General features: G+C 43.8%; 49 protein-coding genes and 1 pseudogene (2 of these 50 running past the window's edge). 16 read left to right on the forward strand and 34 right to left on the reverse strand.

Annotation, left to right across the window (positions count from 1 at the left end):
* Positions 1-208, forward strand: a pseudogene (locus DW938_RS14975) (hypothetical protein); the annotation flags it as partial.
* Between the two features lie 169 nt (positions 209-377).
* On the opposite strand, the gene DW938_RS06760 reads toward DW938_RS14975, so the two are convergent.
* The 6 genes from DW938_RS06760 to DW938_RS06785 form a co-directional block, all read right to left on the reverse strand.
* On the reverse strand, positions 378-1,793 hold the full coding sequence (locus DW938_RS06760; protein ID WP_118124287.1) for an SGNH/GDSL hydrolase family protein: 1,416 nt from the start codon (positions 1,791-1,793) through the stop codon (positions 378-380).
* Positions 1,794-1,934: 141 nt separating this feature from the next.
* Positions 1,935-3,893 (reverse strand): type I pullulanase, encoded by a 1,959-nt coding sequence (pulA, locus tag DW938_RS06765; protein WP_118124288.1) that lies wholly within the window; start codon positions 3,891-3,893, stop codon positions 1,935-1,937.
* Positions 3,894-3,935: 42 nt separating this feature from the next.
* A complete protein-coding gene (locus DW938_RS06770; RefSeq protein ID WP_118124289.1) occupies positions 3,936-4,808 on the reverse strand; it encodes a phosphatidylserine decarboxylase in 873 nt (290 codons plus the stop codon).
* A 106-nt stretch (positions 4,809-4,914) separates the two neighbouring features.
* Positions 4,915-5,562: a CDP-alcohol phosphatidyltransferase family protein gene (locus DW938_RS06775; RefSeq protein ID WP_242992426.1), complete on the reverse strand. Its 648-nt coding sequence runs from the start codon at positions 5,560-5,562 to the stop codon at positions 4,915-4,917.
* Positions 5,559-6,650, reverse strand: coding sequence for a lysylphosphatidylglycerol synthase transmembrane domain-containing protein (locus tag DW938_RS06780; protein WP_242992428.1), 1,092 nt, complete (start codon positions 6,648-6,650; stop codon positions 5,559-5,561). The genes DW938_RS06775 and DW938_RS06780 overlap by 4 nt, the downstream gene beginning before the upstream one ends.
* Before the next feature lie 59 nt (positions 6,651-6,709).
* Complete coding sequence (locus DW938_RS06785; protein ID WP_242992430.1) at positions 6,710-7,672, reverse strand: phospho-N-acetylmuramoyl-pentapeptide-transferase; 963 nt, start codon at positions 7,670-7,672, stop codon at positions 6,710-6,712.
* 206 nt (positions 7,673-7,878) lie between these two features.
* Between DW938_RS06785 and DW938_RS06790 the strand changes: the two genes are divergently transcribed.
* The 4 genes from DW938_RS06790 to DW938_RS06805 all read left to right on the forward strand — a co-directional run bounded on the left by DW938_RS06790 (position 7,879) and on the right by DW938_RS06805 (position 13,228).
* Positions 7,879-8,853, forward strand: coding sequence for a biotin--[acetyl-CoA-carboxylase] ligase (locus tag DW938_RS06790; protein ID WP_118124292.1), 975 nt, complete (start codon positions 7,879-7,881; stop codon positions 8,851-8,853).
* Between the two features lie 316 nt (positions 8,854-9,169).
* Positions 9,170-9,646 (forward strand): NAD(P)H-dependent oxidoreductase subunit E, encoded by a 477-nt coding sequence (locus DW938_RS06795; RefSeq protein ID WP_022288457.1) that lies wholly within the window; start codon positions 9,170-9,172, stop codon positions 9,644-9,646.
* 1 nt (position 9,647) lies between these two features.
* The gene (gene nuoF / locus DW938_RS06800; protein ID WP_181984384.1) at positions 9,648-11,540 is read left to right on the forward strand and encodes an NADH-quinone oxidoreductase subunit NuoF; all 1,893 of its coding nucleotides are present in this window, start codon (positions 9,648-9,650) and stop codon (positions 11,538-11,540) included.
* A gap of 8 nt (positions 11,541-11,548) precedes the next feature.
* Positions 11,549-13,228 (forward strand): [FeFe] hydrogenase, group A, encoded by a 1,680-nt coding sequence (locus DW938_RS06805; RefSeq protein WP_038670850.1) that lies wholly within the window; start codon positions 11,549-11,551, stop codon positions 13,226-13,228.
* A gap of 222 nt (positions 13,229-13,450) precedes the next feature.
* Here DW938_RS06805 and DW938_RS06810 read toward each other — a convergent pair whose 3' ends face one another.
* The 9 genes from DW938_RS06810 to leuC form a co-directional block, all read right to left on the reverse strand.
* Positions 13,451-14,605 carry an AI-2E family transporter gene (locus tag DW938_RS06810; RefSeq protein WP_118124293.1) on the reverse strand — a complete coding sequence of 385 codons (1,155 nt, stop codon included), beginning with the start codon at positions 14,603-14,605 and terminating at the stop codon, positions 13,451-13,453.
* Positions 14,606-14,662: 57 nt separating this feature from the next.
* Complete coding sequence (locus DW938_RS06815) at positions 14,663-15,241, reverse strand: hypothetical protein (protein ID WP_117896267.1); 579 nt, start codon at positions 15,239-15,241, stop codon at positions 14,663-14,665.
* Positions 15,242-15,267: 26 nt separating this feature from the next.
* Positions 15,268-16,959 (reverse strand): biosynthetic-type acetolactate synthase large subunit, encoded by a 1,692-nt coding sequence (gene ilvB / locus DW938_RS06820; RefSeq protein WP_118124294.1) that lies wholly within the window; start codon positions 16,957-16,959, stop codon positions 15,268-15,270.
* A gap of 65 nt (positions 16,960-17,024) precedes the next feature.
* Positions 17,025-17,990: a PP2C family serine/threonine-protein phosphatase gene (locus DW938_RS06825; protein ID WP_118124295.1), complete on the reverse strand. Its 966-nt coding sequence runs from the start codon at positions 17,988-17,990 to the stop codon at positions 17,025-17,027.
* 34 nt (positions 17,991-18,024) lie between these two features.
* Positions 18,025-19,107, reverse strand: a complete 1,083-nt coding sequence (leuB, locus tag DW938_RS06830; protein ID WP_117876236.1) for a 3-isopropylmalate dehydrogenase — start codon at positions 19,105-19,107, stop codon at positions 18,025-18,027.
* Position 19,108: 1 nt separating this feature from the next.
* Positions 19,109-19,783, reverse strand: a complete 675-nt coding sequence (locus tag DW938_RS06835; protein ID WP_118124296.1) for a hypothetical protein — start codon at positions 19,781-19,783, stop codon at positions 19,109-19,111.
* 73 nt (positions 19,784-19,856) lie between these two features.
* Positions 19,857-20,336: a 3-isopropylmalate dehydratase small subunit gene (gene leuD / locus DW938_RS06840; RefSeq protein WP_022288466.1), complete on the reverse strand. Its 480-nt coding sequence runs from the start codon at positions 20,334-20,336 to the stop codon at positions 19,857-19,859.
* A gap of 27 nt (positions 20,337-20,363) precedes the next feature.
* Positions 20,364-20,753: a hypothetical protein gene (locus tag DW938_RS06845; protein ID WP_022288467.1), complete on the reverse strand. Its 390-nt coding sequence runs from the start codon at positions 20,751-20,753 to the stop codon at positions 20,364-20,366.
* A 91-nt stretch (positions 20,754-20,844) separates the two neighbouring features.
* Positions 20,845-22,107: a 3-isopropylmalate dehydratase large subunit gene (gene leuC, locus DW938_RS06850; RefSeq protein ID WP_118124297.1), complete on the reverse strand. Its 1,263-nt coding sequence runs from the start codon at positions 22,105-22,107 to the stop codon at positions 20,845-20,847.
* A gap of 362 nt (positions 22,108-22,469) precedes the next feature.
* Between leuC and DW938_RS14750 the strand changes: the two genes are divergently transcribed.
* Positions 22,470-22,643, forward strand: a complete 174-nt coding sequence (locus DW938_RS14750; RefSeq protein WP_022288469.1) for a hypothetical protein — start codon at positions 22,470-22,472, stop codon at positions 22,641-22,643.
* Between the two features lie 50 nt (positions 22,644-22,693).
* Here DW938_RS14750 and DW938_RS06855 read toward each other — a convergent pair whose 3' ends face one another.
* Positions 22,694-24,439: an SH3 domain-containing protein gene (locus tag DW938_RS06855; RefSeq protein ID WP_147342364.1), complete on the reverse strand. Its 1,746-nt coding sequence runs from the start codon at positions 24,437-24,439 to the stop codon at positions 22,694-22,696.
* 495 nt (positions 24,440-24,934) lie between these two features.
* Here DW938_RS06855 and DW938_RS06860 point away from each other — a divergent pair, with 495 nt between their 5' ends.
* Positions 24,935-26,491 carry a cohesin domain-containing protein gene (locus tag DW938_RS06860; protein ID WP_118124299.1) on the forward strand — a complete coding sequence of 519 codons (1,557 nt, stop codon included), beginning with the start codon at positions 24,935-24,937 and terminating at the stop codon, positions 26,489-26,491.
* Between the two features lie 99 nt (positions 26,492-26,590).
* On the opposite strand, the gene DW938_RS06865 is transcribed toward DW938_RS06860, so the two are convergent.
* Positions 26,591-28,342, reverse strand: coding sequence for a helix-turn-helix transcriptional regulator (locus tag DW938_RS06865; protein WP_118124300.1), 1,752 nt, complete (start codon positions 28,340-28,342; stop codon positions 26,591-26,593).
* A 324-nt stretch (positions 28,343-28,666) separates the two neighbouring features.
* Here DW938_RS06865 and DW938_RS06870 point away from each other — a divergent pair, with 324 nt between their 5' ends.
* Entirely contained in the window at positions 28,667-31,129 is a 2,463-nt protein-coding gene (locus DW938_RS06870) for an InlB B-repeat-containing protein (protein WP_118124301.1), read from the forward strand.
* A 67-nt stretch (positions 31,130-31,196) separates the two neighbouring features.
* On the opposite strand, the gene DW938_RS06875 is transcribed toward DW938_RS06870, so the two are convergent.
* From DW938_RS06875 to DW938_RS06885, 3 genes are read right to left on the reverse strand one after another with little or no spacing between them, the layout of a single operon-like run.
* A complete protein-coding gene (locus DW938_RS06875; protein ID WP_118124302.1) occupies positions 31,197-32,069 on the reverse strand; it encodes a DegV family protein in 873 nt (290 codons plus the stop codon).
* A gap of 29 nt (positions 32,070-32,098) precedes the next feature.
* A complete protein-coding gene (locus DW938_RS06880) occupies positions 32,099-32,605 on the reverse strand; it encodes a tRNA (cytidine(34)-2'-O)-methyltransferase (protein WP_117864851.1) in 507 nt (168 codons plus the stop codon).
* 21 nt (positions 32,606-32,626) lie between these two features.
* The gene (locus tag DW938_RS06885) at positions 32,627-33,484 is read right to left on the reverse strand and encodes a pyridoxamine kinase (RefSeq protein WP_038670828.1); all 858 of its coding nucleotides are present in this window, start codon (positions 33,482-33,484) and stop codon (positions 32,627-32,629) included.
* A 328-nt stretch (positions 33,485-33,812) separates the two neighbouring features.
* Here DW938_RS06885 and DW938_RS06890 point away from each other — a divergent pair, with 328 nt between their 5' ends.
* The gene (locus DW938_RS06890; protein WP_118124303.1) at positions 33,813-34,886 is read left to right on the forward strand and encodes a GGDEF domain-containing protein; all 1,074 of its coding nucleotides are present in this window, start codon (positions 33,813-33,815) and stop codon (positions 34,884-34,886) included.
* 48 nt (positions 34,887-34,934) lie between these two features.
* Here DW938_RS06890 and DW938_RS06895 read toward each other — a convergent pair whose 3' ends face one another.
* Positions 34,935-35,378: a hypothetical protein gene (locus DW938_RS06895; RefSeq protein WP_118124304.1), complete on the reverse strand. Its 444-nt coding sequence runs from the start codon at positions 35,376-35,378 to the stop codon at positions 34,935-34,937.
* Between the two features lie 152 nt (positions 35,379-35,530).
* Between DW938_RS06895 and DW938_RS06900 the strand changes: the two genes are divergently transcribed.
* Positions 35,531-36,748: a hypothetical protein gene (locus tag DW938_RS06900; RefSeq protein ID WP_118124305.1), complete on the forward strand. Its 1,218-nt coding sequence runs from the start codon at positions 35,531-35,533 to the stop codon at positions 36,746-36,748.
* 74 nt (positions 36,749-36,822) lie between these two features.
* Here DW938_RS06900 and DW938_RS06905 read toward each other — a convergent pair whose 3' ends face one another.
* Both DW938_RS06905 and DW938_RS06910 read right to left on the reverse strand, forming a co-directional pair.
* On the reverse strand, positions 36,823-39,396 hold the full coding sequence (locus DW938_RS06905) for a right-handed parallel beta-helix repeat-containing protein (RefSeq protein ID WP_118124306.1): 2,574 nt from the start codon (positions 39,394-39,396) through the stop codon (positions 36,823-36,825).
* A 244-nt stretch (positions 39,397-39,640) separates the two neighbouring features.
* The gene (locus DW938_RS06910) at positions 39,641-40,429 is read right to left on the reverse strand and encodes a ZIP family metal transporter (RefSeq protein ID WP_117876248.1); all 789 of its coding nucleotides are present in this window, start codon (positions 40,427-40,429) and stop codon (positions 39,641-39,643) included.
* Between the two features lie 226 nt (positions 40,430-40,655).
* Between DW938_RS06910 and DW938_RS06915 the strand changes: the two genes are divergently transcribed.
* Together DW938_RS06915 and spoIVA are read left to right on the forward strand one after the other, a co-directional pair.
* Positions 40,656-42,215, forward strand: coding sequence for an SPOCS domain-containing protein (locus DW938_RS06915; protein WP_118124307.1), 1,560 nt, complete (start codon positions 40,656-40,658; stop codon positions 42,213-42,215).
* Between the two features lie 12 nt (positions 42,216-42,227).
* Positions 42,228-43,703, forward strand: coding sequence for a stage IV sporulation protein A (gene spoIVA, locus DW938_RS06920; protein WP_022288481.1), 1,476 nt, complete (start codon positions 42,228-42,230; stop codon positions 43,701-43,703).
* Positions 43,704-43,788: 85 nt separating this feature from the next.
* Here the strand turns inward: spoIVA and DW938_RS06925 are convergent, their stop codons facing one another.
* The 7 genes from DW938_RS06925 to DW938_RS06955 form a co-directional block, all read right to left on the reverse strand.
* Positions 43,789-44,127, reverse strand: coding sequence for a hypothetical protein (locus DW938_RS06925; protein WP_022288482.1), 339 nt, complete (start codon positions 44,125-44,127; stop codon positions 43,789-43,791).
* A gap of 21 nt (positions 44,128-44,148) precedes the next feature.
* A complete protein-coding gene (gene prmA, locus DW938_RS06930) occupies positions 44,149-45,114 on the reverse strand; it encodes a 50S ribosomal protein L11 methyltransferase (RefSeq protein ID WP_118124308.1) in 966 nt (321 codons plus the stop codon).
* Positions 45,115-45,291: 177 nt separating this feature from the next.
* The gene (locus DW938_RS06935; RefSeq protein WP_022288484.1) at positions 45,292-46,026 is read right to left on the reverse strand and encodes an ABC transporter ATP-binding protein; all 735 of its coding nucleotides are present in this window, start codon (positions 46,024-46,026) and stop codon (positions 45,292-45,294) included.
* A 27-nt stretch (positions 46,027-46,053) separates the two neighbouring features.
* Positions 46,054-46,908, reverse strand: coding sequence for an ABC transporter permease (locus DW938_RS06940; RefSeq protein ID WP_181984385.1), 855 nt, complete (start codon positions 46,906-46,908; stop codon positions 46,054-46,056).
* Between the two features lie 5 nt (positions 46,909-46,913).
* Complete coding sequence (locus DW938_RS06945; protein WP_118124310.1) at positions 46,914-48,038, reverse strand: CDP-glycerol glycerophosphotransferase family protein; 1,125 nt, start codon at positions 48,036-48,038, stop codon at positions 46,914-46,916.
* Entirely contained in the window at positions 48,038-48,874 is an 837-nt protein-coding gene (locus DW938_RS06950) for a glycosyltransferase (protein ID WP_022288487.1), read from the reverse strand. The genes DW938_RS06945 and DW938_RS06950 overlap by 1 nt, the downstream gene beginning before the upstream one ends.
* A gap of 162 nt (positions 48,875-49,036) precedes the next feature.
* Positions 49,037-49,402: a MerR family transcriptional regulator gene (locus DW938_RS06955; RefSeq protein WP_117859077.1), complete on the reverse strand. Its 366-nt coding sequence runs from the start codon at positions 49,400-49,402 to the stop codon at positions 49,037-49,039.
* A gap of 277 nt (positions 49,403-49,679) precedes the next feature.
* Here DW938_RS06955 and DW938_RS06960 point away from each other — a divergent pair, with 277 nt between their 5' ends.
* Entirely contained in the window at positions 49,680-50,414 is a 735-nt protein-coding gene (locus tag DW938_RS06960) for a M15 family metallopeptidase (protein ID WP_118124311.1), read from the forward strand.
* Between the two features lie 137 nt (positions 50,415-50,551).
* On the opposite strand, the gene DW938_RS06965 is transcribed toward DW938_RS06960, so the two are convergent.
* Positions 50,552-51,424 carry a LysR family transcriptional regulator gene (locus DW938_RS06965; protein ID WP_118124312.1) on the reverse strand — a complete coding sequence of 291 codons (873 nt, stop codon included), beginning with the start codon at positions 51,422-51,424 and terminating at the stop codon, positions 50,552-50,554.
* Between the two features lie 199 nt (positions 51,425-51,623).
* On the opposite strand from DW938_RS06965, the gene DW938_RS06970 reads away from it, so the two are divergent.
* The 3 genes from DW938_RS06970 to DW938_RS06980 are packed head-to-tail and all read left to right on the forward strand — an operon-like array spanning position 51,624 to position 55,752.
* Positions 51,624-52,055, forward strand: a complete 432-nt coding sequence (locus tag DW938_RS06970) for a MarR family winged helix-turn-helix transcriptional regulator (RefSeq protein ID WP_022288492.1) — start codon at positions 51,624-51,626, stop codon at positions 52,053-52,055.
* Positions 52,056-52,080: 25 nt separating this feature from the next.
* Entirely contained in the window at positions 52,081-53,838 is a 1,758-nt protein-coding gene (locus tag DW938_RS06975) for an ABC transporter ATP-binding protein (RefSeq protein WP_118124313.1), read from the forward strand.
* A 12-nt stretch (positions 53,839-53,850) separates the two neighbouring features.
* Positions 53,851-55,752, forward strand: a complete 1,902-nt coding sequence (locus tag DW938_RS06980; RefSeq protein ID WP_118124336.1) for an ABC transporter ATP-binding protein — start codon at positions 53,851-53,853, stop codon at positions 55,750-55,752.
* Between the two features lie 101 nt (positions 55,753-55,853).
* On the opposite strand, the gene DW938_RS06985 is transcribed toward DW938_RS06980, so the two are convergent.
* A complete protein-coding gene (locus DW938_RS06985; protein WP_022288495.1) occupies positions 55,854-56,102 on the reverse strand; it encodes a hypothetical protein in 249 nt (82 codons plus the stop codon).
* Between the two features lie 79 nt (positions 56,103-56,181).
* Positions 56,182-57,671, reverse strand: partial view of a right-handed parallel beta-helix repeat-containing protein gene (locus tag DW938_RS06990; protein ID WP_118124314.1) — the 3' portion only. Its footprint extends 19 nt past the window's final position; only the last 1,490 of its 1,509 coding nucleotides appear in the window; the start codon falls outside the window, past its right edge; its stop codon occupies positions 56,182-56,184.
* Positions 57,650-57,671: the 3' portion of a glycosyl hydrolase family 28-related protein gene (locus DW938_RS06995; protein ID WP_118124315.1), read on the reverse strand. The gene runs 1,238 nt beyond the window's last position; only the last 22 of its 1,260 coding nucleotides appear in the window; its start codon lies beyond the right edge, outside the window; its stop codon occupies positions 57,650-57,652. Before DW938_RS06995 ends, DW938_RS06990 begins: the two co-directional genes overlap by 41 nt.

Here is a 57,671-nt window from a genome sequence, read left to right on the forward strand (position 1 = left end):
TGGATACGAGATACAATACGCTACCAACTCAAAGTTCACAAGAGCAAAGAAAGTCACAATAACAAATAAAAAGACCGACAAGACCACTATTTCAAAGCTTTCAGGCAAAAAGAAATATTATGTTCGTGTTCGTTCGTATACAACGGTAAAGGGTACTAAGTATTATGGCGCTTGGTCGGCTTCAAAGAGTGTGACTACTAAGAAGTAATTTTTATCGTTTATGAAAACTCCCCCATGCAGAGGGTTTCTGCATGGGGGAGTTTTTTTTACGTTAAAGCGTACATTTTGTCGGCAAAGCCACCCTGAAATGTTACGACCGACCATATAAAAAACACCGCACAAAGTCTTACCTCTGTGCGGTGTAAATATCTACTTTATTACTTCCTCTTAGAAACCACCATAGCTGCACCTGCAAGTGCTGCCAGACCTATACTTATGCCCATTGCCGCATCTGTATTAGGGTTTGTGGTGCTGTTAGGATTTGTCGTTGTCTTTGATGATGAAGCCGCTGCGCTGCTGTCATTTGTTGCTTCAGAAGAAGCCTCGGAAGAAGACTCCTCTGCTTTGCTCTCGCTGCTCTCCTCACTTGACGACTCCTCAACAACGTTATTGAACTCAACATCGTCGTCCTTTGTCATTTCGTCAACGCCGTCGTTAACCAACTCAACTCTCTCCCAGCCGTAAATGCCTTCAATAGCATATGTAAGCTCATAAGCTGCTGTCTTCTGTGAAACAGCTGATGGGTGATAGTCAACTGCATAACCATTGTTTTCGCTGTCCTGAACGCTGAACTGGAAAACTGATACCTTGCTGTCGCCTGTTTCAGTCTTATAAGTGTCAACTGCATCTGTAATAGAAGGATAAAGCTCCTGTCCCATAATACCGAGTGTACAAAGTATCTCAGAATTTGGATTCTTAGCTCTTATCTCCTTGAGGAAATTTACATAGCCCTTTTCAAACTCAGCACACTTATCAGGGTCACCCTTTGTGTATGAGTTATCGTTTGTACCAAGATTTACAACGATAAGCTCAGGCTGATACTGTGAGAAATCCCAATCATAATTAGCTGTCTGTTCACCGTCGAACCAGCTCCATGTAAAGCAGAACTTATCATAGAAATTTGGCACAAGCAGTGCGTCATTTACCTTGCCGTTGCCTGAATAACCAGAGATCACACCTGCTCCGCTTACTGATACAAAGCTGTAGTCAGCACCAAAATTCTGTGCTGCCTTGTAAGCATATGTCTTTGCGGCGTTCTCGTTGTAGATAGAAAATGACTTTCCAAGTGGATCGTCAACGCCGTATCCACAAGTGATAGAGTCACCAATAAACTCGATAGAATGCTTTGCTGCCTCTGTTGGCTGTGGCTTGCCGTCTACCTCAAAGCTGTCAATTGCGATAACGCTCTGTGCAGCTTCTGAAAGCTTTATGAGCTTAACTGTGCTTTCGCCCTCAGGAAGCTCTACCTCAACTGCGTTTGTCTTCTTATTTTTTATGTAGCCCTGCTTAACAAGCTTGCCGTTTACAAATACGCCAATTCTTGCCTCACCTACGCTGCCGTTTACATTGAAAACAGCCTTTGTGCCTGTGCATTTGAACTCGATACCGCTTGCAGAATAGCCAAGTATCGTTGTGTCGCCCTTTCTGTAAGTACGACCGATAAGCTTAACATTGTCGCTTGTTGCCTCATAAGAGGTGAGCTTGTCCGTTGCTTCTGTGTCTGCCATGGCTGTCATTCCCATGCAGCCTGCTGCAATAGCTGCAGCACAAAAGCCTGCAAAAAACTTCTTCATACTATGATTTCCTCCGTTTTTAAGGTTTTTGAGTCTTTCACCTTAATATTTCTCAACTTAATAATTTAATTATACTCTATCTGTAAGATATATGCATTAATTTATTGTTAATATTTATCCGTCATTTTATTAACAGGGCTGTTAAATATTCTTTATCCTCTTATAAACCACAGCCGACAGCGGTGGACAGACAAAGCTGCTTGAAACAGGCTGTTTGTTCATCTTGCCGTTTTCGTCAAGCCTGAGATAAAAGCTTCCCTCAGGCAGACCGAAGACCCTGTTCTCGTAGTAAGGATTAAGTGCGATAACATAGCATTCTCCGTCTTTTTCAAGCTTCCAGCTTACGCAGTTCCAATCGTCATTGTGCATAAAATGAAGATGTGCGTTCACGTCCTCTTTAGTGTTCATTCGGAAAAGCGGACTTCCCTTTCTCAGCCTTATAAGAGCCTTGTAATACTCAAAGACCTCTTTATATTCAAGCTTCCTGTTCCACTTTATGGAGTTAGTGTAGTCAGGCGCATTGTAGCTGTCATGGGAATAGATATTCACATCGTTTGGCTCTTCGCCCTCTTTGAGTATCCTCGGCTTTGACCTAAGAAAATCCTGACCAAGCTGTATGAACGGCATGCCCTGTGAAAGTATCACTATAGCCGCCGCAAGCTTGTCCATTTTTATCCTTACGTCCTCACTGTCATTCTTTGCCGATATACAAAGCTTGTCCCACAAAGTATTGTTGTCATGAGCCTCACAGTAATTCACCGCCTGAGTAGGTTCAAAAGCCCAGCAAGCTTCTTTTGCGTCATTTATCTGATAGTGTGGCACAGAGCCGGCTATACCACGCCTTAGAGTAGAAGCCGCATTTCTGTTTCCGCTGACAAAGCCCTTGTCATATGGATTGAAAGTACCGCCCTTAATGGAATCTCTGATGTTATCGTTGAAAAGTCCAACTCTTCCAAACTGATATGAATTCCATTTATATGCAAGCCTGTCAGCAGGGAGCGGTGACTCTCCTCCCGTCCAGCCCTCGCCATACATTAGTATCTGAGGATCTATCTTGTTAAGCTCGTCCCTTATGATGTTCACAGTTTCAATATCGTGAAGCGCCATAAGGTCAAAGCGGAAGCCGTCAATCTTATATTCCGTTGCCCAAAATCTGAGAGAATCTATCATGAATTTTCTCATCATCATATGGTTTGAAGCCGTTTCGTTTCCACAGCCCGAGCCGTTTGAAAATGAGCCGTCATTTCTTATCCTATGATAATAATATGGAAAAGAACGCTCAAAGGCAGACTCCTCGGTATAGTAAGTGTGATTGTATACCACGTCCATTACAACGCCAATGCCGTTCTCGTGAAGTGCCATAACAAGCTGTTTGAACTCTCTTATCCTGCACTTAGGGTCATAAGGGTCTGTGGAATATGACCCCTCAAGGCAGTTGAAGTTCTTAGGGTCATAACCCCAGTTATATTGATTGAGCCAAGGCTTGCTCTCGTCCACAGTGGCATAATCTTCCACAGGAAGCAGATGAACATGGGTTATGCCAAGCTCTTTGAGATGCTCGATACAGGTGTTCACGCCCTGATATTTCGTACCCTTATCGGCAAAAGCCACATACTTACCTCTATGCTCAGGAGCAACGCCTGATGAACTGTCCGCAGAAAAATCCCTGACGTGGCACTCATACACCACTGCGTCGCAGGCATTTCTGCACTTAGGCTTCTTGACCTTGTCCCAGCCCTCAGGGTCGGTGGTCTTGAAATCCACCACCGCACCAACGTTTCCGTTGACTCCGCAGGCTTTTGCATAGATATCTATAGTTTCATGCCTTGTTTTGTGATCGAACTCAAATGTATAGGTATAAAAAACGCCGTCAAGGTCACGGAGTATCTCGACATACCAAACACCGTGGTCAAGCCTTTCCATAGGCAGGCTTTCAAGACGGCTTTTGCCCTCGCCGTCAAGATACAGATTAAGATAAACTCCCGTTGCAAGCGGCGACCATGTTTTAAATACAGTTTTGCCCTCTTTCATGACCGCACCCAGATCGTTTCCTATATATTGATTATCTCTGTCGAACTGTTCATAATTCAATCTGTACATCAACCATGCCCCTTGCCTATGTTTTTTACTTCTTAGATATTTTTACTTCAGACTTTCGCCAAGCACCGAGCCTTGAAGAAGCTTAGTTTCAAAGCCCTCCCTCGTATTTTTAAGCAGGTCATCGCAAAGCTTTACCTTGTCCTTTTCAAGAAGCAGCAGGATAGTTGAGCCGCCGAACTCGAAATATCCCTTTTCTTCGCCCTTTGTGACCTTTACGCCGCCCTCAGTGTGCAGATTTGATATCTTGCCCACCATAAGAGCACCGACTTCCATTTGAATAATATCTCCGAACTGCTCCGTTCTTATCATGCAATATTCTCTGGAATTTTCCTTGAAAACAGGCAGATAATTGTTCACCACAGGGTTCACAGTGTGAAGGATACCATTTATCTTTCTGTTGTGGCTCTTTACACCGTCTGCACAATAACAATAACGGTGATAATCGTCCACTGAAAGTCTGATGATAACTGCATAGCCACCCTCATAACGCTTTGCAAGCTTGCTGTCCCTGAGAAGCGAGGCGGTATTATACACTGCGTTCTTTATAATAAAGGTATCAGACTGTGTTATCTTATAAGCAGTCACCTTGCCGTCACAAGGTGAAACAAGCAGATTCTTGTCCTTAGTGATAAAACGTCTGCCAGGCTTTATTTTTCTTGTGAAAAAATCATTGAATGAGCGATACATTCTTTCCTCATAGTCAAACATATCTATTCCGTTTTTTTCTGCAAAGCCGAAAATAAAAGGCACTGAGAACTTGCTGTCAAGTATCACTCTTGCACACTTTGAAAATATCGGACAGCCGAGAAATTTCATAAGCGCCCTGCCCATTGCCGAGCTGTAGGCAGCCGCAAGAAAGCTATCCTGAGATGTGGTCTGTTCGTATTCTCTACCCTGTCTGTCACGATATTTCATCTGTTTCTCTCCTTTTATTTACATTATTGTAGGGACGACACACCCGACGTCCTGTTTTTCACACACCTGTCCGGCAAAAACATTTCCCATTCAGGTAACTTTTATCTTAGATTATATGCTGCATTTTAAGATAGCCGAGAAGGATTATCGCACCTATAGTAAAGAGTATCAGCACGCCCTTCATGGAAAGCTTCTTGACATTTATTTTCAATACAAAGAGTATTGAAATAAGTATCATAAAGCTATGGAAAACAAATGGAAAAATATTTCTCGGTATATTGTGCTGACCCATGAACAGCAGAGGAAGTATCATAGCAACTGTTGTAACAGGCAGACCCTTATATTCTTTTCTGTTCTCTGTTGTGTTTCTCTGACGCTCTTCCTCCATAACGTTGAAGTAGCCAAGTCTGATAACAGCACCAAGAACTATCATAATGCTTGCGATAAGACGAAGCGGATAAACTGAATTGTAGTGATAGCCTATGACAGCAGGGAAAACACCGAAGCAAACAAGGTCGCACAGCGAGTCGATCTGTATGCCGAAGACCTTTTCATGCTCTGTTCTGTTTTTCATGCTTCTTGCTATCTTGCCGTCAAAAAGGTCGCAGATACCCGAAAGAAGCAGGCAGAGAAAGGCTATGGACATATGATTTTCAAAGACCTGAGTGATCCCGAACACTGACGAAACAAGTCCTATGTATGTGAGTATTACCGAATAATTATAAAAACCGATCATTTTTTCTTTTCCTCTCATTCTTTTTCGACTTCTTTTTTAACTTCCTGCGACCCCTCAAGACTATTCTTCTTATCATTCCTCATAACGATAAAATGAGCCACGAACGTTACCAATGCGCTCATTATCAGCAGTAAATAGAAGCTGAGTCCACGGCTCAGTAGCATTGCAGGCTTTACAAGCTCTGCGGTGAAAATGCTACTGAACATATATGTGAAGCAGCCCTCTGTTACGCCTGCCGCGCCAGGCAATGGCAGCATTTCAACTGCAACGCCTATCATAGTCTGAAGTGCGATAATATTCCAAAAACTTGTTCCGCTAAGGCCGTAGGACTTATACACTATCCATGTGACAGCCAGCAGGAACAGTCTCTGCACCAGTGTGATAAGAAAAATATTTATCACAGTATGCACATTGCTCTTTATATATTCCGAACCGATCATGTAATTGTCGCAGATACGCTTTATTTTGTTTATGTATTTTTCGTTGTTCTTTTCTTTGAGTATCCTTATGCGTGTCAGAAGATTTATAAGCTTTATGCCCATTTTTCTCGCCCACAAAGGCTTATAGAAAATAAACACAAGCCCTGCGATATAGGCGATATTCAGTATAAAGCCGATAAGCAGAAGCCACCAAAGCCGTCCCACATGAATCTTTATAAAGCCAAAGTTGAAAAGCAGGAACGCCACTGCAAGAAGCACCTGCACAGCCTTGAAAGCTATGGTGATGATAAGCATTATCAAGGTGGAAAAGCCTATCTTTATGCCGTCTTTCTTCATGTAATACATCTGCGCAGGCTGTCCGCCGGAAGCAGACGGCGTTATACAGCTAAAGAAAAAGCCTATAAACGAGTATTTCAAACAACGCCTGAAAGGAGTTTTTACTTCAAAAAGCCTCAGCATATACTTTATTATGACCGACTCCCCTGCCACATAGCAGAACACGCACACAGCACCCACTGCAAGCCAGCTTTTCTTTGCAAGGTGAAGATCTGCCACTATGTCGGAAAATTCTTCTCCTCTGAAAAGCAGTCTTACTGTCAGCCAGCCTATGACCACAATAAAGAATATATTAAGAACATATTTCAGGTTCTTTTTTATTTTCATCATCTCCGAATTTTCAGCCTGTCCATTAAAAGGTCAGACCGTTTTTGTCCCACACATATTTTTTACAGCACGAATGCCATAAAGCACAGATTTACTATTATCTGCAAAATTGTAAATCTTATTACTACCTGAGTATCAGACCAGCCCTTGTTCTTTCTTGCATGGTCGTGAAGAGGAGTTCTTATGCCCTCCATAAAATTCTTTATTTTCAGGAAACGTCTGAAAGAAAGCTTCAGAAGTCCGAGTCCGCCGTCAAGTATGATAACTATAGCCATAGGGATAAATGCGAACGGTGCGGCAGTTTTTAAGAACATCACCGCAAGGAAAACGCCCAGCGCTCTCGAGCCTGCGTCACCCATGAGCATCTGGCTAGGTGAGCAGTTGAACCACAGATAAGCCGCAAGCGTCACGAACATTATCATAGGAAGGAGCATATCAGCCGCACCGCTCTTTGTCACCATAAATGCAAGTGGCAGAAGAACTGTCATGACCAATGAACCGCACAGCCCGTCAACGCCGTCTGTACAGTTTGTAACGTTTATAGCCGTCCAAACGAGGACGCCTGCAAGGATGATGAACAGCGGCGCAGGGATAGTGAAAGTGGAATTTGTGATATAAAGCTTCACCTGCGAGCCGTTATAAAAATAGTATGTAAACGCAATGCCAAGAGATATGACAAGGTCAATAAGACCCTTTTTCAGGTTGCCCCAAGGAGTTTCGGCGGCATCATCAAAATATCCGCTGAGCATGGCAGCATACACAAGCACGAGATAGATTATGTTCTCGATATCGAGAGGATAAAAAAGTGCTGTGCAAAGTGTAAAGGAAGTCACGAAGATAATTCCTGCGCCACGAGGCTTGCCCTCAGAAAGTGCACCGTTCACAGCGAACGCTCTGCCCTGATCTTTAGGCAAAATACGTTTGAAAAATTTCAAGCTGAAAAATGCGATCAGAAAACTGCACAGCATCGGCACGAGCAGCACCAATGTAGTATTATTAGTCTTAGCCAAAAGGTTATAAAACATTGTCATCGTCCTTTTCTGTTTCAATTCATACATATACTATTATATTATACAACATAGCTGTGCAAAATGCAAATATTATTATCCGTCATTTTGCACAATTTTTTCTTAATGGTTTCTTAATGTGGAGTAGGCTAGGAATTTTTTAGGGTGAGGGTTGAACACTTTGACCTTTTGTGCTATAATGATCTCAATAAGGAGGCATTTTTATGGCAATAAAAGACAAAGTGCTGGAACTTCTCGACGATAGCAAGGGCAAATATCTTTCAGGCGAACAGCTTGCTGACACGCTTGGCTGTACCCGTGGGGCTGTTTGGAAAGCTGTGAAAGCTTTGCAGGAAAACGGCTACCCTATCTCTGCGGTGACGAACAAGGGCTATTCCCTTGATGAAAACACCGATATACTTTCCCTTGCAGGCATAAAAAAATATCTTGACCCTGACCGTCAGGGGCTTGAAATAGAGGTATACAAGGAAGTAAGCTCCACTAATCTGGTACTCAAAGACTATGCAAATCAGGGCGTGCCCGAGGGCAGGATAGTCATTGCAGGTATGCAGACGCAGGGGCGTGGAAGGCTTGGACGTTCTTTCTTCTCGCCCTCTGATTCGGGACTTTACATGAGCATTCTTCTCCGCCCTGACATGGCTGCGGCTGACGCTGTTAAGATAACCACTGCTGCCGCAGTTTCAGTTGCCCTTGCAGTGGAGAAGGTCAGCAATCAGAAGCCTGACATAAAATGGGTTAACGACATTTACATAAACGGCAGGAAGATATGCGGAATACTCACGGAGGCTTCTTTCAGCATGGAAAGCGGCGGACTTGACTACGCTGTGCTTGGTATCGGTGTGAACACCTACGAGCCGGAAGGCGGTTTTCCTGAGGCAATAAGAGATATCGCAGGACCGATATTCCACGAAAGAAAAAGCGATATGCGAAACAGGATAGCCGCAGAGATAATAAACAATTTCATGCGTCTTTATGACAGCTTTGAAGAAAACAGCTTTTACCCGGAATACAGAAAACGCTTGCTGTGGGTAGGCGAGAAGATAAACGTCATAAGAGGAAGCGAAAAAACTCCTGCCACAATGCTTGGGGCTGATGAGGACTGCCGTCTGCACGTCAGATATGAGGACGGCAGAGAAGAATATATTTCCTCAGGAGAGATAAGTATTCGCAAGGCTTAACATAATATACGAAATGTTAGGTATATCTAATGAAACAAACGGCTATGATTTTTTATAATTAATTCAGTTTATCAAATAGTATCAGCAGGTCGAGTCATTGAGAAATGGCTCGATTTTTTATGCATTATAACTATATAAACGTTTTCGTTTATGTGTATTTCTACAAGTTAGTCAATGCTTATTCTAATTATATATATCCCATGTAAATAAAAACATTATTCATTTTGTGTCATATAGTATATAATTATAGTTGACAGTATGTCTTGATTATTGACTTTGTAATCAAATTTAACTTTAATTATATGGAGGAAATTTTATGACAAAAGAATTTGATTATTCACCGATCGACAAAATTCTTGAAAATCATGAAAAAACAGCGGTCATAGCCATATTGCAGGATATTCAGGAGATATATCACTATCTTCCAAAGGAAATATTCCCATATCTTGCAAAAAAGCTTGGCACAGGCGAAGCAAGAATATACAGCGTTGCGACCTTTTATGAGAATTTTTCTCTCGAGCCAAAGGGCAAATACGTTATCAAATGTTGTGACGGCACTGCCTGTCATGTAAGAAAATCTATACCTATTCTCGAATATCTCAGAGGAGAGCTTGGTCTTAGCGAGAAGAAAACCACTACTGACGACCTGATGTTCACAGTGGAAACTGTTTCATGTCTTGGTGCTTGTGGACTTGCCCCTGTTCTCACTGTGAATGATGTTGTTCATCCTGAGATGAATCCTGACAAGGCTGCGGCTCTGCTTAAGGAACTGAGAGAAAAGGAGGCTGAATAATATGCTGCTGAAAACGAAATACGATCTTGACAACGCTCGTGAACAGTATGGTAAGCTTGTTGACAAGCAGTCTAGAAAAGTGCTTGTTTGCGCAGGTACAGGCTGTGTTGCAGGCGGTTCGCTGAACATATACCAGAAGCTTATAGAAACTATCTCCGCAAAGGGATTGGAGTGCGTGGTAGCACTTGCTGACGAGCCACACGATGATGATATTCACGAGGGCGCTATTGGCGTAAAAAGAAGTGGCTGTCACGGCTTCTGCGAAATGGGTCCACTTGTTAGAATAGAGCCGGAGGGTTGGCTTTACACCAAGGTGAAGCTTGACGATGTTGACGAGATAGTTGACAAGACTATCTGCAATGGCGAGTGCGTTGAAAGACTATGCTACAAGAAAAACGGTGAAATATATCGCCAGCAGTCAGAAATACCATTCTATAAGATGCAGCAGCGTATCGTCCTTGAACACTGCGGTCACATTGACGCTACTTCCATAAAGGAATATCTTGCTATAGGCGGCTACAGAGCCTTTGAAAAGGCACTTCTCGATATGTCACCTGAGGATATCCTCAACGAAATGACAGAATCTAATCTTCGTGGACGTGGAGGCGGAGGATTCCCTCTTGGCAGAAAGTGGAAAAGCGTTGCAAAGCAGAAAAGCCCTACAAAATACATAGTCTGCAATGGTGACGAGGGCGACCCTGGCGCATTTATGGATCGTTCTATCATGGAGGGCGACCCACACAGACTTCTTGAAGGCATGATGATAGCCGGTATCGCAACAGGCGCAAAAGAGGGATATATCTACGTTCGTGCGGAATATCCGCTGGCAGTATCACGTCTTAAAGGTGCGATCGCACAGGCTGAGCAGTTTGGTCTGCTTGGTGACAATATACTCGGCACAGATTACTCATTCAGAATACATATAAACCGTGGTGCAGGCGCATTTGTTTGCGGTGAAGGCTCTGCCCTGACGGCTTCTATCGAGGGCAAGCGTGGTATGCCTAGAGTTAAGCCGCCAAGAACTGTTGAACATGGCCTTTTCAACGAGCCTACAGTTCTCAACAACGTTGAAACTCTGGCTAACGTGCCTGTTATCATCAACAACGGTGCAAAATGGTTCAGGAGCATAGGCCCTGAGAACTCCCCTGGAACAAAGGCTTTCGCTCTTACTGGCAACATCTCGAACACCGGTCTTATTGAAGTGCCAATGGGAACTTCTCTCAGAAAGGTAATATTCGATATCGGCGGCGGCATGAGAGGTGACGGAAAGTTCAAGGCTGTTCAGATAGGCGGTCCGTCAGGCGGCTGTCTTGTTACGCCTAACCTCGATATCCAGCTTGACTTTGACTCGCTGAAAAAAGTCGGTGCTATGATCGGCTCAGGCGGACTTGTTGTTATGGACGATAAGTCCTGTATGGTAGAAGTTGCAAGATTTTTCATGAATTTCACCCAGAACGAGTCCTGCGGAAAGTGCGTTCCGTGCCGTGAAGGTACAAAGAGAATGCTTGAGATACTTGAGCGTATCGTAAATGGTAACGGTCAGGAGGGGGATATCGAACTGCTTCTTGAGCTTGCCGACACTATCTCCTCAACTGCTCTCTGCGGTCTTGGAAAGACGGCTGCATTCCCTGTTGTATCTACAATAAAAAACTTCCGTGAGGAATATGAAGCTCACATAAGAGATAAGAAGTGTCCATCAGGCAACTGCAAGAAGCTTGTGACATATCAGATCGACCCTGAGATATGCAAGGGCTGTTCAAAGTGTTCAAGAGTCTGTCCTGTGGGTGCGATCAGCGGCGAGATCAAAAAGCCGTTCAAGATCGACACCTCTAAGTGCATAAAGTGCGGAGCTTGTATTTCCAACTGCCATTTCAAAGCTGTCAAGGAGGTTTAATTTTAGCTATGAATAAAGAGTTTATGATAATCGACAATATCCCCGTTGCTATAAACGGTGAAAAAAATCTGCTTGAGCTTATCAGAAAGGCAGGCATCGAGCTTCCTACATTCTGTTACTATTCTGAGCTTTCAGTATACGGTGCTTGCAGAATGTGCATGGTGGAAAACAAGTGGGGCGGCATGGAAGCCGCTTGCTCAACTCCTCCGAGAAACGGTATGGAGATATACACAAACACACCAAGGCTGAGAAAATACCGCAAGATGATATTGGAACTTCTTCTTTCAAATCACTGCGGCGAATGTACGACCTGCGATAAAAACGGCAAGTGCAAATTGCAGGAGCTTGCAGCAAGATTTGATATCCACAGGGTACGTTTTGACAATCCAAAGTCCAAGCCTTGTATCGATGATTCTTCTGTATCTATCACCAGGGACGCCAACAAGTGTATCCTCTGCGGTGACTGCGTAAGAGTGTGCAACGAGGTACAGAATGTTGGTGCAATAGATTTTGCATTCAGAGGTTCAAAAATGAAGGTCGCCTGCTCATTTGACAAGCCTATAGGCGATTCAAACTGCGTTGGCTGCGGTCAGTGTGCGGCAGTCTGTCCAACAGGCGCTATAATCATAAAGAACGACAGCCACAGGCTTTGGAAAGAGCTTAATCAGGAAGACACTATTGCAGTGGCTCAGGTAGCTCCGGCTGTAAGAGTTGCAGTGGCAAAAGAGTTCGGCTACAACGGTGAGAACGTTATGGGCAAGATAGTTGCAGCACTTAGAAGAATAGGCTTCAACTACATTTTTGACACATCTACAGCCGCAGACCTCACTGTTATGGAGGAGTCAAAGGAGTTTGCAGACAGGCTTGCAAACGGCGGAAAGCTCCCGCTGTTCACATCATGCTGTCCTGCATGGATAAAGTATGCTGAGAACGAGTATCCTGAGATACTGCCTAACATTTCCACTTGCCGCTCGCCAATGCAGATGTTTGCTTCCGTAATAAACGAGAAGTTCAAGGGCGAGGGCAAGAAGATACTTTCTGTTGCTGTTATGCCTTGCACTGCCAAAAAGGGCGAAGCCGCAAGAGATGAGTTCAAGGACGAGAACGGCAAACCACTGGTTGATTTTGTCATCACAACTCAGGAGCTTATCATGATGATAAAAGAAGCCGGTATCGTGTTCAACGAAATAGAGCCGGAAGCTGTTGATATGCCGTTCGGCACTATGACAGGCGCAGGTGTTATCTTCGGTGTAACAGGCGGTGTAACAGAAGCCGTTATCAGACGTGTTTCCACAGACAAATCGCTTGCTTCCCTGAGAAATCTTGCATTCGAGGGCGTAAGAGGCTTCGAGGGCATAAAGGAGCTTGAAGTACCTCTTGGCGACAAGGCTATCAAGGTCTGCGTTGTAAACGGACTTCGCAATGTTGAGGTCATAATGAACAGAATGAAAGCTGGCGAGCATTTCGACCTTATCGAAGTTATGGCTTGTCCAAACGGCTGTATAGGCGGCGCTGGTCAGCCAAAGGCTACTATCGACGAGAAGAAAGAGCGCAGTGTTAATCTTTACAATGCTGACAAGCTTTGCACTTTGAAGCGTTCAGAAGAAAATCCGCTTATGGATAAGCTTTATGAGGGTATCCTCAAGGGCAGAGAGCATGAACTGCTTCATGTAAGCTATGTAAAATGACAAAATAGCATAAATAGCGAAAGGCTGCACGAAATTGTGCAGCCTTTTTTGTGTGTCGAAAAACTATAATAAAGGGGCAATCTGAGGTCGCCCCAACATATGAACAGCGTATTTACATAAATTGTAGGGGACGGCGCCCTCGACGTCCCGCTTATTTAGGACGTTGTCAATAAGCTCAAGTTTGCACGAAATTGTGCAGCCTTTTTTTGACGGATTATTTTATTATGATATATTCTCCACCTTGACAGCTCTCTTTTCATTTCTGCAGTTCACTATCTCTCCAAGAGTGCAGTATATAACAGAGAACACAGGCACAGCAATGAACATTCCGAATATGCCAAAGAGGTTTCCGCCTATGGTGATAGCGAAAAGTGTCCATAGTGACGGCAGACCAACCGAGTTTCCTACCACCTTTGGATAGATAAGATTGCCCTCAATAGCCTGAATAATGAACATGAACAACAAAAACAGCACAGCCTGCTTGAAATCCGTCACGCATATAAGCAGGAATCCCACCACATAACCAAGAAAAGCTCCCACAATAGGGATAAGTGCAGTGCAGGCAACGAGTATGGCAATAAGCACCGCATTCGGGAAACGGAAGATAGCCATACCAATACCACAAAGGGAGCCGAGGATAATGGCTTCCGTGGTCTGACCCACAAGAAAGTTCGCAAAAGTGTCGATAGAGCGACGGCATATACGGCTTATGCGGTCGGTGATACGAGTGCTGAGAAAAGCACAGCTTATGCGCTTGCACAGGTCTTTGAGCCGCTCTTTTGCGGCAAGCATATAGACTGCAAAGCAGATTCCCAAGAAGAAGTTCACAAGACCTGAGAAAAGATCTGTCACAAAGCTTACTGTTGAACTGAGTGTATTCAAGATCACAACGCCGTCTTTAAGCCAGCTTGTAACCTTATCGATAATATCAGCAGTGCTTATATTCATTCTGTCAAGCCACCCTGCTATCTCAGGGGAATTGTTGAGCTTGTTGGAAATATTTGAAATAAGTACTGGGATATCGTCTGAAAGCTGAGAGAAAGTCTTTATGAGTGCAGGAATAATAAGCCAGCACACAAGTGCCACAACGCCTAGGCAAAGCAGAAAGGTCAGCACTATCGAGCATGGTCTTTTCAGCGTTTCCACAGTTTTGGCATATTTCTCTTTTTTAGGCTTCTTAAAAAGCCTCTTTTCAATGCCTGACATTGGCACATTCAGGATAAATGCGATTATACAGCCAAATATAACAGGCTTCAAGACACCGATCATTACGCCCAGAAGTCTAAAAAACTTATCATAGTTGGTCAATCCCCAAAAAAGCACTACGCCAAGAACCACAAGGGCTGCATTTTCTTTGAATTTTTTTGTGAATTTCATTAGTTTCTCCTTACAAAAACGAGCTGTACAGCCTTTGCCGTACAGCTCTCAAATCGCTTAGAAATTAGTGTTAAGGCTGAGATACTGTCCGCTCTGATAGAGATAGATCAGATATACCACAGACGCATAGATAGTCACAACAGCGACTATCAGTGATGTAATTGCAGCGAGAATGTTCAGTATCGGGATAAACGCCACCACAAGGCACACTGCCATGACAATAAGGCAGGTCTTGTTTACATTCCACACATGGTCGCCCTTGTTTGCAAGGCCGTAGTTCTTCACGTCCCTGAGCAGGTCGCCCGTTGATTTGCAGATATAGTAAAGCACCGCTATGTTCATTACATTGCCGGCAAAACTCAGAACACTTGATATCGCATTATTGTCAATAAATGTGTCAACTATTGAAAAGATAAGATCAGCCACTGTGAAAACAAGAGCTGTCTGATAACCATTATGGTCTTTTGAAGCTTCAAGTATTCCCCATACGTTGAAAATAGTTGCGGCTACGGTACAAGTCATCAAAAGAAGTGCGCCTATCCCCGGTATAAAAGCAAGCGGAACTCCTATAACACCTATGATCTTTGCCAGAAACACCTTTTTGATACCGCTTGCGGCATTTGGATATTTTACCATTTTATTACCCCCTATATTTCGATTTCTTAATCAAGTTCGATATTCATTATCGGCTGTGAAACGTCTGCGCCGGCAGGTACCATTGGAAGAACGTTTATATCCTTGTTGATGATAACGTCCACAAGGCAAGGCTTACCGCATTTGAGTGCCTTTTCAAGCATTGGCTTTATCTCAGATTTCTTTGTTATCCTTACGCCCTCAACGCCAAATGCGTCGGCAAGCTTCATAAGGTCTGTTCCTCTTTCAATGTTAGTCTGAGAAAATCTCTTGCCGTAGAAAAGTCTTTGCCACTGTCTTACCATTCCGAGAACGTCATTCTCGAAAACGAGCTCAACAAGCGGTATCTTATGCTTTGCAAGTGAAGAAAGCTCGTTGCAGTTCATGAAGAAGCTTCCGTCGCCTGCGATGTTTACTACAGTTCTGTCAGGGTTGCCCACCTTTGCGCCCATTCCCGCGCCAAAGCCGTAGCCCATTGTACCAAGTCCGCCGCTTGAAGCAAAGCTTCTTGGACACTTGAAGTTATAATACTGTGCAGCCCACATCTGATGCTGACCGACTTCTGTGGAGATGATAGCTTTGCCGTCTGTAAGTCTGTCAAGCTCCTCGATAACGTCCTGCGGAAGCACCTCGTCCTCGCTCTCGATAGGCACCATTCTCAGTGCATACTGCTTTTTCCAATCCATAACAGTATTCATCCAAGCCTCGTGCTTCATATCAGGAAGAAGCTCGCAAAGCTTTGCAAGGATATACTTAACGTCCCCAATAACATGGCTGTAAACGTCAATATTCTTGCCTATCTCGGCAGGGTCTATATCAATATGTATGATCTTCTTATCCTTTGCAAATGTCTTAGCGTTGCAAAGAACTCTGTCGGAAAATCTTGATCCGAGAACTATCATAAGGTCACATTCGCTGAGCGTCATAGCGGCTGTCTTTGTGCCGTGCATACCAAGCATACCGATATAGCAGTCCTTAGTATTGTCAAGTGCGCACTGACCCATAAGTGACAATGAAACAGGTGCGTCCACTTTTCTTACGAACTCAGCCATTTCTTCTGTTGCGTCAGCTGAAACTACTCCGCCGCCTGCATAGATAAAAGGCTTCTCAGCATTCTTTATAAGCTCTGCCGCAGCAGCTATCTCCTCGTTTATGCCCTCAGGATTATGATTTACTACCCTCTTAGGCTCTTTCTTCTCATAAACCATAAGTGCGCCTGTGATATCCTTTGGTATATCTATAAGAACAGGACCCTTTCTGCCCTCGTTTGCAATATAGAAAGCTTCTCTGATAATGTCAGCAAGCTCCGCAGGGTCTTTCACAATGTAGTTATGCTTTGTGATAGGCATTGTTATCCCGCAGATATCTACCTCCTGAAAAGAGTCAAGACCAAGCAGATCTCTTGTTACGTTTCCTGTGATAGCCACCATAGGGATAGAATCCATATAAGCTGTGGCGATACCTGTTACAAGGTTCGTAGCACCCGGACCTGAAGTTGCGATAACAACGCCCGTTCTGCCTGTTGTTCTTGAATATCCGTCAGCCGCATGGCAGGCAGCCTGCTCATGGGCGGTGATAACATGGTGTATCTTATCAGAATATTTATACAGCGAGTCATATATGTTTAGAACTGCTCCGCCCGGATAACCGAACACTGTATCGACGCCCTGCTCCAGCAAACATTCAATTATAACGTCTGAGCCACGTAACTCTTTCAACATTTTTTATTTCCTCCAAATTACAAAATACATCTAAAATCATAAAAATATATCAATATATGATTATACTATATCTGCTTTAAAAAGTCAATACTTTCATTCATTTGGCTCATAAGCTCGTCCACCGTATCAGAGAAAAGCTTTGCCTGCTCGTCAGGCTTCTTTTCCTCCACAGTTTCCGCATTTTCAGGCTTCTGACTTTCAAGCATATCCTGCACACTCACTGTCTTTTCCACAGCCTTTTTTGCTGTGAGCGTTTTAAGCTCATGATCGTCAAGATAAGGCTTTATGCCCACAACGGAAACATTGTCAGTTCCGCCGTTTGTGAGAGCAAGCTCCATTATAGCGCCTAGCTTTTCAGAAACAGAAAGGTCAAGACCAAGCCCCACCACCATTTCTTCCTCAGAAACGTAATCCGACACGCCGTCTGACACTATGATTATCATATCGTCAGGCTCTTTGCCAAAATCAGCCACCAATGGTGTTTGTGCCACATCAGGTTCATTGAGAGTGCTGCCGATAGAAGATATTATGGCATTCTGATACTGTGGCTCAAGCTCTGACACATCTTCTATCCTGCCATGCTCATACATATATCGTGCATAGGATTGGTCAACGGATATCTGCCTGATAGTGCCGTTCACATAGCGGTACATTCTGCTGTCGCCAACGTTTATGCACATTGCTCTGCTTTCCTCGTCCACCGCAAGGCAACACAGGGTGGTCTGCATATTTGCAGCGTTTTCAGCCCTTACGCCCTGCTTTTTTATTTTGTTGTGAACATCAATAAGCGTTCTTTTCATATCCACCCCTGAATTATATTCAAGAATGGAAAGATGCCTTAAACAAAGCTCCGAGGCGACCTCTCCTGCATTTTCTCCACCAACGCCGTCGCAAACGGCTGCAATAAAAGGAGCAGCGACAGTTGATTCATAGCTGCCGCTGTTGATGACCTCGTGGTCTATTAAAATGCAGTCCTCATTCTGTTCACGGTAATTTCCCTTGTCTGTTATTCCGAAAATATAATAATACATTTATTATCACCGTCTGAAAACTGGTATCGTGCTGTTATATCATATCTGCAACAAGACTGCCCATTTCCTTACAGCCAACGAGCTTCATGCCCTCTGACATGATATCCCCTGTTCTGTAGCCTGCTTCAAGGACTTTCTTGACAGCATTGTCGATAGCGTCTGCTTCCTTATCCATATCGAAAGAAAATCTCAGAAGCATTGAAGCTGAAAGGATAGTTGCGATAGGGTTAGCCTTATCCTGTCCTGCGATATCAGGTGCAGAGCCGTGGCTAGGCTCATACATACCGAACTTTGTGTCATTCAGTGAAGCGGAAGCCAGCATACCAAGTGAGCCTGATATCATAGCGGCTTCGTCTGAAAGGATATCACCGAACATATTCTCTGTAAGGATAACGTCAAACTGCTTAGGATCTCTTACAAGCTGCATTGCGCAGTTGTCAACGAGCATATGCTCAAGCTCGACTTCTGGATAATCCTTAGCTACCTCGTTTACTACCTTTCTCCAAAGTCTTGAAGAATCAAGAACGTTAGCCTTATCAACGCTTGTAACTTTCTTTCTTCTCTTCATGGCGATGTCAAAGCCACGGATAGCAATTCTTCTTATCTCGTTCTCGTTATATGTAAGAGTATCAACGGCAGTTTCAACGCCGTCAACGTTCTCTGTCTTTCTTGCACCAAAATACAGACCGCCTGTAAGCTCTCTCATTATCATCATGTCGAAGCCGTCGCCGATTATATCGTCCTTAAGAGGGCAAGCTTCTCTAAGCTCAGGATAAAGATTTGCAGGACGCAGGTTAGCGAACAGACCAAGCTCTTTTCTTATTTTCAGAAGTCCGGCTTCAGGTCTGAGGTTCGGAGCAAGCTTATACCATGGTGAAGTGGAAGTATTTCCGCCAATAGAGCCAAGCAGAACTGCGTCTGAGTTCTTTGCTATCTCGACAGCCTCGTCTGTAAGCGGAACGCCATATTTATCTATAGAACAGCCGCCCATAAGGATATCAGTATAAACAAACTTATGACCGAACTTTTCAGCAACCTTGTCGAGGACCTTCTGTGCTTCTGTCACTATTTCAGGGCCTATCCCGTCGCCCTTTATAACTGTTATTTTCTTTTCCATGTTATTTTTCCTCCTCAGAATTTAAAGTCGAAACGCTTATCTCGCAGGAATAGCTCTGCTTTTCGGCTGTCATGAACAAAATGCCTGTATAGACCGAACACTCGCCGTCAATAAGCTTCTTTTTGCAATAATCGTCAGCAGCCATGCCTTTGAGCTGATACTGCATATAACTGTCCGCCGTATCAGTGCCGTCAAAGTTCACCTGACTATAGTCTATCTCCTCGCCGTCCATATAATATGACCAGTAGTAAGACAAACCGTCAGAGCCTTTGACCTTTATGCTGTTGGGTGAAACAGTGCTGTCTATGCTTGCTTCGTCTATATTTGCCCAAAGTCCGTTGAAAGTGGAAAATCCAGCACCATTTATCTCAGGCTTATTGCAGGCAAAGGTCTTTGTTGTAACGCCTTTTTTATCGGTCTTTTCGTCCTTTTCCACAAGCACTATACTGCTGTTTGAAGCAGTTCCCCTTGCAAAACTGCCGCCAAGCTTTCTGTTTATCTCTGCAGAGCTTAGGGTCAGGTCTATCTTGCTGCCGTCCACCATTACCATAAAAGGCAGAAAATCCTTGCTGCTGTATTCAAATTTACCGCTGCTCTCCTCTTTTTTCGAGCAGCCTGCGCTGCACACCAGCATTACCCCTGCTGTAAGTGCCGCAAATAGCTTTTTAGCTTTCATAGCTTCACCCCTTCATAGAAACAGTTCAAGGGCGACCCCTTTTGAGAGATCCCCCTTAAAGCTTCAAAATATCTTATTTAAGTGAGTTAAGAAGACCATTGCTGTTGATGATATTGATAAGAAACTCAGGGAACGACTGACCCTGATAAGTCTCATTCTTGGTCTTGTTTGTGATAACGCCACTGTCGAAATCTATCTCCACCTCGTCACCGTTATCTATCTTCTCAGCAGCTTCCTCGCACTCGATGATAGGAAGTCCGATATTTATAGCGTTTCTGTAGAATATTCTTGCGAATGTCTTTGCGATAACACAGGATATTCCGCTCGCCTTGATAGCAGCAGGCGCATGCTCTCTTGATGAACCGCAGCCGAAATTGCTCTTTGCTACCATTATATCGCCCTTCTGAACGTTCTTTGCAAAGTCAACGTCAATATCCTCCATGCAGTGCTGTGCAAGCTCCTGCATATCAGGTGTGTTGAGGTATCTTGCAGGGATAATAACGTCTGTGTCTACGTTATCCCCGTATTTATGTACTTTTCCGCAAGCTTTCATTATGAAAACCCCTTTCGTCAAACTTTATCAGCCCTGCTTGAACTCTGACGAATGGAATATATTTTCTCCTATCGCCTGTTTTCTAAGCTCTTCATATATCTTTTCAAGATACGGGCCGTCTATAGTATCCTTGTTTCTTGTAATAAAATAGCAGATCTTTACCTTGTGGAACATTCCCTCTTTAACGAGAGCATACACAGGTGTACCCCCGATATTGGAGGTATAAAAGGTATTGAAGCCCTTCTTGTCAATAAGAGCCTGCGTCATTTCCACGGTAAATGTATTTTTGTCATGGAGTTCCTGAATGATCTCGTCAGCCTTCTCCTCACGCTGATAGTCATTTAGTGAAGTTCCGTACTTCTTTGTAACAATACTAAGAAGTATATCGGAGAATATTTCCCTAAGATAATTTTTCATCTGTTCTCGCTCCCAAGTCATACATGCGGTCATGCCGCATATCAATTATTCCCCCAACGCAAGATCTGTCAGCTGATTTTCTCCCCGAATATCACATAACTTCCGACGGCTGTGAGATCTTGCCTGTCACAGCTGAAGCGGCGGCAACGTAAGGTGAAGCCAGATAAACCTCTGATTCTGGGTGACCCATACGTCCCACGAAATTTCTGTTTGTTGTTGCAACGGCTCTTTCGCCCTTTGCAAGAATACCCATATGTCCGCCAAGACATGGACCGCAGGTAGGTGTAGAAACCGCACAGCCTGCATTTATGAATATCTCCAGCAGACCCTCTTTCATGGCCTGCATATATACCTTCTGTGTGGCAGGGATAACGATACATCTAACGTTCTTTGCCACCTTTTTGCCGTCAAGTATCTCAGCGGCACATCTCAGATCCTCTATTCTTCCGTTCGTACATGAGCCGATGACCACCTGATCTATCTTGACCTCCGGGATATCGTCAAATGTTCTTGCATTCTCAGGTAGATGCGGGAAAGCAACTGTAGGCTTTATCTGGCTGAGGTCGATAGTATATTCAGCCTCATACTCAGCGTCATCGTCAGCCTTGTATATCTTATATTCTCTGTCTACCTTATCCTTGATGTAATCAAGTGTAACATCGTCAACTGCAAATATGCCGTTCTTTGCACCTGCTTCGATAGCCATGTTAGCCATGCAAAGCCTGTCCTCCATGGAGAGGTTTTTCAGACCATCGCCTGAAAATTCCATAGACTTGTAAAGTGCGCCGTCAACGCCTATCATGCCGATTATATGAAGTATAACGTCCTTAGCGGCACTATACTTTGGAAGCTTGCCTACGATATTGAACTTGATAGCGGCAGGAACTTTGAACCAAGTCTTTCCCTTTGCCATGCCTGCGCACATATCTGTTGAGCCGATACCTGTTGAAAATGCGCCAAGTGCACCATATGTACAAGTATGTGAGTCAGCACCGATAACGCAGTCGCCTGGAGCGACAAGTCCTTTTTCAGGAAGCAGAGCGTGTTCAATGCCCATATCGCCAACGTCGAAATAATTCTTTATGTCATACTTTGAAGCAAAATCACGGCAGGTCTTGCACTGTGTAGCGGATTTGATATCCTTGTTAGGTGCAAAGTGATCCATGACCATTGTGACCTTATTCTTATCGAAAACATCTGTAAAGCCCGCTTTATTGAACTCGTTTATAGCCACAGGTGACGTAACGTCGTTGCCGAGAACCAGGTCAAGGTTCGCCATTATAAGCTGACCTGCCTTGACTTCGTCAAGACCTGCGTGGGCTGCCAGAATTTTCTGAGTCATTGTCATACCCATTTAATATTACTCCTTACTATCAGATCTCAGAGCATACCAAGATCCTTTATTTTTTATACCCATTTATTATACCACTATTTTGATGTTAATGCAAATACATATTTATTATATATCTATGAATAATATTTATACTAAACGTTTGAGATATGAACATATCTCTTTTACATTTACATATAAAATGCGAAAATTTTAATCACATTTTAAACAATAGCACTGCGTATCAACTGAAATATCTTTCACAACATCACAAAATACTAACATTCACGGGAAAATACCGTCAGCCCTCTTGACTTCATTTGCATGGCATAGCTGTTCTCTTTCTGCGAAAAATAATATTACAAAGAAAAAAGGAGGAAACAGCAATGAAGATGAAGTCAATGATAACAGGCGTTTCAATGGCGATAGCCGCAGGAACAGTGGCTTATGCAGTCACAGAGGCGACATCAAGCGAAAAGAAAATGCTCAAAAGCCGCACAGGACGTGCTATCAGAGCTATCGGTGACGTAATGGACGGCATTTCAATGATGATGAAATAGCCCTTATGCAGGAGCGTACCATGGTGGTAACGCTCCTGTTTTTGGCATTTTTAACTCTGACTTATCTTTTTCAGCAGCGTAAGAGCGTCGATAACATCGACCTTTCCATCACCGTTCATATCCGCACGCTTTAGCTGAGCGGAATCAAGCTGCGTCTTGCCTGCATTGTAACGCAGCATGAGCAAAGCGTCCACAACTGTCAGATACTTGTCACCATTCACGTCTCCCTGCTGCAGGGTCTGTGAAGCGGCTTTTCTTGTTATTTTTATGGTGTACGTCCGTTTTACACCGCTTGCCGCTGTGCAGGTGACCTTGATGGTATTCTCGCCCGTTTTAAGGCTCACCTTGCCCTTTCCAGACACCTTTGCACTTTTGCCCAGCGGATTTGCATTAACAGTAACAGAAGAAACCTCCGCATTGACTTTGGCAGTATAGCTTGTGGTGAACTTATCGAATTTTGGTGAAATGCTCGTGCCTGAAACGCTGAGAGATTTAAGATAATTGTTGTTATCTCCACTGCTTGTAGGCTTTGGACAAAGTTTATCAGGCATATTGTTGTAAACAGGTATCTTGAACTCCATTGCACTGTTCAAAATATCCTGAGAATAGGCGTTTTTTAGGCTTATGGCTTCATTTGCCTGACCGAAAACGCAGGTCATATACTGGTGGTAATAAAGACCGTTTCCGCCGTCTACCATATCGAATTTTTGCAGATAAAGGGTATCCTGACCCTTTGTTATGTAGCCTGTGCCTAAGAATATCGAGCCGCCCACTATGGACTTGTATTGATTTGTCCAAGGAAGAAGATAAGTCGGATTAGTAGTTTTTGCATACTTACAGCCCATTTCTGCGGCTGTCATGGTGGAGGTCGCATAAGCCTGAATGTCAAAGAAGTTGAAATAATTCTCATAGCCTTTCACAGTACCAAGGGATTGCGGCGCACCATTTACGCCCTGCTCGTTCCTGCACCTCGAAGCAAGGTGATAAGGTGAAACGCCCGATTTCTTTGCAGCGTCCATAAAGGTCTGCGAATATGTATACTTTTTCTTTGTGTCAGGACAAGTGTAGCTTCCGCTCATAAAAGTGTCTGCAAGAATAGTTTTTACACCGCTTTCCGTCTGATAAGAAGGATCATATGACTGATTTTCAAACATGAAAATGTATGTATCGTTGAGAAAATTTCTCGGATCCATATAATACATTATTATCTCTTTTGAAGCCGCCACCCACGAGCCGTCAAGCCCATACCAATAACCGCCGTTAAAATCATATGCACCCTTTTCCATTGACTTCCATGAAGCCAGTGCCGACGAGTGGACAAGGTTTCTGCCCACAACACATTCTTCCTTTAACGCAGTGTTCCAATTCACGCCAAGCTTCTGTGCGGTAAATATCCACTTTGGGTGCTGTTCATGGAGCTTTCGCAGATATGGTTTATAGCTTTCAGGAAAGCCCTGCTTTGTCATATAGCTCTCAAAATCAGCGTCAGAACTGCTCTGCGAACCGCTTGATGTCAGCTGAACATATGCCGCCGAAACATAGCCCGTCACATTGCCGCATGATATCTTATACCATTTCGCACCGCTTGAGTCGGTGGTTTCGGAAAGTATAGTCAGGCTGTCGCCATAGCTTACTGTGCCTGTTTTAGAATAGCCTGTGCCTGCACCGCTGCGAACATTCAGAACGTCTGCCGTACAGCTTCCCGTCATATTTGCCGCTGAAGCTGTCAAACATGAAGCCGCCATTGACGCTGCAACAGCAAACGACAGGATATATGAAATAATCTTTTTTATCAACTCGTTCACCTCAGAAGATATAGGCAATACCGCAACAAGGCACGCCTATGTATAAGTCCTTATTTTTACACACATTGGTTTGTACATTTTTCTGTATCAAGTACAAAACTTCACCCTCATTATAGTACATTTCTCAGCGCTTTGTCAACAGTCTTTTTGATTCATAAAAAATTTACATTTAGTAAAATGCAGCTTCCACTTAAAAGTTACAGATTTATTACAGCCTATTTAGTGGCTTTGCTGTTGATCGGTACATACATATTGTGACGCAAAAGCTCTCATTATAAATATATCCAAAAAAATATGCTTATTTTCGCTGTTTTGACTATTGACGTGTTACTTTATATTGTGATATAATCCTATTACGACAAAGGTAACAGAACTTGTAATATTTTATGATGAAATATTACAAATCAAAGACAAAACAATAGTAAACAAAATTAATCAAGAGCAAAATACTGACAGAAAAACACGATTTTGCAACGGAGGTATCAAATGAAAAAACTGAAAATAAACAAGGTGGTGCTGTCGGTGGCAACAGCGTTTCTTATGCTCACGAGCATTGTTTCCACAGTGGCTAGTGCATCGGGCGGAAACGAGATAAAGCTCACAAGCGACAAGAACTTTGCACAGGCAGGCGACAGCATAAACGTAAAAGCGAGCCTTGAGCCTGATAAAACAGGCGTTGCAGGCTTCACTATAGACCTGCATTATGACCCGTCAAAGGTAACAGTATATGTGCCGACCGATGAGGAGAGCGAGAGTACATACAATGTGGGAAGCAAATTCTCTGTTATAACCAACTATGTTGCTTCATCAGGCACTATAAAAATAGTCGGTGCAAACCTTACAGGTTCTAACATAAAGGACAGCACAGACCTTGCCCTTGCGACTTTCAAGGTAAAGGACGGCGTAACAGGCAAGATAAACTATTGGGTAGAGGTTGAAACAATGGTGGCGGAAGCTGACGGTGGATACAAGTCAGTTTCATACTCAGCACCTACAGAGGGTTCACCGCTCACTGTCAGCGCAGGGGAGGAGATCACAACAACTCCTGCAACGACCACTACGACTGCTTCATCTAAGGCTGAAGCTGCTACAACTACATCAAAGTCGACCACAACTACAACGACGACTACAGCAAAGACTACGACCAAGTCCGAAGCGACTACCACAGCTACGGCTAAGTCTGAGAAAGTTACAACAGCTACGACAAAGCCTGTTGAAACCACCACAACGACTACAACAGCAAAGAGCGAAACTCAGGCCACTACAACCGTAACATCTGCACAGCCTGAGTCCGAACCGCTTTTCACACACAAGCAGGGTGACGCTGACTTCAACAGCGAAACTTCCCTTCAGTTCGGTTTCAAGCTTTCTGACTACATAACAGACTATTCTCAGCATTACAATGTAAAGGTCAACGTAAAGTCATCAGGCAACGCAAGCGGTGCAGTCGGTGCGTTGGTAGACGGAAGCTGGTCTGCACAGAGCACGAAGCTCACAGGCGGCGAGGAAGCACAGTGGATATACTCAGATCTTGACCCTTCAAGAACAAGTGACGAGGTTTTCGTACAGCTTTATTACTTAAAGGCAAATGCAGATTTTCAGATAGCTTCCGTGGAAGTAACACCTGTCAAGGAAGCAGTTGACACATCAGCCGTTACAAAGGTCACAGCGGCAGAACCAAAGCCTGCTGACGATACAACGACCACAACTACTACAACAGCAAGCACAGAGCCAAAGGCTGACGAAAACGCACAGCCTGAAAGCACCACCACAACAGCAGCCAGACAGCCTGAAAATGTCGGTGCGGCTGTTACTACAGTAAGCGAGGGCGACAGTTCGCAGGAGCTTACGGAATCACAGGCAACAGAAAAGATACAGCAGATAGTTGACGAGGCCTCATCGCAGGCTGACAGCTCAAAAGTAAATCCGTCAACAGGCGTTGAAATGACAAAGAACATTCTTACTGTCATTGCCGCAGGATATGTTATTTTTGCGATATTTGCAGTTATCTTCAACAGATTTGCCGCAAAGGACGAAGAATAATAACCGAATATATTTCTTTTGGCTATAAAAACGGACGTTTCCATCGGAAGCGTCCATTTTTTCGTCAAGAACACCAAGGGGATAGTGTGATCCTGCATTTTATTGATCTTCTATAACAGGCGGAATAAAATTCTCCAAGGCGCTGAGAAGCTTAGGGTGTCGTATAACAAAATGTATAGCAGGCGCGTTTCCCTTTGATATCATCGCCCACTGACCTTCATGGATCAGTATTTGCAAATTGCAGAAGGTCTGCCGCTTAGCATATTTAAGGCTATAGTTTTCGTGTGTCTGTGCATAGCGTTCTGTGCTTTTTAAATGTGCAGAATAATCATCATAGCTGTAAAGAACATCACTGGCACAGAATACACCCGACAGGTCAAGAGCATGGGGACGTGTTTCAAATTCCTCTCGGGAAAGACAGCATATCTCGTCCTCTATGGTCATGGTTTCCAGTATTCTCTCAACTCGCTTTTTACGCTCGCTGACATAAGCTTTTATATCTCTGCCCCGGCGGTCGTCAATGCCATTTCTGTCAAGTATACTATCGAGCAGGTCATTATCCATAGTATAAACAGGCAGAGCAGATAAAATACTCCTGCGCCTGCCACGTCTGTGAGAATCGGCAGTGAGAAAATCGCTGAAATCTTTTTCCCTGTCACTTCGGTATATCTCCATAAGCGGGCAGGCGTTTGAAAGCAGATCATTGGCACGTTTACGATAATATCCAAGCTCCTTTTTGGACTTGGTCAGATAATATCTGCCCTCGCTGTGAAAGCCTGCCACGGCTTCCCCTGAAAGAGCCGCCGCACCTGATACCTTCAGCAAATGCAAAAAAGCATTATTCTGTACGTTTTTCAAATAGTAAGGCGCTATCTGCCCCGTCATATACATCGGTATCCAGCTTTCAAGACCAAGCATCATATCATCTAGGGAGCGGTCAAGATTATGTATCTGACAAAGGTGCAGACCCTTTTTAAGCATCAGAGCCATACCGAACATCCACTTCTTCGGAAATTCGGGATCATCAGCCATTTCCTTCATAGGCATATCACTGTACATTATCACAGGCTCATTAGAACGTGACAAGACTGTGGCTTTCAGAAAATCAAGCTCACTTTCCATCATTTCCTTGATGCCAAAATAACTTTTTGACACAGGAAGCTGAAAAGGCAATGCAGGTACTTTCATTTCACCAAAACGTATCGCCTTTATGTATTCGTTCAGGTCAAACTCATCAAGCTTATCAAGAAACTTTTCAATTCCACCGCTTTTTATCTCTCTGCTCTGTCCGGCATGATCGCTGAACAGCCATTTGCATATCACTTCATAACGCTGTGATACATCCTCTATATCACTTTCATTACAGCCCACAAGCTGTGCGACCGCTGATATCTCTGTGGGAGTTTTAAGCTCCCTTGCAGTAAAGCCTGCTATTGCGGCGACAAAGCGTTCAGGGTCGGCAGGCTTTCTAGTACCGTTCCGTATACGGAAAACGGTGGAAACATCATAATTTATCTCCTTGCACATACGCTTGATGTTTATATCAAGGGCTGAGATAAGGGTATTGAAATTTTGCCGCATAGACTCTCTGTCGGCAGGTATGATATCTTCACAGTCAAGAAAGGCTCTTTTTATGTTCTCCCTTGTCATATCGCCATAGCCTTTTTCCCTTGCCACAGCCTCAAGAGCGTTGCAAAGCCCGTCAAACGCCACAGTGTCTATCTCAGGTATTCTCTCTCCGCTTCTGTATCTGCTAAATGTTGAGGGAGATATCCCTGACAACTCACAAAGCTCCTTTGCCGTGCAGGAAAGCTGTTCTATATACTTACCAAGCTGTTCGCAAAACTTCATTTTAACGATCCCTCCCGCTGTCATATGGTATTACGTTAATTATATATCATATTTATCAAAAAAGGAAGTCCCCCACGATATATAATTTCAGAATTGGCATATGACTATTATGAAATAAACCACAAATTTATTCATAGATTTGTTATAATGTGATAAAGGATATCACATTAGGGAAAATACAAAGTAATGGAGGTGTGCTTATAGGATAATAACGAACATGAGAAAAAATATAATATCAAAAGGAGATGTATATTATGAAAAAAACGACCACTGCAAGGGAGAATAACCGCTTTTATCCTTACCCTATGTTTGGCAGCACCACAAATGTCTATGTTGACATTTGCTGAAAATTCTACAGTCAGTAATGAAACGGAACTAAAGTCGGCATTGGAAAATACGGAATTTGCAGAGATCAAGTTGGGCGGAAACATTGAGACCACCTGGGAACTAGATGTGGAGCGCACTGTTACTCTTGATCTCAACGGATATACCCTGAGCTGCAGCTCGACAGATGAGGATATAATTCGGGTGCGCAGCAGCGGAAACCTAACAGTAAAGGACAGCGGCACCAATGGCAAGATCGATGGGCAGAACAAGAACTGCGGATTTGAAGTCAAGGGCGGAACGCTTACTCTAGAGAGCGGCAGTATCGTGAATTGCACGGATGCCGACGGAGACGGCGGCGCAGTGGATGTATCCAACACTGGTGTAACGGAAACTCCGGTCAAGTACGGCAAGTTCGTTATGAACGGCGGTACTATTAAGGATTGCAAAGCAGGTGATGACGGCGCTGCTGTGGATATAGGCATGGGCTGCACATTTACAATGAACGATGGTACGATCAGCAACTGCAGAGCGGAGGACGACGGCGGTGCTGTATTTGTCAAGCAGGGCGGCTTCTTCGTGATGAACAGCGGAACGATTGAAAACTGTTCTGCATGCAATAATGGCGGTGCAGTGAACATATACGAAAATGGCAGCTTCACCATGACCGGCGGCACAATTAAGGACTGCAAGGTAGACTTGGGAGGTCTCGGCAATGCAGTATATGGCAAAAACAATACGGCGATCGTTGTCATTTCTGGAGGTACGATCGAGAACTGTGGTGTATTTCCATGGCCTTTTGATGAGTTCACAGTGACATTTGATTCAGACGGCGGAAGTGCAGTGTCAGAGCAAAAGGTATTGAATACTTCTGCGATCGAGCCAAATGAACCGAAGAGGAACGGCTATGATTTTGCTGGGTGGTATCTAAATGATGCAAAGTATACCTTTGATACCAAGATCACTGGGAATATTACTCTAAAAGCACATTGGACGCCTGCGGCAACTTTAAGCAGTATTAACATGATCGATATCGAAAACGTGAAGCTTGATTATCAGCCGGGCAATGCCCCGCAGGCATCGGCCAAGCGAACAGGCACTAATCAGGATAAATATGATATTCTCTTTGAATGCTGGGAAAAGCAGGAAAAGGACGACGACGACACCATGCACATGGTTGGCTACTGGTATTCTGATGAAAGCGTTTATTCGGACGACGATGTTCGATTCAATACCTTTGAAAAGGGCGGAAGGTATATATATTCCGTGAAACTTCAGGCAAAGGACGGCTATACCTTCGATCGCAATTTGAAAAATGAAAATGTTACACTGAATGGAGCAAGCCTGCCGTCTAGCGCGTGGGTCATGGTGATGGATGATGGGAAGACCTGCCTCATTCAATATGGAACAGAGCTGCGACCCGGTCAGGCTGTTGAAGAGATCCGACTTGATGCCATTATCAACTTTAATGCCGGAGATAAACCGCTTTTCAGCACCGGTGTCATTGACCCTATCGTTGACACCGATCATCAGCGGTGGGACGCCAATGACGGCAGCGGTTATGGCATTACCTCCAGCGACTACTGGAACGAACGCTATAACGGTAAGCTCATTACGGAATTTGAAGCCGACAAAAGCTATACCTATGGCGTATATTTCAAGATTTCCGATTTGGGCATGGAAGAGGGCTACCGCTTCGATCAGAACACGAAGCTCTATATCAACGGCGAAGAAATCACCCTGACACCCGATCAGATCGATGTGGATGATAGCGGTGAAACCATTTGGTTCAGCAATGTATTGACCATGACGCCGTCCACCGTGAAAGTTATTGATGTGGTGGAGATAAATGATGTCACCATCAGCTTCAAGGACGGCGACAAGCCCGTTTTTACCGGCAAGAGTCCTGAAGGCGTGAAGTATGCATACAATTGCGAGTGGTGGGAATTGGACAGCAAAACAGGTGCGATCTCTGCGGATTTTTTCAGCGGCGCTTATGAAAATAAGATAACCACTTTTGAAAGTGGAAAGACATATCATTACGGCGTGTATGTGAAAGCTGTGGGCTTTGTTGAGAGTGAAAATACCTCTTACATATTCGGACCAGACACTAAACTTAAGATAAACGGCGAATTTGTAAATTACAAACGCTATGAAAATGATACCAGCGACGGCTCTGACGGCACCTTGTGGGTCATCACTGATCTGACTATGACACCAAAGGCAAATGATACAAGCTCTGACAGCAGCGATACAAACTCAGACAGCAAAGACACAAGTTCCAATAACAGTGGCACAAGCACAAACAGCAACTCAAATACTGACAGCAAGACCCCTGCCAAGAACAACGCAGGAAGCACAAATCCTAACACAGGCAATAATGTTAGCGGTATACTGCTTACATTCGTTATAGCTGGAAGCGGACTTGTAGTGGCAGGCAGAAAATCACGCAAAAACAAATAACAGCATGAGCTGACAAAAGACGGGCGTTTCAAAGCGAAACGTCCGTCTTTTTATATTCATATCAAATTTACTTGTTCTGTGCCTTAAAGATAACGCCCGTGACCTTTGGACCTGCGTTTATTGCAATTGCCGCACCAATCTGATAGCACTCAGCAGGCGGATAGCCCACCTTCTTAGTCATAGCCTGCACCATTTCGTCCCTGACGCTCTCGTCATTGCCGTAAACGATGCAGTAAGGTGTCTGCGGTATCATTTCCTTTACAGTCAGGTCAAGTATCTTTGGCACAATAGCCTTGTCGCCTCTTACCTTTGTTTCTGTAACGATAGCATGGTCATGTATCCTCATGATAGGTCTAAGACCCATTACCTCGCCCACAAAAGCAGCCGCAGACGGAATCCTTCCTGACTTCTTTGCATATTTGAGTGTATATGGTGCAAAGAAAATAACGCAGTTCTTTATCCAGTCCTTCATAAATGCCACGATATCAGCCGCAGGAACGTCCTTTGTGGCTTTCATTGCGCCCTGAACTACTGCATAACCATACGCCCCTGTGTAGCTCTCGCCGTCTATATTGTATATAATGAACTTGCCCTTTGCCTCAGGGTGAGCGGAATAAAACTCCTCTGCCGCCATAACAGCGTTGTTGTATGTTGCCGAGCCTTTTGAGTTTATGGTAGTGTTTATAACATCAGTATAGCCCTCGCTGTAGAGCTTCTCAAAAGTTTCCTGATATTCAAAGGCTGTTATCTGCGATGTAACAGGTATGCCGTCAAAATCGTCAAGCATTTTGTAGAATTTCTCGTTGTCGAAATCTATCCTTGATGTGTAGCTGTCATCACCCATTGCCACCTTGAAATTCATTATCTGAATATCCAGCTTCTTTTCAAGCTCCTCAGTGATATCGCTCGCTGAGTCGGTAAGAAATTTTATTTTTGCCATAAATTCACCCTCCGTTTTTTTTATTTATTTTATTCGTCCCATGTGTATTGCGTCAGCTTGCCCTCTCTGCCAAGGTCGGGATAATCCCACTGTCTTAACACCTCATAGCAGGCTATTGCCACTGAGTTTGACAAATTAAGGCTTCTGAGCGTTTTCCTCATTGGTATCCGCACACAGCTTTGGGGATTTTCATAAAGCAGTTTCTCAGGCAGCCCCTTGTCCTCTCTGCCGAAAATTATATACACTTCCCTATCTTGCGGATAATCCACATCTGAGTGTACCATTCTGCCCTTTGTGGTAAAGAAATAAAACTCGCCGCTGTTCTTAGAAAAAAAGTCGTCAATATTATCATACTCGTATATTTCAAGCTTATCCCAGTAATCAAGCCCTGCACGCTTTAGTTTTTTGTCGCTTATCTCAAAGCCGTAAGGCTTCACAAGATGCAGTGCCGCACCTGTCACTGCACAAGTCCTTGAAATATTGCCTGTGTTCTGCGGTATCTGCGGCTCTACAAGCACGATATTAAGTCTGTTCATCTTCGGTAACACTTCCAGATATCACAAATTCGTATAGTCCCTAAGCTCCTGATAGCTTGTGAGCCAAGGAAGCTGACCCTCCAGCATAAGACCGTCTGTCCATGGGGTCTGGTAGCTGTATGTAGTCTTGACAGTAAGCTCTGTGAACGCTGTGGCTCTGTTCATTGCGATAGGCAGGCTGTCACCCTTGAGAAGTCCTCCAATAAGAACACTTGTGAACATATCTCCCGTTCCTGAATAGTGTGCAGGAACATAATCATTTTTTATTTTCCAAAAACTGTTATTTTCTTTGTCATAACCCACAGTTGACATTCCGCCGTCTGCAAGATTTACGCTTGTGATAACAACGATCTTTGCGCCCTGCTTTGAAAGCCTTACAAGCCATGATTTTATCTCAGAGCTGCGCATTGAAGCCGTAGGATATTCCTCACCAAGAAGTATAGCCGCCTCTGTGAGGTTAGGCGTGATTATATCCGCCACCTTTACAAGCTCGACCATACGGCTGCAAAGCTCCTTTGTGTAGGTCTTATATGCCTTTCCGCCGTCACCCATAACAGGGTCTACGACCTTCAGGGCGTCAGGAAAAGCCTCGAAAAACTCAAGGCAGTGGTCTATCTGCTCGCTTGAAGCCAGGAACCCGCTGTACACACAGTCAAATTTCATATCCATTTTTTTATAGTGTTCCAATGCAGGCTTCATAAAGTCTGTAAGATCTCTCATAACAAACTCGCTGTAGCCGGTGTGTGCCGAAAGCACAGCCGTTGGCACAGGACACACCTGAATGCCCATAGCGGAAAGCACAGGTATCACCACTGTTAGCGAACACCGGCCAAGACCTGATATATCCTGAATGGAAACAACCTTTTTACAACCCTGCATAATAAAACCCTCTTAAAAAATACTCATAAATATTATTATAACATATCCATCAGGATTTTTCAATAGCCCATGGCTTTCCGGCAATATTTTTTTCACTATATTTTTTCATATTGTTCATATCAATATGATATGATTTACGTGCTCTATGAAAAGCAACAAAAAAGTGCCATTTTTCGCACTTTTTAGGCTAGCACCTACAAAATTCATCATGATAATTTGTACAAATTTAGTCTTGCAAAAACGTTTAAAATAGTATATAATATGTTTATTAAAGCAAAGTGATTTTGTTTATAACACCAAACCAAATATCAAAGAAAGAAACAAATGTATGAAAATAAAAAAAGAAATAAACCTCTTTGCAGGAATGTTCACCGCAGAGGAAATATATCGCTATGGTGATATCATACTGCTGTTAGGTCATATAATATATCTTGTGCTGTTTTATCGGTTTGGAGTATACCAAATGGTATATTATAACTATTTCAGCGTAGCATTCTATGCAGTGATGTATTTCCTGCTTCATTTTAAGAAGATAGGCAAAATATCATTTACTTACCTTGTGCTTGGCGAGATAATAGTACACGCCTGCATGGGTGCTTATTACATAGGCTGGTCAGCAGGATTTACGCAGATAATGCTGTGTATAATACCTATTCCATTTTTTATTGCACAAAACAGGAAAGCGATACCATATATACTTTCGTCCTTTGATGTTGTTGTGTTCATAGTCATGCGTATCATAGTCACAAACAGGGTCGCACCTTACAGCTTTGATACCAACAGAGAGAATATCTTATACATTTACAATACTCTATGCAGCTTTATTATAATTATCTATGTATCTTCCATATACATTTTCACAAATGAGCATAACAAGCGTGAAGCAAAAGCACAGAACGAAAAGCTTCAAAAGCTCGCCACTATCGACCCACTCACTCAGCTTTTCAACCGCCGTGCCATGATGGATTATATCAAAAAGATAGAAAGCAACAGCCGCAGGACAAACAGCGTATATTCCATGTGTTTGGGCGATATCGATGATTTCAAGCACGTTAATGACACATATGGTCACGAAGTCGGTGACAAAGTACTTAGAGCGGTATCAGATGTTATAGCTGGAAACGTGCCTAGCGAGGGCTATGTGTGCCGTTGGGGCGGTGAGGAAATACTATTCGTTGTTCCCAATACAGACACAGAAAGCTGTGAGAAGATAGCAAAGAGCATTTGCCAGAAAATACATGAGTGTACATTTAAGGAAAATTCTCGAAGTTTCAATATATCCATGACTTTTGGAGTTTACTCAGTGACTCCGAACGAAAACTATGACGAGGGTATCTCAAAAGTGGATAAGCTGCTATACAAGGGCAAAAATCAGGGCAAAAACTGCGTTGTATCTAAATAAAATCAAGGCAGCCGTGTAGGAAAAACTCCACGGCTGCCTTTTTCATGCCTATTTTGCAGAGAGATATCCTCTCATGTCTACAGAAAGGCGTTCCTCAAGACATATAAGCTCCTTGGCAATGCTCTTGGACTTCTCGTCTGCCGCCTTATAATTGTTGAGATATCCAGACAGGGACTTCACGCCCATATTACAGCCGTCTGTTATAAAATCTGCCACAGCGTCGTCACTGCTCTCTGCCGCAAGCTTGAAGTTGGTTTTAAGCCATGCCATGCCCTTTGCCATAGCAGGCGGCTCTTTTCCGCTGTCATGATATGAATTTAAAAGTCCCTGAAGCTTCTCTTGTATCTCCACATGCCCTGCAAGATTTTTCTCTAACGTTCGCTTTAGCTCTCCGTTTGAAGTGTATTTCAGCGAATCCTCAATAGACTGCACGCCCATTTTTATTCCTGCATCGCACTCCCTGAGAAGCTTTATTGTATCCTTTTCTATCATCTAAGTTCGCTCCTTTCATAACTGCAAATAGTTTTCCACAAAAAATTCTCTTTATGCCTGCATAAATTCAGCAAAAACCATTGAAAAATCTTTAAATTTGTGATATAATTTCTTCATGGCTTATGCCTGAAGTATATAAGGGGGTATTTTAAATGGGAGAACACAAACATTACAAAGAGTCGGGCAAATTCAGCCCAGTTGGAGCAGTGCTCATGGTGCTTGCAACGGCAGTATGCGGCGGATTGCTTTTCTGGCTCTATCTGCTTTTTGAGGGCTGGTGCACTATCATCTATCTCAATGTTATCGCTGCGATAGCGGTGTCATGCGCACTTGGCTTTGTGGGAGGAAAGATAGTCAGAGCATTCAAAATGCGAAACACAGTTGTGGCAGTTGCCTGTGCAGTGGTGGGCTTTTTATTTGCCTCATATTTTAAATGGGCGCTGTATGATTACAACGATCTGAAAAAATATGGCTATGAGCTTATGGAAGAATACACAGCCTATGATTATTATGACGAGCTGAATATGCTTTTCGATGAAAACACAGACGGCTTCGGTGATTATTATGACTTTTATCACCAGACCAAGGCATATGATCTTTTCAGCAACGATTCAACAGGCGATTTCACAGACGAGGACATTGCCACCATGCAGAAAAAGTCTGTATGGCAGTTTTTCGAGCTTGACAAGCTTCTTGGCAAAGATAAAAAATCCGCACAGAAAAGCCTTGAAAAGTCATACACCATGAACGCATATGACTACACCTACGATTTCAGGAAGTATGACAAGACAGGTCTTTTTGACATAATCGCACACCCTTCCGACCTTTGGAAGGACGTTAAGTCCATTAACAAGGAGGGTCGCTGGTCTTACAAATCATCACATTCATCAAGAGATAACGGCTCGCTTGTGAACGGCACGATCCTGTGGATAGTATGGGGCAGCGAATTTATCCTTCTGCTGGCTTTCCTTGTGGGCGGCGTGAGAATCAAGTCAAAAGAGCCTTTTATCGAGTCTGAGGACGATTGGGCAGAATACAAAAACCTCAAGGGTGCATACAAATTCATGGTGCCTGAGGACATAAAGTCATTTAAGGTTTCAATGGAGCAAAGCCCTTACACGCTTTTTGATTATCAGACGGCTGTTACTCAATTCCTGCCTACATATATGGTGATAGATTGCTATGTGAGCAAGTCGGGCAATGAGAATTATCTCACAGTTTATCAGCAGACGATCAATCCTAAGAACAAGAACCCTGACACAAAAGTTCTCGTGAACAAACTCTTTGTTGACGGTGACTTCATGAACAGGCTCTATTCCCTTGCAAATTTTGCTCCGCAAATGCAGGACGTTCAGCAGACACCACAGTAAGGAAAGAATAAAGACATACAAAAAACACGGCTGAAAAAATATCAGCCGTGTTTTATTATGCCAATTTTTATATTTTACAGCCAAGCGCCGTAAATAGTTTCTCCTGTAAGCTCACGATATGAGCGCACTCTAAGATCCAGCATATTTGCTCTCGCCTTTGCAATGACCTGTGAAGGTGAATTGTAATTCACCACTATGGCAGGCTCGCTGTGAGATGTGTGGTCAAGCTTATCCTTAACCGCTTCTGCTACCTCATAGCCCTGTGCTTTCATTGTAGGCTTGCCCGAAACGATAGACCTGCTGTTAAGCTCCTGCGGCTTTATGACCATTACATTATCAGAATTTAGTGTTATGTCAAACTGAAAATCAGCCGAGTCGCAATACTGACCCATGCCTATAACCGTCACCTTTGCAGTTCCAACGTTCACGTTGTCAGAGTAAACTGTTCTGTAATCAACGTCAGGAATAAGCGTTTCTCCGTCTACAAAAACGTCAAATATCTGTGTTCTCTCCTTGCCAGTGTATGACATAGAGCCACGCATATTTGTGGTACAGCCCACAATAGTGAGCTTTGTTTTTATGCTCATATCTGCACTGTCGCTTCCCTCTTGGACACTGTCAACAGTGTCAAGAAAAGCTTTCACTTTATAAACATATCTTGTTTTTGGAACAAGTCCATAGTCTGTAAATGAAGTGCCGTCTGTTACAGTTGCTATCTGCTCAAACTCTGCGTCCTCAGCGTCGGTCTTTCTGTAAACATAATAGCCGTCAGCCTGCGACACCTCGTCCCATGTTAAAGTGAGCTTATCAGAGCAGATATCCTGCGACTTTACGTTATCAGGTGCGTTCAGAAGCACTGCCGCACTGCCTGTGACGTAAATATCGCCCTTGCTGTTGTCAGCAAAGCTGTTTCCGCTTATTTTAACCTGAGATTTCTTATTAGCTTTTATTCCGTAACCTTTATTTTTATTGCAGGTGTTGTTGAAAAATTCCACAGAAGCGCTGTTGTCAGCCATAAAACCGCTAAGACCGTTTTCTTCAAGGATATTGTCAGAAGCCTTACCTCTTCCGCCAGTAAATATAAGTCCGTGATTTTTAGACTTCTTAACAGTGTTTTTTCTCACATCTGCCTTAGCTTCTTTGGTTATCTTTATGCCGTTGGAGCCTGCGGAGGTTATAGTATTGCCTGATATGGTATTTTTATCAGAACCGCCTGAAACATAAACTCCCGACACGCCTGGCTTTTTAATGGTATTTGAGCTTACCTCATTGCCTGAACCACCGCTTATATAAACGCTGTTCTGCTTTGTGCCTGTAAGCTTATTTTTGGTCACAGTCACCTGTGACGATTCACTGAGCCATATAAGATCCATGGAATAATTATATCTGTCATAGTCATAGCTTATATCGTTAGAACCTATGAAAATTCCCGAAACGTCCGTGAGCCTTACTGCCGAGCCAGCTGTTTTTATAGTGTTGTCTACTATCTTCACGCCCTTTACAGTGTAATTGTAATCAGGGTGTGAGTATGACTTTTCAAGCTTCTTGCCGAATATCTGGATAGCATACGGCTGGGGATAATAATATGTACCCACAACGGTTATGTCGTTGTTTCTTATTATGGTGTTGGCATTATCGTCAAGGCGATCCTTTATGCCTGCATAGCCTGAATTAGGCACATGGAAATTTGCATTTTCATAATCTGTCATGTACTTGAAATCTATGGCACAGCCAACGTTTTTCATAGTATTGTTTTCGATTATACATTTTTTATGATTAATAAGTACGATAGCTGTTCCGCTCATATTATAAAATGAGTTGCCTGATATAAGTGTATTAGTATAATATACACCAAGACAAGCTGAATGTGAGCCAAGACCTCTTATAAGGTCATGGAATTTGTTGTTCTTTATTACAGCATTGTCGCAAGGGGTATCATCAAAAGGCTCATACGCTGGGAAAACATCACTGTTACTTATGGTATCCAGCTGAATAGCCTCTTTCTGAAATGTTCCCGTATAACCATGAAAATCGCAATCCTCGATAGTGATGCCCTTTACACCGCCTATCTCAACATGATGACCATTGTAATTGTTTTTTATCTCAACGTTCTTTATCCAAAGGTTTTTCATGTGACCAAATCTCATATTAGAAAATGGTCTTGAAGTAGACGAAGGGTTGCCGTCCCAACAGCCTCCCTCGATAACGATATTTCTCTCGCTGCCATATCCGCCTGCACCATTTGCCTGAGCGTTCTTTATCATACAGCCCTTGTCAAAATTTCTGACGATAGTCGCTCCGTCCTCAAGATACAGCCAAGTGTTTGAATATATCTCCAAAAGCTTGTCTATCCTGTATTTTCCTTTCGGCACAACGACCTTTATCTGCACAGAGTTGGAGCCGTTGTCAATGGCATAGTCAAGGGCTTTCTGTATCGCCTTTGAGGAGTCTTTCTTTCCCTTTTTGTCTGCGCCGAAGTCAACAACATTCACTTCAAGCGCTCCCGAATATCCGCTTATTTCCGCTCCACTGGCTTTTGTGCCGGTGATAGTGGAATAATCATAAGCAAAGCACCTTACTGTCATAAGCATAATGGCGAGTAAACACGCCGCTGCAAAGGCAATAAAGGTGCGAGTTATCTTTGTCAATTCTCATCTGTCCTTTCGTTGTCTTGGGGTTATCGCTGCTCTCTTTTTTGTTCTTTTTATCTTTTTAGCAGAACATATTTTACACATATTCAATTATACCAAATCACGCCCCATTTGTCAACCGAAAAACGTCAAAAAGACGAAAGCAATAACTCACAAAGTCAACGCATGATACTTGTGCGTTATCACAACAAAAAAACTGCGGTGAAAAATTTCACTGCAGTTTTTTAATAAATATGCTTCTTTATCCTAGTGCCACATCAAGTATCATCATAAGCAAGAAGCCTAGCATTACGCCAACTGTTCCCATGTGACCTTCCCCCAGATGTGCTTCGGGGATAAGCTCCTCCACCACCACATAGAGCATTGCTCCTGCGGCAAAGGCAAGAAGCCACGGAAGAAGCGGTTGGACAGCACCTGCGGCAAGAACGGTGAGAAGTCCGAAAACAGGCTCAACAATTCCTGAAAGAGTGCCAAGGCCGAATGCTTTCGCCCTGCTCATGCCCGATTGCCTCAGCGGCAGTGCGATAGCCGCACCCTCTGGAAAGTTCTGTATTCCCATGCCTATGGCAAGTGCGATAGCAGAAGCCAGCAGCACCGAGCTGTCATTATGTGCCGCCAGTGCAAAGGCAAGACCTACTGCCATGCCCTCAGGGATATTGTGCAGTGTGATAGCGAAAATAAGCATTCCCGAACGCTTTAGCCCCCTGCGGACGCCCTCTTCCCTTTCAGGCTCAGGTAGAAAATAAGGCATTGCCTTGTCAAGCCCCATAAGAAATAGCACGCCTAGTGCAAAACCCCCTGCGGCAGGTATCCAGCCTATCCTGCCGAGAGCTTCCGCCTCGTTTATGGCAGGGATAAGCAAGCTCCACACGCTTGCGGCTATCATAACGCCTGCGGCAAAGCCTAAAAAGGCTTTCTGCACCTTTTCGCTCTGCCCCTCTTTTCTCATGAAAAAGACCACAGCCGCACCTAACGTCGTCATAGAGAATGTAAAGCCCGTGCCTGCCGCAGCCCAAAGTAGACCATTCATACTAATATGTTTCCTTTCAGACAGTATTATGTCAGATACAATGACATATCTTAGTCTATGAAAAGCCTTTACGCTGTGTGAAAAAGCCCCTGCCGACAAAATACATTAAATTTGTCTGAGATTTTCAGAATATGACCCGTCCCAAGTGAATATAATGTTCTCAGCAGGGCATTACAAGCCCTTTACGATCGTATGATCAGTTTATTTTTAGGAGGAAACAGACAAGATGAACACTATGGATCTTAAGCTTAACAGAGAGATGCTGTCAATGACACGGACTATCCTTGACGCCTCCTGCGAGCAGGCTGTGGAAAAGGATTTTCTGCTGCCCGACTATTATCCCGATATTTTCAGGGTACTAAAATGCGTTATCACACCAACAGTACAGAGCCATTCCATAAACGGCGGAAAGCTCAGCTTTGACATGGCGGCACTTATCAGGGTGCTTTACATCAGCCAGAATGACAAGCGGATAAACTGCATCGAGCAGAAAATGAACTACACAAAGTCTTTCGACCTACAAGGGGATTGCGGCGACCCTATGATATGGCTCACGCCAAAATGCGATTATGTCAACTGCCGTGTGGTAAATCAACGCAGACTTGATATCAGGGGTGCCGTGACTATCCACGCAAATGTGATGGGCGAAGTAACTGTGCCTATAGTCACAGACGCATTCGGCTGCGGAATTCAGCTTAAAAAAGTTGCTGTTACATACCCTGCAAAACGCCTTACCGCAGCAAAGCGTATCACACTAATAGAAGAATTGCAGCTTTCTGCGGCAAAAGCCCCTGTTGGCACTATCCTGCGGACAGATTGCCGCATTATCCCACAGGAACACAAGATGATAGCAGGCAAGCTTGTGACAAAGGGCGACGCTGAGATAATGATGCTTTACTCATGCGTAACTACCGATGGAGAAGAAACCGCTGAAACAATGCGGTTTACTCTGCCATTCTCACAGATAATCGACATAGACGGCATTGACGATACTTTCACCGCAGATGTGAGGATAACCCCTGCGGGGTGTGATATCATACCAAAGTCTGACGATTCCGGCACACTTGAATGTGAGCTTGTGCTTCTTGTGAACTGCGTTGCCAAAAAGCTTTCCACCTGTGAGATCGTCACAGACGCATATTCCACCTGCTTTGAGTGCGAGGCTGAAAGGTGCGAAAGCAAGCTTGACAGCGAAAGCATAAAGTTATCTGACAGCCACAGTGTTACTGCAAAGCTTTCCTGCCAGGATGGCGAGATACGCTGTGTTCACGACAGTTGGGCGACCATTTCTAATGTGACATCAAGGCTTGACGAGGAAAAGAAAGCCTTTATCATTTCAGGAAGCGTGACGTTCTGTATTATCGGCAGAAACGAGGACGGCACTCCCCTTTATCTTGAAAACGATTCGCCTTTTGAGCATGAGATACCCCTTCCTGAGAATGTCAATGGTGAGATATCCATATCCCCTGACCTGTGCATAGAAAACTGCACATACTATCTTGCAGACGAAACAACAGCAGAGCTTAAAGCCGATATCAAGATAGGCGGCGAAATGACTATTCAACAGACAGGGACTATGATATCAGAGCTTAGGGTGCTCACAGATAAGCCGAAAGAGAAAAATGACAAATACGCTCTGAAAATATGCTACTGCAATGAGAGCGACGACATCTGGGAGATTGCGAAAAAGTATTCAACTTCCATAACAGCCATACTTGAAGAAAACGAGCTTACCGATGATAAAATATCAAAACAGGGAATGTTGCTTATCCCATTAATGAACTAGGAGGACAGACACATGAAAAACGATATTTACACCGACATTGCCACACGGACGGGGGGCGATATCTATATAGGCGTGGTAGGTCCTGTCCGCACGGGAAAATCCACCTTTATAAAACAGTTCATGGAGCAGTTCGTTATACCGAACATTGAAAGCGACTACCGCAAGGAGCGCGCCATTGACGAACTGCCCCAGTCCTCCGCAGGCAAGACTATAATGACCACCGAGCCTAAGTTCATTCCTGAGGAAGCTGTGAACATCACCCTAGAGGGCGGAGCAAGCTTCAACGTGCGAATGATAGACTGTGTGGGCTACATAATCCCAAGCGCCATAGGCTACATTGAGAATGAAGCCCCGAGAATGGTGGTTACGCCGTGGTTTGACACGGAAGTACCATTCAACATGGCGGCTGAGGTGGGAACGCAAAAGGTCATAACAGAACATTCCACCATAGGTCTTGTGGTGACAACAGACGGCAGTATCACCGACCTTCCACGTGAAGAATACGAGGAATGTGAGGAGCGTATAATCGACGAGCTGAAGCAGATAGGCAAGCCGTTTGTGGTGCTTATGAACACCACTGAGCCTTACTCTCAGCAGACAAAAGACCTTTGCGAACAGCTTTCCGACAAATACGGCACTACAGTTATGCCTATAAACTGTTTGGAGCTTTCGGAAAAAGAGATAAAAGAGATACTTACGCTTCTGCTATACTCTTTCCCTGTGAAAGAGATAAACATCTCAATGCCCTCATGGATAAACTCTCTTGACAAGGGTCACTGGCTGAAAGAAGCGGTTTTCGGACATATCAAGGAAGCGGCTTCGGCTGTGACAAATCTTCGTGACATTTCAGACTGTGCCGAAAAGATATGCTGCTGTGAGCAAGTATCGTCTGGTTCGGTGGCTGAGATAGACCTTGGAAAAGGCTCGGCAGTCATAAAGGTGGAGCTTGACCCTGCGCTGTTTTTCAGGATAATAGGCGAAGCCACAGGGCTTGAGATAAAGGACGAAAACGACCTTATGCCGAGAATTTTGGAGCTTGTGAAGATAAAAGAGCGTTTCTCGAAATTCAGCTCTGCTCTTGATGAAATGGAGAAAACAGGCTACGGAATCGTTATGCCTGAAATGAACGAGCTGACCCTTGATGAGCCTGAGATAATAAAGCAGGGTGGTAAATACGGCGTAAGGCTCAAAGCCGCCGCACCAGCTATTCACCTTCTGAAAACCACTATCAACACCGAGGTCGCACCTATCGTCGGCTCAGAAAAGCAATCTGAGGAGCTTGTGCTTTATATGCTCAACGATTTTGAGGAATCACCTGAAAAGATATGGGAGTCAAACATTTTCGGCAAGTCACTCCACGAGCTTGTGAGCGAGGGTCTGCACACAAAGCTTTCAAAGCTTCCTGAGGACGCACGCATGAAGATAAAAGAAACTATCGAGCGCATGATAAACGAGGGCTGTTCGGGACTTATCTGTTTTATTCTCTGAGAGTTTCATAAATGAAAATAAACTGATCCACCAAAAAAAGCGTTACACTGAGAAAAGTGCAACGCTTTTTATCTTGTATAAAGTGTTAATTTACGCCCTCTGCAAAGCTGATCGGCACACCGAAAAGCACACCTGCGTTAGGCTGTGAAAGGTCGCCTGTAACATCAGTTATCGCCTTTCTTGCAACATCTACCTGATCGTCTGCAACGGCAACGAAAATTGTCTTGCCCTTCTGTGCAGCATCCTCACCGCTGAGAATAGATCTCAGAACGCCGATCATAGGCAGATTATCCATTGTAGAAATAGATTTCGCCATTCCCACGCTGTCAATGACCGTTCCGCCTCTTATGCCTGCCTGTGCCAGCGAACGCATGATTTCGTCTACTAACTCGATTCTCTTGATAACCAAAAACAATAACTGCATTTTGATCCGTCCTTTCATCTCTTATTTCCTGAATGACGCAGCCACCCAGTCTTCTTTTTCTCTTATCTCAATAAGCTCAAAGCCCTCTGCTTTAAGCCTGTCAAGCACCTCGTCTTTTCTCTGGTCGATTATTCCTGAAACTATGAGCGTTCCGCCGTCTTTGATAAATCCGCCGAAAATTCCGCTCATGCCTATAAGAACATCTGCCACGATATTTGCACAAAGCAGGTCATAGCCTGTGCCTATCTGCTCCACCAGAGCCTTATCGTCTATGATATTTCCGCAGTAAGCTGTATACTTTTCTGCGCTTATATGGTTTTTCTCTGCATTTTCCTTTGCTATCTTAACAGAATTTTCGTCAACGTCCACCGCTGTTGCACTTTCAGCACCAAGGAGCAATGCGCCGATAGAAAGTATTCCGCTTCCGCACCCAAGGTCAAGTATTCTGTCGCCCTCATGAAGATTTTTCTCCACAAGCTCCAGACAAAGCTGGGTTGTGTTATGCTGACCTGTGCCGAAAGATGAAGCAGGGTCTATTTCCAGTATCTTTCTCTTTTCGCCCTCAGCGACCTTTTCCCATGACGGCTTTATAAGAAGCTTTTCGCCAACGCAAAGGGGCTTGAAATACTGCTTCCAGTTATTCGCCCAGTCCTCTTCCTTGACGTTTTTAAGCTCATATTCAAGTCTGCCGAACTCATTGTTCACGTCACGCTTTTTGAGCGCTTTAAGCTCCAGCTTCATAGCTTCAAGATTTTCAAGACCCTGAGCGTTCTCAGGGAGATAAACTGTCACTGTGGTTTCACAGTTTTTTAGACCCATAAGGTCATCATCTATATAATCCCAGTTGCTGTCCTTATCATCAAGAAAGTCCTGAAAATCCTTTGCGTCCTTGATAACAAAGCCGTTTATACCCATTCCAAGCAGACTTCCCGTCACTGCTTCGATGCCTTCTGTTGTGGTATATATATCCATTTCAACCCAATTCATAATATCAATTCCTTTCGATAATATCTCATTATAACACATTTTTGCGATTTTGTAAAGCTTTTTGACTATGATTTATTATACAAAATTAAATATTGATAATTGTATATACTTATCAAATATCAACCATATTAAGTGCAAACAAAAAGCTTCCCGTCAAAAAACGAAAAGCTTTCATGATCATTTTTTCTTATCGTAAGCGTCAAAGGCTTCCTCAACAGTGCCGTCCACCTGCACCTTGCCGTCTTTCAGGAATATCGCCCTTGTGCAAGTTTCCTCGATAGCCTTGCGTGAGTGGGAAACGAACAGTACCGTTACACCAGTGGAGATAACATCATTTATCTTGTCACGGCACTTCTTCTGAAAGTCTGCGTCGCCAACGCTCAGTGCCTCGTCAACAACGAGGATATCAGGCTTGATATTTATATTGATAGCAAAGCCAAGACGCATTTTCATTCCGCTTGAATATGTTCTTACAGGTTGGTCGATATACTCTCCTAGATCTGCAAAATCAATTATATCCTGCTCTATCTCCTTTATCTGATCGTCATTAAGACCAAGGAGATAGCCCTTGAGATAGATATTTTCCATACCCGTCATATCCAGTGAAAAGCCTGCTGTAAGCTCAAGCAATGCGGCAACCTTTCCTCTTACAGTGATAGTGCCGCTGTTTGGAAAGCTTACGCCTGTTATCATTTTCAGAATGGTCGATTTTCCCGCACCGTTCTTTCCGATAATTCCCACAGACTCGCCTGGGTATATCTTGAAGCTCACGCCTTTAAGGGCAGGGTGCTTCTTTACTCCCCTGTTTTTTGTGAAAATAGCCTTAAAACGTGCCTTTTCGTTTTTATATAAAAAGTATTCTTTTTTTACGTCCAAAAATTCAATAATTGGCTCAGTCGCTTGATTTTCCATTTAAAAGTCAGTTCCTTTCAGCCTTTGTTACAGAACATCAGGAAGTATCTTCCTGAACTTCTTATAGGTGTGCGCTCCGAGGAATATCATAAAGATAAACTCCGCATAGAACACTATAGTTTCGGTGGTATAGTTAGAATCAAAAATAAACGTGTCTGTAAGAAAGCTCTTTCTATAGCCGTTTACAAAATAGTTTATAGGGTTGAAATACATAAGCTTTCTCAGCCACAAAGGTGAGATATCATATGTGTTCCAGAATATACCTGAAAGCCAGAAAAGTCCTGTTATAATAGAGTTTATAAGATTTTCAAAATCCTTGCTGAACGCACTTAGAGGAGCAGTCATCCACGAAAGCACGAGGAAGAAAAAATACATCATCAGCGCATAATAGATAAACTGAAGATTGTAAATACTCGGTCCAAAGCCCAGACACAGCAACACCACATACATTATAGCACACAGCAAAATGTGGATATAAAGTCCCGAAAGTGAGGTAAAGGTCATGATATTTGAAACAGGGAAGGACAGCTTTGTTACAAACTGCTTGTTGCTTCTTATTGACCTCGATCCTCCAACGATACATTCTGAAATATAAAACCACGGCACATAGCCGGTGAGCATGAAAACGAACTGAGTATACTTTCCGTTAATGAAATGCACTCCACCGTTTCTTTTTAAACCTATCTCAAAGGCAAACCACAGAATAAACAGGGTAAAGGTCGGCTTGATAAGCGCCCAAATCGGACCTAACGCCGCGCCCTTATACTTCTTTTTCAGCTCGTTCACCGACAACATTCTTATCTGTCTGAGCTTTCCCTTATGCTCTTTCAATATCTGGGTAAGCCCGAACCAATCAAACTTTTTTCCTTCTATTTTTATCATCTCCGTCAAAAACGCTCTTTTCCCAAAGCGCTGTCGATTATTCTTTCCGTTGACCTGCCATCGCAGGCAGACATATATTTTTCCGTGAAACGCTCCACTCCCTCACGGTCAAAGCTCTTTTCACTGTCAAGCACAGCCTGTGCAAGCTTCTCTCCCTCCGTCACCAAAGGCGCAGGCATATCTGCTTTATAATCAAGATAAAAACTCCTGCCCTTGCTGTAGCTCTCAATATCAGGGGCAAATATCACCCACGGCTTTTTATACAGTGCATACTCGAACACAAGCGACGAATAGTCCGTCACAAGCACGTCTGCCACAGGCATGAGCCTGTTTGTAGCAATATCGCAGTTAGTCAGCCCGCTGTGAAGTCTGGGGTGCATTTTTATGATGACTTTCCAAGACTCCCCAAGTTTTTTTTCAAGCTCTGCGGCATATTCTTCGCCCACGCAGTGACAATCAAGTGCATTACCTCTGAACGTTGGCGCATAAAGCACTATCTTCTTGCCCTTATAGTCGGGATATCTCTCAAAGAACTCACGTCTGCACTGCTCGTTGTAGCTTTCATCAAAGAATACGTCCGTACGGCTGACGCCAAGGGGCTTTACGATATCTTCTTTCAGCCTGAACGCAGACACAAAAGCCTTTACGCACTCTTTACTGCTCACAGTGATAAGGTCAAAATTTCTTGTAACAGAGCCTTTGAAATGGGAAGATATATCCTCCTCGCTGTCATAGCCGAACTTTTTCAATGCTCCGCAGGAATGCCAAAGCTGAACCACTGTCGTTTCCTCACGCTTTTTGCAGGAAGTCACAGGCACAAAATAGTTGCATATGAACACAGCCCTTGCATTTGCGTAAGCTTTCATAAAGCTCATCATATATTTAAGCCCTGAGACCATTCCACAGCTTGAAAGGTCGCAGTACATCTCCCTGACCTTATAGCCACGGCTTTGAAGCTCCACTTTTATAAGCTCCATGCTCTCAGGAGTAGAAACGCTGTTAAGGTCTGCAAGGATAACGAGCTTTTTGTCTATATCCTTTTTCTTTGACAGCTTGTAGCACAGCGGCAAAAGCGTTTTTTGCAGTGCTGATTTTATGTGCTGTCTTATTATACGTTTGCGGCTCTCCATTATCCCCTAAGAAACCTCTTATATATCTTGCCTGTCAGCGATTTCGGCATTATGAAAATGAAAAACTGAAAAGTGCATGGAACAATAAAGTCCCACAGGTTTGAATATCCCATACGGAATATCTTCCACCTGACATTCACAAAGGACTTTGTGTTCGCCCAGTTTCTTCTTCTCTCATAATTGTTCGCCGTAACTCTGTACATCACAAGCGTTTTGTCAAGATTTATTCCCCTTGCGCCGTCCGCAAGCATTTTCACCACGAACTCATAGTCCTCACAGCGTTTTATATTGCTGTAACCTCCCACGCTCAAAGCACGGGATTTCTTATAAACAAGGGTCTGATTATTGAACGGATTTCTCCGTCTTGCATATTTGTGTATCTCTTTATTGGTCAGCGGCGTTTTCTTTGTGGCTATCACTTCGCCCGTCTGACTGTCGAACTCGTCTATATAAGCCCCAAGCATATCTATCTCAGGGTGCTTCGCCAAAGCATAAAGCGACCTTTCACAGCGGTCAGGCTTAGCTATATCGTCAGAGTCCATTTTGACTATATACTCATTTTTGCAGGCGTCTATACCTCTGTTAGCGCATCTTCCTGTGCCAACATTCTCCTTGAGCCTTATGGGGTGAAAGCACTCGTAATTCTCCTCATAGTAGTCTACGACCTCGTCAAGCTCTTTTGTGAGCTTTCCATCGCACACAAGCACAAAATCGTTCGTCACATAGGTCTGTGACAGCATACTCTCGATACTTGCCCTGAGATGTTCAGGCTTCTCTCCTGCATAAACAGACATAAGCACGCTGTATTCAGGCAACTCCACATTTTTCACTACCATAGCGCACCGTCCTTTTTTCATTCTGTCAAAATTATCCCCACAAATCTGTAAGCTATTCCATTATACCATTAAAACCGCTGTTTGTCAACGCAGATAAGGCTGTTAAAACAACACAAAAAGGGCGGCATTTTACTGCCGTCCTTTGTATCAAGACCTTATCCGTCACTTTATGACCTTAGCGCATATCTTTTCGTAATTGTCTATCTTATAGTTGAGTCTGTCGATAGTCGCAGCTATCTCAGCCTGCTTTTCAAGGAGATCTTTTCTCTGCTCTATAAGCAGATTTTTTCTTGCCTCGATAGTGCTGTCGCCCTGCTGATACAAAGCAACATACTCTATAAGGGCTTCTATTTGCAGACCTGCGCCTCTCATGCACTTTATGAACTCTATCCAATTGCATGAGCTTTCATCATAGTCCCTAAGACCGCTTTTCGTTCTTGGCACAGGCGGGATAAGTCCTATACGCTCATAATATCTCAATGTATCGGGTGTAAGCCCGTATTTCTCACTAACTTCAGAAATAGTCATAGTTTTCTCCTTTTAACAACACCACATGGGGTTTATGTGATATTGCCTATTGATTTTTCAATTATATTTTACTACCTGGAGTTAGCTCTAAGTCAAGCCCTTTTCTATAAAATCGTCGATATGCACAAATCGGCAAGCAAAATTTGTTATCACCGACAATAGTTTAACGCTAGTCCGACACATTAAGAAAATCTTATGAAACAGTTAAGATAATACTCGTGCGAAAACCTCTTCATTATGGTATTATGGATACAACAAAAGCAAAGGAGCGGTCATTATGACAAAGAAAAACAAAAAGCATATCGTAATCGCCACCACAATTATTATTTTGGTTGTGGCATTACTTATATACAGATATTACATTCCTGATATGAAGCCAAAGAAGCAGTTCACACCTGCATCAGTGGAATACACCTATGACGACAGCGTGACTTCATCTCAGCTTGCAGAGTATAATGCCCGGCAGGACTGGCAGCTCACATTGGTGAACAATGACACGCCTATATGCGATAATTGCTCAGTGATACTCACCGCCCTTGACAATGGTCAGGCAGTGGACTGCCGCATTTACCCACAGCTTCAGAAAATGTTTGACGACGCACGCTCGCAGGGGATATATCCCACTATCACATCATCGTTCCGCACCGTAGAGGATCAGCAGGACATACTTGAGAGCAAATATGAACACTATCAGAAAATAGGCTACAGCGACGAAAAGGCGAAAGCCTATGCGGAAGAATGGGTGGCGATGCCCGGCACAAGCGAACACGAGCTTGGTCTGTGCGTTGACATTGCAAGCGGTGACAGCAGAGTTACAAATCAGGAAGTATGGGATTGGCTCGCCAAAAACAGCTACAAATATGGCTTTATAGAGCGTTACACAGCCGAAAAGCAGGATATTACCGGTATTATCCCAGAAGAATGGCACTACAGATATGTTGGCGAAAAGGCGGCAAAGGAAATGTATAAAAATGGCCTCTGCCTTGAAGAATATTTACAGAATGTGTCATAAAAAATTGTGGACGGCCAACGTTTGACCCTACACAAAACAGCGTATATACATCATTTGTAGGGGCTGGCGTTCTCGACAGCTCACTTATCAAAGTTTTTTACATTCACAGCACTGTATCACCCACCGATACAGTGCTTTTATTTTGCAAACTGATTTTTGAGTATCCTAAGCATATCCTTTGCCTGCTGTTCAAGCTGCGACCTGAGATAATAGACACCGAAAGATACCTCTTTCACGCCTTTTATTGGTATCGCTTTTAGCGGACCTTTGTAAGCATCCCCTATGGCGGGGAAAATCATAAACCCCAGCCCCGCTTCCGCCATTGCAACTGCGCTTTCATAATCTCCACAGAATATTATCTTATCCACCTTGCCGTTCGCAAGTATCCTGTGCTGCAAGGCAAATATCTCGTCAGGACAGGTGTGGCGCTCTATAAAAATAGGTCTGCCTGAGATATCGTCCACATCAAGGCTATCCGCCTTTGCAAGGGGATGATCTTTCTGGCAAAGGCACATAAACTGACAGCGGCAAAGCTCCACATAGTCAAAAGGCTGTTTATGAGGACTTTTAAATGACAGAAGAAGCTGTATCTTCTGATCTTTGAGTTGATTGTCTATAGACTTGAACGGAGTAAGATCTATATACGGCAAAAGATCATCATAAAGCCCGGACATTTCTCTTAGGGCAGGAGTCAAAACGTTCAGCTCCGCCTGATTGTGACAGCCTATGCTTATCCTCACAGGTTCGTCCTCAGGCTTTTCTGACAGCCTGAATTTTGCTGAGCCTGCTATTTTAAGTATCTGCTCTGCGTCTGAAATAAACATTATACCCTCTCTTGTGAGCGAAACGCTCTTGCTCGTTCGCACAAAAAGCTTCACCCCTAGCTCGTCCTCCAAAGAACCTATCTGGTGGCTAACCGCAGGCTGAGTGATGCTCACAGATTCCGCCGCCTTGGAAAAATTAAGATACTGCGCCACAGCCAAAAAGCACTCCAATTGTACAGTATTCACAAAAACCGCCCCTTTATGTTTGTTTATTTCCGCAAATTGTTTCGTTTGGTAAACAATTCTTAATAAAAATTAAATTTGATAGTAATCTATAAAATTCTTTTATTCATTATAACATATTTGTATTTCACTTTCAAGTAAAAGTGTGATATTATTAATTAAAGCAAAATGTTAGGTACAAAAATGTAAGGAGGCGAACAATTTGGCAGATAACAGAAAAAAGAACATTCTGCGGTATTCCAAATACATTCATCTGAAAATAGAATGCGAGATAAACACCATGCTCGCAGGCAAGGGTATAACCGCCGCTCAGAGCCATGTGCTTATGTACATAATGGAACATAATGGCGAGCCTGTTTTCTCAACGGCGATACACCACGATCTGAATATTTCCCGTGCGACGGTATCAGGACTTATAAAAAAGCTCCGTGCAGGAGGATATCTCTCCTATGAGGGCAGTGATGATGACGAGCGTCACAAGAAGATAATAGCAACCGAGAAAGCCTATACCCTCCAGCAGGACATTTGCGACTGTCTTAAAAAGATAGAAACAATGGCTTTCCGTAATTTTACAGATCAGGAGCTTGACGAAATGGAACGGCTCCAGAAAAAAATGATAGACAATACAATATAAAAATAAGCGAGAGGAGGGATCTGGCTTGAAAGAAATACTAGCACAGATCAAACAGTACAAGAAGGACTCCATTCTGACCCCTGTCTTTACCGCACTTGAGGTCTTTATGGAAATGCTTCTGCCTTTTATAATGGCGAAAATAATCGACGACGGCATTGAAAAGGGCAACATGACAAACGTTTATATTTTTGGTGGCGTAATGGTAGTGGCGGCAATGGTCAGCCTGCTTTCGGGCTTCCTTGCAGGAAAATATGCGGCTTCGGCTTCATCAGGCTTTGCCTGCAATCTTCGTGAAGCTATCTACCGCAAGGTGCAGACCTATTCGTTCTCAAACATCGACAAGTTCAGCACCGCAGGTCTTGTAACAAGAATGACAACTGACGTTACAAACGTTCAGAACGCATACCAAATGATAATCCGTATCGCAGTGAGAGCGCCGCTGATGCTTATCTGCTCAATGGCAATGTGCTTTGCAGTAAGCGGCTCAATGAGCATTATATTCCTTGCAGCTATCGTTCTTCTTGGCATAGTTCTCGGGATCATCGTTAAAAAGACGATGAAAGTTTTCACAGAGGCTTTCAAAAAGTATGACGACCTTAACGCAAGCATACAGGAAAACGTATCGGCTATCAGAGTTGTAAAGGCATATGTAAGAGAGGACTTCGAGCAGAAGAAATTCAAGAAAGCCTCAGGCAATCTCTATAAGATGTTCGTAAAGGCCGAGAGCCTTATTGCACTGAATAACCCTGTTATGATGTTCGTTATCTACTCCTGCGTAATGCTCATAAGCTGGCTTGGCGCAAAGAATGTTGTTGCAGGCACTATGAAAACAGGCGAGCTTTCATCAGTTTTTACATATGTTATCTCCGTCATGATGTCACTTATGATGCTCTCTATGATATTCGTTATGATATCAATGAGTACAGCAAGTATCAGACGTATCTCAGAGATACTCAAGGAAACACCTGATCTTCACAACGGTGAGAACCCAGCAAAGGATATGAAGGACGGCTCTGTTGACTTCAACAATGTAAGCTTTTCATACAAGCATGGAAGCGGAAAAATGGTGCTTAACAATATCGACCTGCACATCAAGTCCGGCGAAACTATCGGCATCATAGGCTCAACAGGCTGCGGAAAAACAAGCCTTGTAAATCTTATCAGCCGTCTTTATGACGTTGACGACGGTTCTGTGTGCGTTGGCGGCAAGGACGTAAGAGATTACGATATGGAATATCTGAGAGATCAGGTTTCTGTAGTATTGCAGAAAAACGTGCTTTTCTCAGGCACTATCCTTGACAACCTACGCTGGGGCAACGAAAACGCCACAGACGCCGAGTGTATCGAAGCCTGTGAAGCTGCCTGCGCTGACGAGTTCATTGAACGCTTCCCTGACAAGTATGAAACTTATATCGAGCAGGGCGGTACAAACGTATCAGGCGGACAGAAGCAGCGACTTTGTATTGCAAGAGCGCTTCTGAAAAAGCCAAAGGTTCTTATCCTTGACGACTCCACAAGCGCAGTAGACACTGCAACAGACGCAAAGATAAGAGCGGCATTCGCAAAGTCTATCCCAGGCACAACAAAATTCATTATCGCACAGAGGATATCAAGCGTTCAGGACGCCGACAGGATAATCGTTCTTGATGGCGGAAAAGTGAACGGCTTTGACACACACGAAAAGCTTGTTGAAACAAACGAGATATACCGTGAGATATATGAATCTCAGGTAAAGGGCGGCGGAGATTTCGACGTTCAGTCAGCAGGAAAGGAGGAAGCTTAAATGCCTAAGCCAATGAATAAAGAAATGGGCGGCAAGCCTAAAATGTCAGGCGACCAGATGAAAGTCCTTGGCAGAGTAATGAAATATATGCTCAAAAACTACAAGTTCTCATTTATAATAGTTGTGGCGTGCATACTTATTCAGGCTGTCACCACACTTGCGGGAATGATGTTCATACAGTCACTTGTTGATGACTACATCACACCAATGCTAAAGACCTCCAGCCATGATTTTTCACCCCTTGCAAAGGCTCTCGGTGGTCTTGCAGTAGTATACGTTGTGGGCATTGCGGCTTCATACGCATACAACAGGATAATGGTAAACATCGGTCAGGGTACGCTGAGAAACATAAGAGATGATCTGTTTCTCAACATGGAAACACTTCCTATCAAATATTTTGACACACACCCGCATGGCGACATCATGTCAGTATACACAAATGACGTTGATACTCTCAGACAGTTTATCAGCCAGAGCATACCTCAGCTTATAAACTCTCTTGCAACACTTATATCCACCCTCGTTTCCATGATAATCCTCAACATTCCTCTTACCATACTCTCTATCGCAATGGCATTTGTAATGGTAAAGGTGACCAACGATCTCGCTTCAAAGTCAGGAGCACACTTTGCGGCTCAGCAGCGTGACCTTGGCGCAGTTGACGGCTTTATCGAAGAAATGCTTGACGGACAAAAAGTAGTAAAAGTGTTCTGTCACGAGGATAAGGCAATAGAAGACTTTGTAAAGATAAATGACAAGCTGAGAGTCAGTGCAAACGAAGCTAACAAGTACGCTAACATCATGATGCCGATAAACGCAAATATCGGAAACCTCAGCTATGTGCTTTGTGCCATTGTGGGAGCTATCCTTGCCATAAACGGCTATGCAGGTCTTACCCTCGGCACTATCGTAACATTTGTATCCCTTAACAAGAACTTCACACAGCCTATCACACAGATAAGCCAGCAAATGGCATTCGTTGTTCAGGCTACCGCAGGCGCAGGCAGAGTGTTTGACCTCCTCGACCAGAAGCCTGAAACAGACGAGGGCTATGTTGAGTTCGTTAATGCAAAATATAACCTGAACGGTGAGCTTGAAGAATGCAAAGAGCGTACAGGCATATGGGCTTGGAAGCATCGTCATCAGGCTGACGGCACTGTTGACTACAAGAAAATGGAGGGCGAGGTCGTATTTGACGGTGTTGACTTCGGATATGATGACAGCAAGATAGTTCTTCATGACGTAAAGCTTTTTGCAAAACCGGGTCAGAAGATAGCTTTCGTTGGCTCAACAGGCGCAGGAAAGACAACTATCACAAACCTTATCAACCGCTTTTATGACATTCAGGACGGAAAGATACGCTATGACGGAATAAACATCACAAAGATAAAGAAGCCTGCTCTGAGAAAAACTCTCGGCATAGTTTTGCAGGACACACATCTTTTCACAGGCACAGTAATGGAAAATATCCGCTACGGCAACCTTGACGCCACCGACGAGGAATGTATGGCAGCCGCAAGGCTTGCAAACGCAAACGGCTTTATAGAAAGACTTCCTGACGGCTACAACACTGTTCTCACAGGCGACGGCTCGAACCTTTCACAGGGTCAGCGTCAGCTCATAGCCATTGCAAGAGCGGCAGTCGGCGATCCTCCTGTTCTTATCCTTGACGAGGCTACCTCCTCTATCGACACAAGAACAGAGAGCCTTGTTCAGGCAGGCATGGACGCTCTCATGCAGGGCAGAACAACATTCGTTATCGCCCACAGACTTTCAACTGTCAGAAACTCAGACTGCATAATGGTACTTGAGCAGGGCAGGATAATCGAGCGTGGCACACATGACGAGCTTATCGCCAAAAAGGGCAAGTATTATCAGCTCTACACAGGAAACTTCGCAGAAGAAACAGCATAAAAGGGGCTATTACGCCCAAAGAAAAACGCCACGGAGAGAATATCTCCGTGGCATTTTTGTGCAATAAAAATGCGGCTGACAAAAGCCAACCGCAATAAATCTTATTCTTCTTCCTCTTCGTCCTCATCGAAATCTTCTTCATCGATGCCCATTGGACGAGGCATATCATCTGTCATAGGCTCATCTGCTCTTCTGAAATATGAGTCGAAATCAAAACGTCCCATGCAGATACGCTCCCAGTATGGCTTACCCGGCTCAAGCACCATAACATTATGCTCATGAACTTCGATAACATCATAGATCTTGCCGTATGAATCCTTTACCTGATCGCCCTTTACAACATTGGTCATTATATTCACCTTCCTTGTCATATCTTGAATTATACCACATTATAAGAGCCTTGTCAATCGGCTTGGAAAATTTTTTGCCCTAAATACTTACCTTCTTCACAGCCGACCACTTGCCGTACACTTTGGTCTTGCCAATGGTCTTATAATCCCTTGCCTTGACGTAATATGTCTTTTTGCTTTTAAGACCTTTTATTGTGCCTTTGTTCTTTGAGTTTCCGCTGAGCCACAAGGACTTGCTGTTCTTAAAGCCGCTGTTATCAGCATATGACACCTGATAGCCTGAATTTGAGCTGTGCTTTGCAAGAGTGACCGCTATCTTCTTTCCGCTCTTGTCACCCTTGGCAGAAATGCTCTGTCCCTGTGGGTTTATCTTGAAAGTCTTTGTTATCTTACCTGTGTAGCTTCCCTTCCCTGTGACAGTCACCTTAGCAGTGCCTATACCCTTGTTTGCAGAGTAGCTTACAGTATAGTCCCTGTCCTTTTTGAGAGTGACATTTCCGTCCTTTACAGTGACAGCAGGCTTCAGCGCCTTACCTGTCCACACCTGATCTGACACCTTGACAGACGCCTTCCCGACAGATCTTTTCGTTGCTGATCTTACCTTTATCTCAGCGGAATATCCGCCGTATACCCTCTTGCCTGACACAGTTTCATAACAGCGTACTTTGTAATAATAATCTGTGTTTGCCTTGAAAAATCCATCTGTAAACTTTCCTTTTGCAGTCGTCCCCACGGCAGAGTATTTTCCCTTTGCGCCTGTTTTCCTGTATATCTCATAGCCGCATTTGTTAGTTGATCTGCCAGAAAAGCTGATCTGTATATCCGTGTTATTCACAGAGCTCACAGACAATCCTGATACTTTCGGCAGGCTGATAGAAGAATCAGCGCTCTTTGACACTGCCGCAGACTTTGAGCCGTTCACAGCGTTGTCTTTCAGCGAAGCCTTGCTGTGAGAGCTTACGCTTATGCCACTTTTTCCTGAGCCACTTATGCTGTTTGAATTTACGCTCACAGAACTGCTGTAATTTGACACGCAAATGCCGTTCTGCTTGCTGTTTGATATCTTATTTGAGCTTAGAGCCACACTGCCGCAGTGGTCTGTAACAAGCACACCATGCTTGCCTGCGCCAGAAACAGTGTTTGAGGCCGCCTTGCCCGAAGCGTTCTTGCTGAACACGATACCATGCCCCACGGCATTTTTAACTTTGTTGCCTGAGCACTCGCCCTTTGAGCCGTTATAAATAAGAATGCCCGTGTCCCCCGCCTTTGAAATGCTGTTGGACTTTATCACAGCCGAAGAATTTGCAGCCACTGCTATGCCATGCTTTTTCGCTGAATTTACGCTGTTTGAGCTTGCAATATTGTTCTCAGAGCCGTTGTAGATATTTATTCCGTTCATTCCAACGTTCTCTATGGTATTGTTCTCAAGGGTATTCCCTGAGCTGTCAGTAAGGGAAGCACCGTTTCTGGCTGAGCCTGAAATGTAGTTATCTGTTATCTTTATATTGTCGCACTCGTTGAGAGTAAGACCATTTTTATCCTTGTAATTAACACCGTCCTGCTTTGTAA

Origin of the sequence: Ruminococcus sp. AM43-6 (assembly GCF_003461785.1) — a bacterium.
GTDB classification, from domain to species: domain Bacteria; phylum Bacillota; class Clostridia; order Oscillospirales; family Ruminococcaceae; genus Hominimerdicola; species Hominimerdicola aceti.

Coding starts and splice junctions, on each gene's coding strand:
- DW938_RS06860 (WP_118124299.1), top strand. CDS start 24,935: ATGAAAAAACTGAAAATAAACAAGGTGGTGCTGTCGGTGGCAACAGCG.
- leuD (WP_022288466.1), bottom strand. CDS start 20,336: ATGAAAGCTTGCGGAAAAGTACATAAATACGGGGATAACGTAGACACA.
- DW938_RS06845 (WP_022288467.1), bottom strand. CDS start 20,753: ATGAAAAATTATCTTAGGGAAATATTCTCCGATATACTTCTTAGTATT.
- nuoF (WP_181984384.1), top strand. CDS start 9,648: ATGCTGCTGAAAACGAAATACGATCTTGACAACGCTCGTGAACAGTAT.
- DW938_RS06835 (WP_118124296.1), bottom strand. CDS start 19,783: ATGAAAGCTAAAAAGCTATTTGCGGCACTTACAGCAGGGGTAATGCTG.
- DW938_RS06810 (WP_118124293.1), bottom strand. CDS start 14,605: ATGAAATTCACAAAAAAATTCAAAGAAAATGCAGCCCTTGTGGTTCTT.
- DW938_RS06885 (WP_038670828.1), bottom strand. CDS start 33,484: ATGCAGGGTTGTAAAAAGGTTGTTTCCATTCAGGATATATCAGGTCTT.
- DW938_RS06910 (WP_117876248.1), bottom strand. CDS start 40,429: ATGAATGGTCTACTTTGGGCTGCGGCAGGCACGGGCTTTACATTCTCT.
- DW938_RS06900 (WP_118124305.1), top strand. CDS start 35,531: ATGGGAGAACACAAACATTACAAAGAGTCGGGCAAATTCAGCCCAGTT.
- DW938_RS06875 (WP_118124302.1), bottom strand. CDS start 32,069: ATGGCAAAAATAAAATTTCTTACCGACTCAGCGAGCGATATCACTGAG.
- DW938_RS06880 (WP_117864851.1), bottom strand. CDS start 32,605: ATGAACAGACTTAATATCGTGCTTGTAGAGCCGCAGATACCGCAGAAC.
- DW938_RS06780 (WP_242992428.1), bottom strand. CDS start 6,650: ATGATGAAAATAAAAAAGAACCTGAAATATGTTCTTAATATATTCTTT.
- DW938_RS06955 (WP_117859077.1), bottom strand. CDS start 49,402: ATGACTATTTCTGAAGTTAGTGAGAAATACGGGCTTACACCCGATACA.
- DW938_RS06925 (WP_022288482.1), bottom strand. CDS start 44,127: ATGCAGTTATTGTTTTTGGTTATCAAGAGAATCGAGTTAGTAGACGAA.
- ilvB (WP_118124294.1), bottom strand. CDS start 16,959: ATGTTGAAAGAGTTACGTGGCTCAGACGTTATAATTGAATGTTTGCTG.
- DW938_RS14750 (WP_022288469.1), top strand. CDS start 22,470: ATGAAGATGAAGTCAATGATAACAGGCGTTTCAATGGCGATAGCCGCA.
- DW938_RS06895 (WP_118124304.1), bottom strand. CDS start 35,378: ATGATAGAAAAGGATACAATAAAGCTTCTCAGGGAGTGCGATGCAGGA.
- DW938_RS06785 (WP_242992430.1), bottom strand. CDS start 7,672: ATGTTTTATAACCTTTTGGCTAAGACTAATAATACTACATTGGTGCTG.
- DW938_RS06935 (WP_022288484.1), bottom strand. CDS start 46,026: ATGGAAAATCAAGCGACTGAGCCAATTATTGAATTTTTGGACGTAAAA.
- DW938_RS06890 (WP_118124303.1), top strand. CDS start 33,813: ATGAAAATAAAAAAAGAAATAAACCTCTTTGCAGGAATGTTCACCGCA.
- leuB (WP_117876236.1), bottom strand. CDS start 19,107: ATGGAAAAGAAAATAACAGTTATAAAGGGCGACGGGATAGGCCCTGAA.
- DW938_RS06775 (WP_242992426.1), bottom strand. CDS start 5,562: ATGAGAGGAAAAGAAAAAATGATCGGTTTTTATAATTATTCGGTAATA.
- pulA (WP_118124288.1), bottom strand. CDS start 3,893: ATGTACAGATTGAATTATGAACAGTTCGACAGAGATAATCAATATATA.
- DW938_RS06770 (WP_118124289.1), bottom strand. CDS start 4,808: ATGAAATATCGTGACAGACAGGGTAGAGAATACGAACAGACCACATCT.
- DW938_RS06790 (WP_118124292.1), top strand. CDS start 7,879: ATGGCAATAAAAGACAAAGTGCTGGAACTTCTCGACGATAGCAAGGGC.
- prmA (WP_118124308.1), bottom strand. CDS start 45,114: ATGAATTGGGTTGAAATGGATATATATACCACAACAGAAGGCATCGAA.
- DW938_RS06805 (WP_038670850.1), top strand. CDS start 11,549: ATGAATAAAGAGTTTATGATAATCGACAATATCCCCGTTGCTATAAAC.
- DW938_RS06865 (WP_118124300.1), bottom strand. CDS start 28,342: ATGAAGTTTTGCGAACAGCTTGGTAAGTATATAGAACAGCTTTCCTGC.
- DW938_RS06980 (WP_118124336.1), top strand. CDS start 53,851: ATGAATAAAGAAATGGGCGGCAAGCCTAAAATGTCAGGCGACCAGATG.
- DW938_RS06940 (WP_181984385.1), bottom strand. CDS start 46,908: ATGATAAAAATAGAAGGAAAAAAGTTTGATTGGTTCGGGCTTACCCAG.
- DW938_RS06760 (WP_118124287.1), bottom strand. CDS start 1,793: ATGAAGAAGTTTTTTGCAGGCTTTTGTGCTGCAGCTATTGCAGCAGGC.
- DW938_RS06815 (WP_117896267.1), bottom strand. CDS start 15,241: ATGGTAAAATATCCAAATGCCGCAAGCGGTATCAAAAAGGTGTTTCTG.
- DW938_RS06825 (WP_118124295.1), bottom strand. CDS start 17,990: ATGTATTATTATATTTTCGGAATAACAGACAAGGGAAATTACCGTGAA.
- DW938_RS06795 (WP_022288457.1), top strand. CDS start 9,170: ATGACAAAAGAATTTGATTATTCACCGATCGACAAAATTCTTGAAAAT.
- DW938_RS06870 (WP_118124301.1), top strand. CDS start 28,667: ATGTCTATGTTGACATTTGCTGAAAATTCTACAGTCAGTAATGAAACG.
- leuC (WP_118124297.1), bottom strand. CDS start 22,107: ATGGGTATGACAATGACTCAGAAAATTCTGGCAGCCCACGCAGGTCTT.
- DW938_RS06985 (WP_022288495.1), bottom strand. CDS start 56,102: ATGACCAATGTTGTAAAGGGCGATCAGGTAAAGGATTCATACGGCAAG.
- DW938_RS06960 (WP_118124311.1), top strand. CDS start 49,680: ATGACAAAGAAAAACAAAAAGCATATCGTAATCGCCACCACAATTATT.
- spoIVA (WP_022288481.1), top strand. CDS start 42,228: ATGAAAAACGATATTTACACCGACATTGCCACACGGACGGGGGGCGAT.
- DW938_RS06915 (WP_118124307.1), top strand. CDS start 40,656: ATGAACACTATGGATCTTAAGCTTAACAGAGAGATGCTGTCAATGACA.
- DW938_RS06945 (WP_118124310.1), bottom strand. CDS start 48,038: ATGGAGAGCCGCAAACGTATAATAAGACAGCACATAAAATCAGCACTG.
- DW938_RS06950 (WP_022288487.1), bottom strand. CDS start 48,874: ATGGTAGTGAAAAATGTGGAGTTGCCTGAATACAGCGTGCTTATGTCT.